A 56,415-nucleotide genomic window follows, 5' to 3' on the forward strand; every position below is an offset into this window, starting at 1 on the left:
GATGCTTGCATTGCTTCCATTCCTCCCATCGCCCTTTCACTCCGGTTTGAGGCCCGTGGCCTGCACAATGCGGTGCCAGGTCAGCGTATCGTCGGCAACCACATTCCTGAACTGCGCGGGTGTCAGCGCAGGCGCCACAGGCAGGTTGAGCGCAGTCAGGCGTTCACGCATGGCCGGCGTGGCGATCGCGCGCAATACTTCCTGGTTGAGACGATCCACCAACGCCTTCGGCGTGCCGGCCGGCGCGAACATGCCGTACCAGCTTGTGGTCGCGAACGGATAACCCTGTTCGCCCATTGTCGGGACATCCGGGAACTGCGGCATCCGGGTGGTGCCGCTGACCGCGAGCGGCACCAGGCGTCCTGCCTTGACAAGCCCGATCTGCGAGCTCACGTCGACCCAGCCGACGGGCAGCGTACCGCTCTGGAGATCGGTGGCCACGGCTGCCGTCCCCTTGTACGGTGCATGAGTCATGGCGATATTGGCCTTCTTCAGGAAGGTCTCCATCGTCAGATGACCGCCCGAACCGATTCCCCACGAACCATAGCTCAATTGACCGGGCCGTCGCTTCGCATAATCGATGAGTTCCTTGATGTTATGCACCGGCACCGTGGGCGATGCCACGAGCAGGTTCCCGAAGCTGCCCACCAGCGCGATGGGCTCAAACCTCTTGAGCGGATCCTGCGCGCGCCTGTAGAGGGACGGGTTGACGACAATGGCGCCGGCATAGGTGAACAGCAGCGTATAGCCGTCAGGCTTCGCATTGGCCACCGTTTCGCTGGCAATCAAGCCGTTGGCGCCAGGCTTGTTCTCCACCACGAACGGCTTACCGAATGCCATACCCAGTTGTTCGGCAAGTACCCGTGCCAGGGCGTCGGTACCACCAGCCGCCGCGCTGGCCACGATGACCCGCACGGGCCGGTCGGGCCATCCCCCGTTCCGTGCCCCCATGCGACCGACCAGGCGGTCAACGCCACCATCCCTGCCAGCCATTGTCTTCGGGAAGTCTTCATGCCTGAATCTCCTGCATACTCGTCACAATTCTCGTTCTGGCGCCCGTTGCGGCCGAGCCGTTCCCGCGCGACCTCGCGTGCCGCCGGCATCGGCGCGCGCAAGGACCGCAAGAGCCCCCGCTCTGGCGCTTCCTGCGCGGGAAACACGCGGCCGAAGAACATTCCAATGAAGTCGGAATGCCAACCACGCGCGGCTTGAACCAGGACGATGGGTTTCAAGAGTGATTCCTCGCCGTGCGTGCAAACAAAGGCTAGCCCGAAGATCGCGGTGTCAGCGAGTGTTGTTTCGCCATCTTGAACGTAGAGCGGCCGCGCTCCCGGTCCTCGCGCGGCTATTTGGAGCGTTCGGGCGCCCATGACAGTGGACCGCGCCACCTTGGGCGGCGCAGGCCAATAGTCGCTCTCCTCTCCACACAGTGCCGGTTGAGCGCGTCATCCCGGGCGGCAGTGCTGTTTGGCTTCCAACGGAACCGTGGCTGGGCAGGTAGTCCTCCAGCTGCTGCGCCCGCGGGCATCGACTCTCGGCGCTGCTCGGTTGTCATGATGACGTTGAATGGCCTGTTCGCCATGTCCGTCGGCAAACAGCTACCTCGATTGGGTGTCAGACTGCTTCGGCCGGAAAAAGTCATCCTGGAAGCGGGAAGCCAGCGGCCGCTTATCGGTCGACGAGGACATTCGGAATGACAGTGCTCAATGGCGGAAATGGGTCGGTCAGAGACGGGGCCGCGGCATCACCGGCAGCAGCCGGCCGTGACCGGCCAATTGGACAAGGGCATGACGATCTTCGCGCGGATCTACCATGCTGAGGCTGCACGCAACGCCGGGCTGGCAATGCCGCCGACGCAGGTGCTGATCTATGGCAACGCCAAGCGGGGAACGCCGTTGATGCTCGCGGCACGCATCGTTGCGCTGAACTTGCCCCTGCGCGTGCTGGTGCGCGATGACTGCCAGGGCAGCACCTGAGTGAGCTTCCACACCGCCGCGGAACTGGAAAGCGCTCACCCATTGCCGGCCGGCAGCGCCGCGCCGCTGGCTGTGGCGCAGCGGCTGATTCTTGACACGGTGGGCGCGCAAGGTGCCCCGGGGTGATTTATCCGGCCAGGCCCTTGTTCGGGTTGATCAGGTACTTCTCCCCCGTCGCGCGCTTGTTGTAGACGGCGATCACGTCCAGGTCCAGCACCTCGGCCAGCGAGATCTCTTTCGAGTAGTGGCTGGCAAAGGTGGTCTTCAGCTCCGCCACCACGCGTTGCTTCAGCGCGTTGGCCCGCTCGCGCCCGATCTTCTGCAGGAACGGGAACAGCAACCAGCCGCCCATGCCCCACGCCATGCCGAAGTTGCGGTTGAACTCGGTCGGGCTTGTGTCCAGGCCGCCGTAGAGGTAGACCTGCTTGTGGGTGGTCGAGCCATAGCGGCTGTATTCGCGGGCCGTCTTGTTCAAGGCCGCTTCCATGCAGGTGAGGATCTGGCCGCCGAGCTTGCCGCCGCCCGTGGCGTCGAACGCGATCGTTGCGCCAGTGGCGACGAGTGCCTCGGTGAGGTCCTGCATGAACGTGGGCGACGCGGCGTTGCAGACGTGGACCGCACCTTGTGCCTTGAGCAGGTCCGCCTGCTCTTGCTTGCGCACTATGTTCACCAGCTCGATGCCATCCTTGAGACAGATCTGATTGAGCATCTGGCCCAGGTTGGAGGCCGCGGCGGTGTGCACCAGGGCGCTATGTCCTTCGAGCCGCATGGTCTCGATCATGCCCAGTGCGGTGAGCGGGTTGACGAATGACGACGCGCCGTCAGCAGGTGTGGCGCCTTCGGGCAGGACCAGGCACTGGTCCGCGGAAATGCAACGGTACTGCGAGTACATCGCGCCGCCGATGGCAGCCACGGTCTTGCCCATCAAGGCTTGCGCCCCAGGGGACGAGCCTGCATCGACGACCACGCCCGCGCCCTCATTGCCAACCGGCATGGACGCATCCAGGCGGCCCGCCATGCTGCGCATCGCGCCTTCCGGAACGCGCGCGGTGACTATGGGGCGCTCGGCCGTGCCGCGAATCTCGGGCTCAGTCGCACTACGGTTCTGCTGGTAGGCATGGCAGGCGGCGTATCGCTGGGAGTCTCAACAATTGTTGGCGCAGTGTGGTCCGACAAGATCGGTCGCAAGCGAGTTCTCCTCATCGGCAACGGCTTATGCTTGGTTATGGCTCTCGGCCTTTTTCCGCTCATCCAGGGTGGTACTGCATTAGCCTTGCTGGTCGGCGTGGTTGTTCTGCAAGCAGCGATCGGCCTCGCATATGGCCCACTGGGCGCCTATCTTCCAGAGCTCTTCGCCCCCCGCTATCGCTACACAGGAGCCGGCCTCTCCTACAACATTGCCACGATACTTGGTGGAGCTATTACGCCTATCGTGGCGAGCCAACTGATTACCAATTTTGGCACGTTCTCGATCGGCATCTATATGGCCGTGCTTTGCGCCATTTCGCTTATCGCACTGATGTTCTCTAGGGAAACTCGTGCCCTACATCTCGGCGAAGGTCACGGGCCGGATGTCCATTCGAAATCTATTACGACTTCATAAAGAGAGGATGACTATGCCCTTCTATCAGTTCACCGTAACGACTGGCAGCATTAGCGCGCAACGCAAGGCGGAGATCGCCAGAGCAATCACCACCACACATTGCCAAATCACCGGAGCACCCTCCGACTATGTCAGTTGCTCCTTCGTAGAGGTACCGCCTGGCAACTTGTTCCTCGCTGGAGAGGCCGCGCCTGGAACGCGCATGGTTGGACTCATCCGGCGTCGATCCGAGGAACTCAAGCGTGAGCTGCTGCTAAAGCTTGCGCAAGCGTGGAGTTCCGCAACTGGCGAACCCATTACCGCGGTAGTGATGTTCCTTGTCGACATCCCGGGTTATCAGGCATTCGAGAATGGCGTCCTCCTTCCCGAAGCCGACCAGGATGCGCTGGCGACCGGACGCGGCTAAGCAAGGCCAGTAATTCTCGTGCATTCCACGCGCTTGACGCAGCATGCGTGAATGGGCCGGTAGCGCCGCTACTCCCAAGCTCAAAGGATGAAGTTATGACCCTGAACGAGACCCATGATCCAGCACGCAAGAGCTGGGTCGAAGCTGCCAACAACCCGATCGGAGACTTCCCGCTCCAAAATCTTCCGCTTGGCGTCTTCAGCCACGGCTCAAATGACGTGCCCCATCTGGGAATCGCGATTGGCGACCAAATTTTTGACCTCGTGGCGGCGTGTAAACTTGGGCTACTGCCCAAATCGCTTCCGCAGGAAGCAATTTACTCTTCGTCGTTGAATGCATTGTTCTCGCTAGGGCAACCAACCCTTGGCCATCTTCGCAGAAGCGTGTGGGAGCTTGCTCGACGTCGGCCAATCAGGAGACGCTGCTCGCGCACATGCATCTAGCCTGTTGCACGAAATGTCGGGTTGCCAACTCTATAGGCCGACGGCACTCTCGAACTATACGGATTTCTACGCCGGTATTCACCATGCCATCGCCGCAGGTGCGCTATTAACACCTGAAGACCCCCTGCCTCCGAACTACAAATGGGTTCCAATCGCATATCACGGCCGGGCTTCCTCAGTGCAAGTGAGTGGCGCGACGGTGCGCAGACCGCGGGGCCAGCGTCCTCCAAAATCGCGCGGTGAGGAGCCCGGATTCGGGCCATCTGAGCGACTCGATCTTGAACTGGAGATGGGCTTTTACGTTGGGACAGGCAACCCGCAAGGGACCTCGATTCAAATCGGCTCGGCTAGCGAGCAGATTGTTGGTTTCTCACTGCTCAATGACTGGTCGTCGCGTGATACCCAACGATGGGAGATGTTTCCACTTGGACCGTTCCTCAGCAAGAGTTTTGCGACAACGGTGTCACCCTGGGTTGTTACCGCGGAGGCGTTGATTCCATTCCGCGTACCTGCACTGGCCCGCAGTGCTGGCGATCCCAAACCGCTATCCTATCTGTACGATAGCGAGGACCAGGTGTCTGGTGGCTTGGACATTGCGCTCCGCGTTCTGCTATCGTCAGCAAAGATGCGTGCGGAGGGAGATGACGCAGTAGAAATAATCACCTCGAACGCACGGCATCTTTACTGGACGCCGGCACAGATGGTTGCACACCATACAGTCAACGGTTGCAATCTGTTGCCCGGCGACTTGATTGGTACGGGCACGATCTCTGGTCCCACAAATGCGGAGTTGGGCAGTATGCTTGAGTTGACAGTCGGGGGACGCAGCCGATTATCCTTCCGAATGGCGAACGCCGTGCCTTCTTGCTTGACGGGGACGAAATCACTCTGCAAGGGCGATGCGAAAGAGCGGGGTTCTCCTCCATTGGGTTCGGAGCATGCACTGCGACGATTGTCGCGAGTGCGTAACGGAAAGTATACAGGCTCGTCGCAGCCGGCGGAAGTACCGAAGACCGACTCAGAAGCGCCGTCAGCAAAGTTCTGGCGGCGTCTTCCACCAAAACTCCATCGTGCCTTCGATCAGGAATCGCATCTTGGCACTTCGAGCAAACATCAGGCCCGGCACGCCCTCGACCAGGCGGTCAAGATGGTCTTACGGCAGGTCTTAAGGCGCGGCGTGACGTCCACACCAAGGTCTTCGGGCTTGACCGTTTCCAGCGGCTTTTTCTTCGCCTTCATGATGTTCGGCAGCGTGACGTAGCGCGGCTCGTTCAGACGAAGATCGGTTGTCACCACGGCGGGCAATTTCAGCGAGAGCGTCTCCGCGCCGCCATCGACTTCACGTCGCGACCGTGGCCTTGCCATCCGCGACGATAATCTTCGAAGCGAACGTTGCCTGCGGCAGATTCGCCAATGCGGCGAGCATCTGGCCGGTCTGGTTCGAATCGTCGTCGATGGCCTGCTTGCCGCGAATCACGAGCTGCGGCTGCTCCCTATCGACGAGCGACTTGAGCAGCTTGGCGACAGCCAGCGGCTGCAGGGCTTCATTCGACTCAATGAGGATCGCGCGATCCGCGCCGAGACAGCGATCACCTCGGTCGCTACGCCAGCCTCCTTCATGCGAACTGCTTCCTCGACGGCGATCTCGTCGAACGGGTTCATCGACATTTTCACATTCGCCAGGTCGACGTCGGTCTCATCGGACTTCGCACGGACTTTCACATTAGCGTCAACCACCCGCTTGACGGCCACCAGAATCTTCATTAAAAAGTTCTCCGTTGTCTTGAGCGACATTCCTCTTGCCTAACTGCCGCTCGAAACCCTGCGCCAGAGGCACACAATTGCTCACACACTTGGTGTGGTATTCCAAGAACCGGCTTCCTTGAAAACGAGCCTCCGACATACCCCGCGGTGATCTTCTCGGCGATCGCCGTCAGTCAACCAGTGTTGCAGATCGTTATTTCGGCTAATGGCGACCTCAAATTCCGCAAATGTGGGTGCCAGCCAGGATAGATGAAGGAAAAACGCTCTTCTCCTGCCGATGCTCGCGAGTGCTTTCAATGGAGATCTCCCTGGCGCGCAGGTCGTGGCGTGAACGCGGATCGCCAGAATACCCCTATTTTTCCGATCTTTCGCGAGGTCATACGCATGGCTCTACCGAACTATCACCCTCCCCGTCCGCCCTGCCCGGCCAGCAATAGAATTTCGCCGACACCGGCTCGGCGTAGCCCGTGTTAACCGAATTAATGATCCACCGCGCCGTATTAGCGGAATCGTTGGACATGGACGGAAAATGGCGTTGCTCTTGCACAACGGCAAAAGTCGCCACTGAACGGCCGTTTCGCAATATAGATCAATGGCTTACAGCCATGTGATTGCTAGCGGATATAGCGGTCACCGCTAGCGGAATTAACGATCCCCAACATCAGGAGTGGCGATGAATTGTTTTTTTCGCGTATTTACAAGGCTGCCCGTTGCCTGGGCGGAACGGGCAAGGTAGCAGGCGGTGCTCGCAAACCAGAGAAATGTCCGGGCCGCCGCATACGCAACTGGGCGATCAGTTGATCAGACTGCGACTTCTAGGCGCGTGGCTGCGGATCACGCCGCCGGCCGAGCCTGGTGTTGCCCTGTAGTTGCTGCTGATCGACGTTTGCGTCGATCGACCAAAACCGACCAAACCCAGAATGGTATAAATTAGCAAAACGATTCGAAAAATGCTATGCCTATTGCAGCACTTGATATCGACGTTGAGGGTCGAGTCTTTCAACTCTTATCCCATGCTTCGCTCCTTCCCGCCGGGACAGAGTTCACCGTTCCCTCTATCAATGAACAGAGCTACCCGGGCGAGTGGACGCATATAGCATTGCCTGTGAGACAGCGCATCGGAAGGATGTTTCGCAAAGAAGTGGATGGCAGACAACGGACAACATTTGCGTCGGGTTTCGCCCGAATTCGAGTTACGGCAGGGAAGAACGAACTTGGACAAACCATCTACAAGACGTTCACGGCTTGATCTAGGGCCGAGGCCCTGCGGGGATGCCTGGATCGAAGACCCGGGTAGCGCTGCGGATCCAGCGCCGTTCACGCTGCAGCAGGCTCGCCCACGATCGGCGCAACAGTAGCCGAGTCAGCCGCTAGCAATCGAGAAGCGGATCATACGATTCGGCTTCTGTCATCGCGCCGGACCTCATGACGGCCACGCCCGGCCGCAGCCTCCTGAGAGGCCTCATTCACTCCCGTACTACACCAACCCTCGCGATACGGAAGGGGCAACATTTTCTTCCAGCCAAGCCAGGCCGCGTGCCCGTGGCAAAGAGTTGCTTCAGGCCGAGGTCGACCCCGACTACAGTCTTACTCGCCGGCGGACCAAGCCCCACTGGCACTTGGACGGTCACGTTCAGGAACCAGCGTCCACGGGCATCTTCACTGAAGTTGCCCTCCCGCAGGTCGTATTGAGACAGACCGTAGCTGTCCCACAGAGACAGCGTCTGGCCATTGAAACGAACCTGGCCGTTGAGATATTTCAACGCCCCGGTCTTGAACGGCACCCAGCCGAGGCTACGCCGCGTGCCGCCGCTCACGCGCCAGCGCAACTTGAACTTCTTGAACTGCTTGCGTCGGCGACAATACTCCTGTCCAATCTTCTGGACGGTATGGCTATGCAGGCCAAGTCCTTCCTTGGTCGCCCCGTCGGTGAACTTCTGCAGCTCGTAGGCGCCGATGAACCGGCGCTCGCGCTCAAACACGAGCGCGGAGAGCTCGTTGCAATAGTTCCATACGCAGTTCACCTCGCGCGCTTGGGCGCTGAGCCAGGAGGCGTTCCTTGATGCGCAGACGCAGGACACGGGTAACGGTAGAAGCGGAGGAAGATGCCATACCGCGTCTAGGACGCGGTTTTAGCCCTCACGCTGGTTGGCAGTGCGCCGCGTACCCTGAACCGAAGAGATTGCGCAGCGTTATCACTGGGTCAAGTATTTCGTTGGCAAGCTTGCACTGATGGACAGGACGCCAATTGACCCCGTCCACTATCGGGTCGCATGTCTCGGCGCATCAAGCTGAGGTAGCAGCATCGATTGAGCGCCTGTCTGTGCCCCCTGCACAATACAGGGAGACGGGCGTCAGAGTCGGCTAGCACGCTAGTTCTTCGTGGTCGTCGGTTGCATCTTGCCACCCATCCCATTAGGTTTCCCGCTATCCCTCCTGACGAAATTCCGCAGCGCAGCATCGGGAGCATCGCGGCATCGACGCGCACACAATGGCGCACTCAATTCCAGGAATAGTCTGCCGATAGTGGATGAATGGGTCGGTGCGGACGACAAGTGGGCAGTCGCCGCGAAGCCCTCCACCGGTCACGGCGTAGGCTAACGGTGAACGATTGAGGAACAACCTTGAGTGGCGTAACCACAGCCTGCTCTGTTAATCTCACACAATTTTGTGTAGCTGCGACGACCTCGCAGCGAGCACCAAACAAGCTCTCGCCAATAAGAGCGACATTGCAACGGGAACGGGGAGCAGGGATGAAGGGGATAGTTTTCAATTTGCTGGAAGAGGTGGTCATCCGGCACCATGGTGAGGACGCGTGGGATTCCCTGCTGGAAGGCGCGGACTTGGACGGCGCTTACACTTCCCTTGGCAGCTATCCCGATGACGATATCTACAAACTCGTCGGCGTCGCTGCCCAGACGTTGGACATGACCCCGTTTGCCACCCTGCGCTGGTTCGGACGCGAGGCGATGCCTTTACTTGCCAGCCGCTATCCTACCTACTTTTGCGCCCACACCACGACTCGCCCGTTCGTGCTCAGCGTCAATTCCATAATTCACCCCGAGGTCCGCAAGGTCTACCCGGGTGCGGACGTCCCGACCTTCGGCTTCCGCGAGGAACCGGACGGGTCGCTGCTGATGACCTACCGTTCCGCGCGGCGTCTGTGCGCACTGGCGCAAGGTTTTGTCGAAGGCGCGGCCGACCACTTTGGGGAAGCGCTGAGTTTTGACCACCTCCAATGCATGCATCAAGGTGACCAGACCTGTCAGTGTCGGATTAGCTTCCTTGGCAAGAAGGCGAGCTAAGTGACCATGAACAGCGTTCAGCAGCTTGAGGTGGAGACCGAAAAACTGCGCCGGCGGCTCCAGCGTGAGCGCAAGGCGCGCATTGAGGCGGAAATCATCGCTGAGAAAGGGCTTCGCGAGCTCTATGAAAAACAACAGCAACTGCAGTTGTTGGAGGCCGTCGCAGACGCGGCCAACCAAGCGATATCCGTCGCCGATGCGCTTCAGTTTGCCGTACGTACGGTTTGCCAGTTCACCGGCTGGCAGGTTGGGCACGCGTACCTTGTGGATGGCACCGGGGGCGAGCCACGCCTGCTCTCGACGTCCATCTGGCATGGCGTCGAGGACGAGCGCTTTCATGATTTCTACCAAGCCACCGAGGCCGTGGACTTTCGGACCGGCGTTGGCTTGCCTGGTCGCGTACTAGCCAGCGCAGCGCCGGCATGGGTCATGGACATCGCCCGGGACCCCCATTTCTCCCGCGCCGGCGTGGCTGAGCGGGTTGGGTTGCAGGCCGCCGCTGCCTTCCCGGTGCTACTGGGCAGTGAAGTGACGGCGGTCCTTGAGTTCTTTGCCGACCGCGTGCTGGAACCGAACGAAAGGCTGCTGCACCTGATGGCGCAAGTTGGTACCCAACCGGGGCGAGTGGTCGAGCGCAAGCGTGCTGAAGACCAATTGATTCACGATGCCTTCCACGACGCGCTTACCGGCCTGCCCAACCGCGCATTGTTTGCCGACCGACTGGCCCGTGCGGTTGCTCGCAGTATTCGCCATCAAGAAGTTACATTTGCAGTGCTCTTTGTCGACTTGGACCGTTTCAGTTGGTCAACGACAGCCTCGGTCATCTGGCCGGCGACACCCTCATCATCCAGGTAGCGGGTCGCATGGCAAGCTGTCTGCGTGAAAGCGATACGCTGGCTCGGATGGGGGGCGATGAATTCACGATTCTGCTGGACAGCGTGGCCGACGTGAATGACGCGGTACGCATGACCGAACGATTGATGCGGGCCTTCGAAGCGCCTTTCCTGATAGAAGGCGAGGAGCTCTACGCGAGCGCCAGCATCGGCATCGCCATCAGTTCCTTGGGCTACGAATCGGCCGAGGAAATTCTTCGGCATGCGGACCTGGCGATGTATCGGGCCAAAACGCTGGGCAAGAGCCGCTACGAAGTCTACGACCACACCATGCACGAGCATGCCGTGAGTCGCCTTGCACTGGAAACCAGCCTGCGGCGTGCCCTGCAGAATAATGAGTTTGTCCTGCACTACCAGCCCGTCGTCACCTTGGACAATGAGGAAATTGTCGGTGTGGAAGCGTTGGTGCGCTGGCGCAAGTCGGAAACGGAGCTGGTCTATCCCGCCGACTTCATCCAGGTGGCAGAAGATACCGGCCTGATTCTGTTCCTCGGCATGTGGGTGCTGCGCGAGGCTTGCAAAACGATGGCCCACTGGCACAAGGAGTATCCGCGTACGCCCGCATTGACGGTCAGCATCAATGTCTCCGCGCGACAGTTTGCCCAGCACGACTTTGTTCAGCATGTGGGCAGAGTGTTATCGGACACCGGCATCAATCCAGGCACTGTCAGGCTGGAGATTACGGAGAGCATTACCATGGTGGATTCGGAACGGACCGTCGCCGTCCTCACGCAACTGCGTGAACTAGGGGTGCGAATCAGCATCGACGATTTCGGCACGGGTTACTCCTCACTCAGCTACCTGCACCGCTTCCCGCTGGATATTTTGAAGATTGACCGGTCCTTTGTGGCTCAGCTCGACCGTGGCCATGAAGGCTTGCAAGTTGTGCAGACCATCATGAGCTTGGCTCGCAACCTCGGCATCGAGGTCGTCGCCGAGGGTACCGAAACGCAGAAGCACGTGACGCATCTCAAGTCGCTGGGCTGCGACTTCGGACAAGGCTATTTTTTCTCCAAACCACTGGAGTCGGTCGCCCTCGCTGCGCTGCTGGAGGCGCGAAGCCCCCAGGATGCCCAGGCGACGCTTAATGTGGATGCGTGTGATGCTTCCGCACCCCGTTGAGCGCCCAATAAAGCGACTCGAAGCCTCGGGCTTACCTCAACAGTAGAGGGACAGTTCCATGCTCTGACCTTTGGAATTGGATGCAGCATTTTGGAAGTGCGGCCCATCTTCTTGCCAAGCGCCTCACCGCCGCGGCCACAGGTTTGCACTTCCCCACGCGGCAGCAGTCGACGGTTGGCCGTAACCCTCCCGCAGTCTCCCCCACTGCTTCTTCCCTTAGCCATAGGAAGACAAGTAACAACTAGGGTGCGCCCCCAAGAGGGTGCGCTGCAAGGCAGCCGATTTCAGAAGTCCAAGTCTGCAGACAGGCACAGTAACGGATAAGGCAGCCGGCAATCATGGCTCGCCCAGCCTGTACGGAAGACGGGCCAACTTGGGATATCGGATAATTGACAACATTCTTGAGGGGGAAGAAAGCCAGTGCGTTGGTCCCTGAAAACTCGTGCCGCGGTGGCGACCGCGCTCGTCGTTGCGCTTGTCATCATGGTGCTGGCTGTCGTCGCTCAGTATTACGCCTACACCAGCCTCAAAGAAGTGCTTCAATCGCAACAAGAGGAAAGGGTCAAGCTGGTGGCGGAACGGCTCGATGACCAGTTCGAAGGACGCACCGTCGTCTTGCGCCGCCTGGCTCGCTTGCTCACGCCGATATTGGAACGGCCTCCTGGGGAGCTAAAAGCTTGACCGCCCAAGCGGTTTCCATCCCCGAGGCCTTCAATACGGTGGCCTTGGTTTGGCCAAATGGTGACGTCGCCTTCAACACGGCGATGCCCGAAGACCGGCAGGTGAATGTGGCTGACCGCGACTACCTCCGCCAAATCGTACAAGGCGCATCCATCGCCGTTTCTGAGCCGATAGTAAGTCGGGCAACAGGCGCACCGGCCGTGTTTATGGCTGTCCCGCTACGGTCGGGGGATGGTCAACTACGTGCCGTTGTCGTGGGTGGACTGCACCTTCTCCGGGAGAACTTCCTGCAAGAGCTTGCCCACGACCGAATTGGTGCGACCGGTACTTATTGCCTCGTTTCATCGGGCGACAACCCTCGTTACGTCATCCATACCGACCTTTCGAAGCTACTCTCGAAAGCGAAGGCGACCGGTGAGTTGTGTGACACACAGTTGCCATCACCGCCAACGTGGGAGTTTGTTTGGCCAACCCAGCCCATTGTTGCGCGGTATCTACTTGAGACCACCGGCTGGGAGATTATTGGAACATTCCCCGCAAAGGAGGCCTTCGCACCTCTGACGGACGTGAGATACAAGGTAATGCTGGCGGCCGGCATTGCACTGGCTAGCGCGGTGCTGCTGATGTGGCTGGTTGTTCGGCGTCTGCTGGTCCCGTTGGAGCGCCTGCACCAGGTAGTTCAACAAAGCGCGACGGACTTTTCCGCCCATAGGGCCCTACCTATCACCAGGAAGGACGAAATCGGCGACCTAGCAATGACATTCTCGCTCTTGATGCATCAGCTCTCCGAGCGAGAGGCTGCGCTGCACGAAGCCAAGGATTCGGCGCATGAAAGCCAGAAGCGCATTCAGGCTATCGCCAACCATCTTCCGGACCTCGTTTCCTATGTCGGCGTCGACGAACGCTATGTGTATGTCAACGAGGCCTATGAGCGGAGGTTCGGCCTCTCAACGGCCCAGATGGTCGGCCTATCCATTCAGGAACTTTGGGGTGCCCCTGCATATGCCGACGTGAAACCCTATCTCGACAGAGCATTCGCCGGAGCATCGGTCACGTTTGACAGAGAATTCAGAGATGGAAGCGGATGTCTGGAGGTGAGCTATCAACCCGCCTGGAACGATGCGGAGGATACCGTCGTAGGCCTGCACATCTGCGAGGCAAGGTCCCAAAGGACTGCAAGCTTCACAGATTCGCAAGCTGTAGTCATCTGAGGCAAAAGAATGCCCGCCCTTCGTTACCGCGAAGGGCTTTTTCTTTCCGATGGTTCACCATCACTTCGTCGCGCGCCAGCAGTTGGGATGGCACCTATACTCATCTCCTTATACAGAAGTCATGAGTCCTCAGCCCGTAGCGCCAGGATCATGAACGCAGCATCCATGGTTCGCTGCATGCCGATCCAGATCGTTTTGGCGCCGGGCTCGCCATCACACTTGCGGCCCAGGAAACCACCCAGTGACGCGATCAAGCGGATCATTTGATTGAGCGTGACGGGCGTCTTTGGGCGCGCCTTCTTCGCGAGTAGATACGCGCCTCGTATCTCATCGGCATCAAAGAATAGCGACGCGTCCAGGTCAGGGCAGGTTCTGCCCAAACGCATCAGTCGGGCAATGCGCCACGCCACCACCATGTAAAACACCAGGGCCCGTTCCACGCGGTCCATGTGGGATAACTGTAAAGCTTCCACCTTGCACCCGTTCTTCAGGACATTGAAGAACATCTCAATCTCCCACCGGGCTCGATACCAATCGATCAGCTCGACGACGGCATCTGTATCTTGAGCCTCCCGGTTGGTCAGCAGTCGCCACACGACAGGGGTAACGCCTGCCGGAGCGCCGATCTCCTGGGCCACTATGCAGGTGACGGCTGGCCCCGTCTTACCCGGCAGCTTCACGCGTTGCGCACGTAACTCCTGCTTGACCTCGCGCGCCTTTTGGCCTGCGCGCCCCGGCAGGATGAAGCCGATCTCTCCCAGAGCTTCGCTGGCGTCTACCGTGTCCCACAGCTTGCCTGCCTCATCAAGGCTGCGGTTGTGTTGGGAACGTATCAGCCAGTCTGCAGGATTGCCGAGCTCATTAGCACGCTCCATCATCGCAGCGATATCGCCTTCCCGATCCGCCACGTAGACCAGGCGAGTCTCAGGCAACATCGCGGCCTGTTCTGCAACGCGTTCGTAGCTTTCAGTCCACCGTACGCTCTCTGTAATACCAACCCGCTGCCCGTTTGCATCCAGCGGCTCCCGGGCCCACATCCAGGCGTCGATCACACCGAGTGGTTCCCGATCCGGCGTCACAGCGTAGGTCGGATGCAGATACATCCCCCTCTGCGCTTCGTAGCTCAAGGGCCCGAGCCCATCGATCTCCTGGCCGTTAAAATTCAACTCGGTTGTGTCTGCAATGCACAGCACCACCGGGAATTGCCGCGCCCGCCCTGCCGTGCGCTCCCAATGCGGCTGCATCATGTCTGTCCACTCGACTTCCTCGTTGCCGAGAAATCGATAGGCAGCGATGGTCTCTGCCCAGTCTTCGCATGCGCCAGGAATGCTCGCAGTCGGCCTCGCAGCCAGTCGCTTCAGCAGCCCCTTCGCCCGTCGGTCCCGCCTTGGATCGCCAAGATCCAGCGCCTCAAATTCTTCGTCCACCCATGCCCCCGACTCGTTGTTCATTCGCGCTCAAAAAAGCCAGGAGTAAACGCGAATCCGCACGAGTTTACAACCCCTCCCGCCCAAGTCCCATCAAATTCTGGTCGCACTGCGCCCGGTCAGGACGCTGGACTTTTGTATAAGGAGATGACCTATACTGGGTAGGCTGGATGCGGGAGTCGGGTCTCATTATGGAGCGTCGTCATGCTGGCGGTCACGGTGATTGACCTCCTTACGCTCGCCCTGCGTGCCCTCTACCTGCATAGGCACCTCGCCCACAGAGTTGGTTCGACGCCAGGCGAGAGGGCTGCTTAGCTATGAGGTCCGGCGGAGTCTTTGCATGAAGGCGTTCCCCCTGCGTGTTTCCGGGTACCCTGTGCCCAGAGAGGTCCGTACCCGTGTGCTTCGGTGGCGGACCTATCAACCGTTGGGAATGACCCATGTCCATAAGGCGCTTTCTAACCAGCCCCCCTACCGCAGGCAGAACAACAAAGCCACTGACCTGGCTGCGATAGCCACCTGAGCGGTGGCAATGCGGGGTAACTGATGCCGGGCCTACTTGAGGCCCGGGCAAAGCAGCTTACTGGAGATGCTGCCCACCGTTGATGGCGATGTTCGCCCCGGTCAAGAAGGCGGCCTCGCGGGAACACAAGTACACGACCAACCCCGCGACTTCCTCTGGCTTACCCAGGCGGCCAACTGGGATATGCGGAATAACCTTGGTGTCCAGAATTTCCTGTGGCACAGCCATCACCATCTTGGTGGCGATGAATCCAGGCGAAACAGTGTTGACCGTTACACCATTCTTGGCGACTTCCAGCGCCAGCGATTTCGTGAAGCCATGCATGCCTGCCTTGGCTGCGGCATAGTTGGTTTGGCCAAAGCCACCTTTCGAGCCGATGATGGATGACACATTGATGATGCGTCCCCAGCCGCGCTTGACCATCTCATCGCACACCGGCTTTGTCATATTGAACACCGAATCGAGATTGGTCCGCATGACCGCATCCCAATCGACTTTCTCCATCTTTCTGAAACTCGCGTCTCGCGTAATCCCTGCGTTGTTAATCAGAATATCGATTGGACCTATCTCCTCTCGAATCCTTCCTACACAATTCTGACACGACTTATGGTCCGCAACGTCAACAGGATAAGCATGAAATCGGCGCTCTTCCGCCGCCATCCGCTCCAGCCAGCTTGCGACGCCGGCGTTGCTAGGGGAATGGGTCACAACCACCGTACAACCTGCGTCTTGCAGTTTGGTGCTGATGGCCTCCCCAATCCGCCCATACCTCCTGTTACTACGGCAACCCGCTTCGTCATCTCCATTCCTCAATGTGCTTTTGTTGCGACCAGCAGAGCGGCTAGCCGACATCTCAAGTTTTTTCTAGTTGTTCCGCAGCACCGTGATGATGTACGGCACTGCGGGGGCCATAGTCAGTTACGACTTAGCGGCTGGCCGGGAGGTCTGGGCCGGACGATGCTGCACCGCCTTGGCTGCCGCATCTGCAGCGGTATTCAAACTGTCCTCGGCAACCTGCACCGCTTGCTTGGTCGTCGATTGCACGGATTCGTACAACGAATTGGTTGCATTGATTGCAGTTTGCACGGCAGCAACCACCGCATCCGAGCCCGCGGGCCCAGCGTTACCAACGCTTTCCACCAGATTCTGGATGCCACGCTTGCTGGCCTCATAGTGGGCTTCGGCGACCTTGTCGAACTCGGCCCTTGTAGACGCCGCGATTTCGAGAAAATGGCGGCGATACGACAAGGACTTTTCGGCCACGGGTTGCAGTAGCTCGATTTGCAATGCCATCAATTCCTGTGGGTCCTTGACCGAGAAGGCCCGCTGCATGCCTTCCCGTGTCTCCGCTAACGTGGACCTCATGGTTTGGAGATTCAGCTCAAGCAATCTCTCAAAGCCATCGAAGGCCTTGCTCGTCAGACCAGCCAAGGTTTCGAGACTTGCCTTCTGCGCTTCCACGATTTTCTCTGGGGAAAACTGGTTCATTTTTCATCTCCTTAGTGCGACCCCAGCCCTGCGCCATCCGACGACAGCACATTTGAGACCGAGTTCGGTAAAAACGACCGCTGCATGGTAGGCGGTCTTGTGATGCATCTCGACCACGTAGAACTTCAGAGCACGGCCGTAATGGGAGGCACCTCCGACGGGAGCCGCGTCAAGGCTTCATCGTGAGGCAGGAGCTGTCTGACAAGTTTTTGCGCGGGAACGCCCGAAGGCCTTGAGGACAACATACCCTTGGAGGGTAACTCGCGGCCGTCTGCAGCTTGGCCCAAGGTTCTCGAGGGTGACGAGCTGATTCTCCAGCAGCGCCGCCACGTCTTCGACATCTAGGTCGACTTGGTCGGGGGTCTCGTTTACCAGTACGAGTGTGGCGAACTCATGGGGACTCAGCATCATCGTCTCCTAGACTAACGTCTATGTTTCCTGGGGACTACGACTGCAGTCTGTGGCAGCAAGCCTGGCTTGTGCTCCGACTCTCTTATCTCGCGAACGCGAGTTCTGGCTGGTGCGACGCTTGTCATCACGCGTCGAAGGGCCATCTTAACTGTACACCACATGAGGTTCAATATGCCTAGAAATCACATATGAAAATACCTACGGTAGATTCTCGTCCATCTGCCGCACACGGGACGCGCGCTCCCAAGTGTCCGCATATTTATCACAATGTGATACACCAAAAATCCGAGGGGAGAGACGTCATTGCGCCGCCTGACACGAGGACCACCGCCTACGTTCTCGAATGAACTCAGTGCCTGTGCGGGATGGGTTCGAAGGCAACCAGCCAGGACATCCGCGGCCAAACATTTCGTTCTTACCTCGTCCTCTTGGACTACGAAGCGCGCGACTCTCGTGGAAAACCCCAGCAAGCGCGTCTTGGCTATAGCCGCCAGATTCAGTTATGCTTGGCGTCGCAGAGTGCACTCGGTAGAGTGATGTTGCTCACGAGATTCTCACGTTCTGCAATGGCTTCTATTCAGCGATGCGAGGATGAGATGGCGACGGGAATCGTGAAGTGGTTCAACAACGAAAAAGGCTCTGGGTTCATCACGCCGGATGGTGGCGGCAAGGATTTGTTTGCGCATCATACGGAAATCCAGGGCACTGGATTCAAGTCTCTGGAAGAAGGCGCCAGAGTTGAGTTCGAGGTCACGCAAGGCCAAAAGGGTCCGCAGGCTTCCCAGATTCGCAAGCTCTAACTCCCACCGCGCCTCTGCAGGGCGCTGTCAACTTGCCGATAGCGAGACAAGGCAGTGGCACGCGGGACCAATGCTCACAAAGCAGTTGACGGATTTTGGGCCACTTCGGTGAATTCGTGCCAGGCAGCGAATCTCGCAGCTAGGTGTTTGCGATAGAGCGAGGCACGCAGCTGTTGCTGATCGCTAATTCCGCTAATGGCGATCACTAATTGTGCAAATGTGGGTGCCGACCAGGATGGCTTTACGATGAAGGTGCAAGATGCCCTTTGTCCTGCCGACGCTCGCGGGCGCTTTCAATGGAGAGCTCACCGTCGCGCAGATTGTTGTGTGAACGCAGATCGCCAGAATAGCCCGGCGGTTTCAAGTCCCAAGTGCAACACCCGCGTCAGTGAATTGAAGTTGGGGGTGAGAAACTTGTTTGAGCATACGAGCGAACACCTCCAGTGGGGAGTGGAACGCGTGCGTAGCACGAGGTCGTTTGTTCAAGCTGTCGGCAATTGCGTCGAGTTCTTCTTGTGTGTGCACGGACAAGTCGGTGCCCTTGGGCAGGTACTGGCGCAGCAGCCCATTGGTGTTCTCACAAGTGCCGCGCTGCCAGGGGCTGTGCGGATCGCAGAAGTACACCTTGACGCCAGTGTTGGCGCTGAGCTCACTGTGGCGCGTCATCTCCTTTCCCTGGTCGTACGTCAGGCTCTGGCGCAGCGGCTCAGCAATCGAATTGAGCTTGGCAGAAAAGCCGGCCAGCGCCGAGGCCGCAGTAGCGTCATCCATCTTGGCCAACAGCACCAGACGACTGCTGCGTTCGACCAGCACGCCCACCGAAGACTTGTTGCCCGCGCCCTTGATGAAGTCACCCTCCCAGTGGCCCGGCATGACGCGGTCCTCGACCTCGGGCGGGCGCACATGGATGCTGACCATCTCAGGAATCTGCCCGCGTCGATCAACCCCGCGCTTGCGTGGCATGCGTGTGCTGCGGCCATGGCGCAGGCAGGCGATGAGCTGGCGGCGCAACTCGCCCCTGGGCTGCGCGTAAATGGCCGTGTAGATCGTCTCGTGAGATACATGCATGCTGGGGTCCTCGGGCCACACTCGCTTAAGGATACCGGCGATCTGTTGCGGCGACCACTTCCAATCCAACAAAGTCAGCACCGCGCCCCACCGAGCGTGTTGCGGATCGAGCTTCGCTACCGGGCGCGCCTGAACCCGCCGCGCCTGCCTCATGGCCTGCGCCGGCAGGCTCGCGTAGCCACGCAGCGCACAGCTGTTTCGCCTCAGTTCACGGCTGACGGTGCCCGCCGAGCGCCCGAGTGTGCGGGCCATGGCCCGCACACTCGAACCGCTCTGGCTCATGCTCGCAATCGTCATGCGCTCCTCAGGCTGAAGTTGTTGGTACGAAGTTCTGCTTTGCATCTGAGCACCTTACCCGAAGCAAGGTGTTGCACTTCAGATTTGAGGCCGCCCCCTATTTTTGGGATCTTTCGCGAGGTCATACGCATGGCTCTACCGAACTGTCACCCTCCCCGTCCGCCCTGCCCGGCCAGCAATAGAATTTCGCCGACACCGGCTCGGCGTAGCTCGCGTTAGCCGAATTAATGATCCGCCGCGCCGCATTAGCGGAATCGTTGGACATGGACGGAAAATGGCGTTGCTCTTGCACAACGGCAAAAAACGCCACTGAACGGCCGTTTCGCCATATAGATCAATGATTTACAGCTATGTGATTGCTAGCGGATATAGCGGTCACCGCTAGCGGAATTAACGATCCTCAACAGATGCCGTCAGGGTTCGCGCTCAGGCAGCACGCCCGAGCGCCGGCTTGCTCACGGACGGTCCAGCCCGTAGTGCGCCCGCAATGTCTGCGTCTCGTAGCCGCGGCGAAACAGGCCCTTGCGCTCCAGCAGCGGCACCACATACTCGACGAAGTCGTCAAGGTGCCCGGGCAGCACGGGTGGCATGACATTGAAGCCATCGGCCGCGCCACGGGCAAACCAGTCCTCGATGGTGTCTGCGATGCGTTCGGGAGAACCCGCCAGGGTGAAGTGTCCGCGCGCGCCGGCCAGTTTGTGCAGCAGCTCGCGCAAGGTCGGCGGCTCGCGCGCCACCAGGCCAGTGATCACACGGCCCGGCTCTGGGCCGCCTGCACGGTGGCGGGATCGGGGAAATCATCAAGCGATAGCGGCGTGTCGAGATCCAGGTGCGAGAAGTCGCACCCGCCAAAGCGGTTGGACAACCTGGCACGGCCGACCTCGGGATCGGTCAGTGCATTGAGCTCGCGCCAGTGGCGCTGCGCCTCTTCATCGCTCGAGCCGATCACCGGGCTGATGCCCTGCAGGATCACGATCTGATCGTCCCGCCGGCCGTTCTTCCTGGCCGCGGCTTTCAGCTCGGCATAGAAAGGTACCGCCGTTTCCTTGTCCAGATGCGCGGTGAAGACGGCCTCCGCATAGCGCGCCGCGAACGCCTTCCCTGCCGGCGACGACCCGGCCAGCACCAGGACGGGTCGGCCTTGCGGCCCCCGTGCGATATTGAGCGGGCCCGCCACCTTGTAGAACGGGCCGGCATGCCCGATCGGCCTGATGCGTTCGGGGTCAGCGAAGCGCCCCGTTTGCGCATCATCGATGATGGCATCGATCGCATCGTCCAGCGCGGCGGGCAACTGGAATCGGAATGCTTCAGCACTGATTCCCGCATGGCTTCCCACGGCGTTCCTACGAATATTTGCGTAGGTGCTCACTCGGATAGGTTTGTGTACTAGAGGCAGAGTATGGAATACACCGGGCTCAGGCGCAGGCGCGGGCCACCAGCCGGATCGGCTTCATCGCCACCGCCTCCACGACCTACTCGGAACCCTTCAACCTGGCCCGCCAGTTCGCTTCGCTCGATCACATCACAAGCGGACGCGTGGGCTGGAACATCGTCACGTCATGGGTCCAGGGCGCGAACCAGAACGTCGGCCCAGCTATCCCATAGCTTGGTGGCGACCTCCAGGAAGTCGTGCACAGGCGCGTAGCGCTGCGCATGCGGCTGCTGGTCCAGCCCGAAGTTGTGATTCCGCGTGCTTCCGCTGGCGGCGAGATTGCGCTGGCGACGTTGCTTGCGCTACAGGCTTGCGGCATGACATTGCTTGCCGGCGCGCTGCTGTTCTCGCCACGGAAAGAAGAGTCAAGGAAAAAGCCATGCGCAGCAAAAATCGCCACTACGTCATGTTCCACGGCGGGTCGATCGGCCATGCCGCGCGCCTGTACCTCGGCGACACCGTCCCCACCGAACAGCTGCTCTCCCCGCCCTACGCTGACCCGGCCGCGCTGGCCGCGAGGCCGAGTTGCACGTCTAGCGCGGCGTGCCGCATGTGTGGCAGCGCGCTCTACCATCACTTCCTGCCGAAAACGCGGTGCCCGCTCTCAAGAAACTAACCTGAAGACGGCACCTGTCATGCTGCCGTCCCCACGGGATTGATCTGGAAGCCCAGCGCGGCGGCGCGGCGTTTGAGGGCGGCGACGCTGCGCTGGTGTTGTTGTTCCTCGTAACGCTGCTGGCCCTGATCGACGAAGGCCTCGCCGCGGGTCAGCATGAAGTACACCATCCGCGCGAGCTTGTGCGCGGTGGCGGTATTGGCGCGCGGCTTGTCCATGCGGGCGCACAGCCGGCGGTAGAATGCGCCGAGCGCGGAGTCGCTATGCGACAGCGCCATCGCGGCCATCTTCAACGCCTGGCGCACCCGATTGGCGGAACGCTTGGTGCCTGAGGACAACACCTTGCCGCCGCTGATCTTGGTGCCCGGACACAGCCCCAGCCAGGAACAGAAGTGCTTGACGCTGGCGAAGCGGCTCAGGTCCGGGCCAATCTCCGACAGCAGCTTCATCACCGCCGTCACCCCCAACCCGTTGATGCGCGTGAGGTCCACGCCGGCCCAGTTCGCCAACGCCTGGCGCACGTCGAACTCCATGCGGGACTTGGCGCCAGTCTTGGGCGCTTTACCCAGGTCGACGCAACGCGCGCTGCGTTCGGCCAGCAGCGCGCGCAACTTCGCCTCGCACGCGACCAGATGCCTGGCGATGTCGTCGTACATGGCCAGCGCCTGGCCCAGGACGAACAGGTGCTCCTCGCGCCAGTTGCCCGTCAGCGCCTTGGTGATCTCCTCGGCGCTGGCCTTGATGCGGCTGTGGCGATGCCGGGCCAATACCTTCGGGTCGCGCTCGCCGGCCACGATGGCGCGGATGATCGCCTGGCCGGTCTGCCCCATCACGTCGGTGAGCACCTCGGTGAGCTGGAGGTTCATCTGCACCAGGGACTTCTGCATGCGCTGCACCCAGCTCGCCTGCTCGGTGATCAACACCTCGCGCTGACGGGCCACCGCCCGCACCACGCAGACTTCGCCGTCGGGGCGCCAGGCCGCGCGCAGCAGCCCCAGGCTCATCAGCTTTTGCAGCCACTGGCAGTCCTGCACGTCGCTCTTGCGCCCGGGCACGTACTTCATCTGCCGTGCATCGACCAGCCAGACCTTCGGCCCGCGTTGCTCCAGCACCTCGTACACTGGGATCCAGTACACCCCGGTCGACTCCAGCGCCACCGTGTCCACCCCGCAGCCCAGCAGCCAGTCGGCCAGGGCGTTGAGGTCGTCCGTCATCGCCCCGACTTCGCGCACCGGCTCGCAGCCGGCTTGCTCGGCCAGATGCCGCGGCACGGCCACCCAGTGGCTCGACGCCCCGATATCGATCCCCGCCGCGTTCGGGAACACCTCGTCGTCTCGCTTGCGCATTGCCATGGCTTGCTCCATCCTCGTTGATGAACGGCAGCGCGATGGGAAGCGTCGAATTCGACTCGATCTCTCAAACGGGATGCGGCTCACGCCGCTCACCACTGTCGCCGACGATTCCCGGACCAGGCTCAGAAGCGGGCTCACACCGTGGCGTCCGGTAACGCCACGGGCTCGCACCAATGACGTGTCGGTCATCGCGGCGCTGCCGTTCCCTTTATAGGGCAGAACCGTTTCTTCGCGAACGCCGGGCGCATGCATGGGCTTGGGATGCTCAGAAGTTGCTGCGCTCCCGAATCGGATGGAGATGTGTTGATCTGCAATCAGGCCAGCCGCGCATAGCCAGCCGCCAATGCGGCGCGCGCCATGAGCGCCACCGGCTCGTAGTGCGCCAGATCGGTCCTGGCAAAGCCTCTCAGGCGCAGGCGGCGCGCCAGTGCCGGCTCGCTGGCAATCACCTGCGCCAGCACAGCGCCGACATGCGCGCTGAGCGCCGGGCTGGCCTGGCGTGAAGACACTAGCGGCAATCCGGGGGCGGCCTCGGTGCTGGCAATCTGGCGCAGCGCGGCGAGACGCCCAGGTAGGTGATCGCGCGCGAACGCCAGTGTGACGCAATCGATGGCTGCGACGTCCGCCGCGCCACTGGTCACGGCGTCGAGCGACGCCAGGTGCGAGCCGGTACACAGTGTTTCGGAGAAGAAGCGGCCACCCCGCGCCAGCGGCGCGACCGCGTACCGCAGCGCGTTCATGCCGCTGTGCGAGCAAGCGTCGTTATAGGCCGCGCGCAATCCGTGGCATGCCGCGAGCGTAGCGGGACCGGCTTCGGCGCGTGCCACGATAGCGCTTGTATAGCTGGTGCCATCGCAGCCCGGAGCATTGAACAGGGGCGTGCCAATAATGCGCACATGGCGCCGCAGCCCCTGCACCAGCGGATAGCCGCAGGTTTGCGAGAGCAACAGATCCGGACGGCGCCAGAAGTCGTGCAACGCCTCCGCCGTACCGGCGGGTTCGACGGCGCTCAAGGAGATCGGGTCGGGCTGCCGCGCCAGGACTTCGGCCACGCGCGCGATCAGCGTCAGCCAGTCCACATGTAGCGCGGGCGTCAGGTTATACATGGGTAGCGCGGCCACCCAGTGCTTGCGCTCATGCATCGGCCAGCTATCCATATTCACCCCGCCAGTTGAGCGCGGGTGGCGTTGCTGGCATGCTCGCTTGCTGTTGCAACGGGCGCCTCGCCGCGTACGGGACCACGAAACAGTGGATGCACCACGGGCGCGGCCGGACGCAGCGCGAAGCGCGCCAGCCATTCGCCATAACCATGCACCAGGAAGCCGCCGCTGCGCCGCTGGTAGTCGGCCGCACGCCGACGATAGACGCGCCCCAGCGCGAACCAAGGCACGGCGGGCAGGTCATGGTGGATCAGGTGATAGTTGTTGTTGAGGAAAAGTAAGCGCCAGGGCCACGAGGCCTCGTTGATCACGCTGCGGCACGCTGGCAAGGCGTGGGCTCGGTGCTCGTGGAACGAGCGCACCGCCGACAGCGACAACGCAGGGTAAGCCACGCCGCCCAGCATCAGCCACGGCGCAATACCGCAACTACGGTCGAGCCAGGTCAGCAGCGCGGCCAGTGCCAGCAGGTGCGCAAGCCACATCTGCACGTCGCGCAGGTCGCCGTCGCGCACCTTGCGCAACGCGCCCGCCGAGGTTTGCGCAATGGCAAAGGCAGGGCCAAGCAGCACACGTCCCGCCAGCGTGTTACGCCAGCGCACCAGCACTCGCATCAGCGGACCGGCCGCCTGCCAGTTGTTGGGCAGCATGAAATAGCTCTCGGGATCGGCGCCCGGATGGGTGAGATTGTCGGCCTCGTGATGGCGTAGGTGCTCGCGGCGATACAGCCCATAGGGAAACCAGACGGCCAGCGGCGCCATCCCGAACAGCGCATTGAGCCAGGGGAGCCGGGTCGGGTGGCCGTGCAGCAACTCGTGCTGCAGTGACATATACCAGGCTGTTACGAAGGCCAACAGCGCGACAGCCAGCGGCAGGCCGATACGCGTAGCGTTGAGCGCGATGCCGAACCATGAGGCGTAGATCGCCGCGATCAGCAGCCACGTGGGCAGTTCGGTGCGCCACAACCAACGGCGGGAGGCTCGCGCGATTTCGGCGCATTGGATTTCGTCCAGGTAGATTGCCATGTTTTCGTCATCGTCAAACGGTGGCGGGCTTGTCGGCAATCGAGGCGATGCGAACACCCAAGGCATCCCGCGCCCGGCGCTCGATCTTGTGCATGGCTGCTGGCGCGAAAGATGTCGGTCCAGCTTAGCGACCTTGGCAAATAAGGGAACGAAGAAAAGCCGATATGGATATGCGGCTGCGGGGATGGGACGCGTGGCGGATTGCGTAGTGCGCGTGGCGTTGGTGCTCTGTTCACCACTTTGCAGCCGCACGCCTTCACGCCCTGCCCCGCGACACGGCAGCGCGCTACGGTGTCTCGGGCACCCGAATCGCCGTCCAGCTGGCTACGCTCTGCCATCATCACGTCGCCATGGGAGCATGCAGAGAACACTCTCCCGCAAGCGACCGCTTGGCCACCGCCCCGAACGCCCCCACCAGTGCATTCTCCGTATTGGTCAGCGAGGCCATCACCAGGGGATATCGCAACGAAGAACGGGATTCCGTCACGTCGATATAGACCACGCCCAGCGCCTGCACTCTCGTCATGGCCCTCGGCACAATAGCAATGCCCAGGTTCCCGGCGACCAGCGTGATGATGGTCTGCATCTGCGCCGCTTCCTGAACCACGCGCGGAAAAATCCTGCGCGCTGGCAAGCCGCCAGGATCACCCCTGAGTAGCCCGGCCCTTCCGCGAAGGGGAACGCGATGAAGGCTTCGGCCTTCAGCTCTTCCAGTCGCAGGCGCTTGCGCCTGGCCAGCGCATGCGTCGCCGGAACGGCGACCACCAGTGTTTCCTCGCACAGGATATCCAGGCTCAGGTCCTTGGGCTCGTACACCGGCGGCACCACGATGGCGACATCCGTATCGCCGCGCCGCAGCAGCTCCAGCTGTTTGCCGCTGCTCTCGCCTGTCAGGATCAGCTTGACCGCCGGGTACTCCTGCTGGAATCGCCTGAGGATGTCCGGCAGCACATCAAGCGCCGCGCTCGGCACGAACGAAAGCCGCAAGGTCCCGAACATGCCGCTAGCCGCGCGCCGCGCCGATTCGACCGCGATCTCGGCCTGGGCAATGGTCCTGCGCGCCTCCACCAGGAAGACTTCCCCGGCCGGGGTCAACCGCACCATGTGCCGGTTCCTCTCAAGCAGTTCGGTGCCGATGGTTTCTTCCAGCTTCTTGATGGCCACCGTCAGGGGCGGCTGGGACATGTGCAACGCCTCGGCCGCGCGCCGGAAGCTCAGCAGCTCGGCCACGGCGACAAACTGTTGAAACTGACGCAAGTCGGTCACGGTGATTCACTCCATGTATCAAGGATAGCTTTGAATAGTATTTGGAATATCAGGGCCGTGCAAACTACAGTGAGTCCATAGAGCAAAACGCAAGAGCCTTACAGGACCACACAATGCGCCCCTCCCTGCTTGAAGAACTCACGCCCGTTCCTAACCCGTACCCCATCGTCTCCACCCTGGCCTACGAAGATGTCTGGGGCCTTTGCGAGCAGGCCCGTGCGCTGGCGTGGGACCCGACGCAGATCAACTACTCGGACCTGGAGCAGGCCGACATTCCGGCGGAAGTGCGCGAGGCTGGCGGCGAGTGGTGGAGCCTGCGCGCCTGGATGGAACACGGCGCCATTCCCTACGGCGCCGAGCGCTTGCGCGATGCGATCTTCGAGCACCAGCCGTTCGAGGTGAAGCAACACGTCGTCAACTTCATCGCCGAGGAACTGCGCCACCACGAGGCCTCGTTCCGCGTAGCGCGCGCCATATCCGGCTATCAGGAGTCGCCGCGCTCGGACTACTTCCGCGCCATCATCCCGCGCTTCCACGATGAGCGCGATGAGAAGCAGATGAGCTTCTTCGCCGGACTGGCGGTGAACACCTTGTTCGAGCAGCTATCCGGCGAACTGCTGCAGGCCCGCTACGAGAACGCGCGCTTCGCGTCCATTAGGACAGCCTGCAAGCTGATCCTGCGCGACGAGGCGCGGCATATCCAGTTCGGACGCATCATCATGCGGCGTTTTTTCTCGGAAATATCGGCAGACGACAAGGCGCTGCTCGGGCAGAAATTCGCCAAGAAGCTGCGCGGCAGCCTGCTCAATGGGGTCTACGCTGTCGTCAACCTGCCAGAGGACGAGCAACGGCGCGCGGGCCGGGCACGCGCCCTCGCTGCCGAATACGGCCTGGGCGCCACGCATCCCGAACAAGAGATGGCGATCATTAAGCGCTCGCTGGACGAGATCCGCGAAGACGTCGGCTGCCATGGCGTGGAGATCCCGGCGATTGCCGAAGTCGACGAAGGCAAAGCCCCGCTGCTGTCCTGAGCCTTCCGCGCCGATCGCGCGTCATTCCTCCTTTGCCTTGCTTATGCTGACTTCCCTTTACCGGCTGCTCGCACTCGCCGTAGCAACCACCACACTGGCCTTGCCGGTGCCCGCCGGCGCGCAGGATTTTCCGGACCGCGCCATTCACCTCGTCGTGCCCTATCCGCCTGGCGGCACCGCCGACATCCTGGCCAGGCTGCTCGCGCAGCGGCTCGCCGAACGGGTGGGCAAACCTGTGGTGGTGGACAATCGCGCGGGCGCCGGCACCGCCATCGGCAGCAAGTTCGTGGCGCAGGCTGCGCCCGACGGCTATACGCTGCTGATGGGCACGGTCAGCTCGCATGCGATGAACCCCGCGCTCAATCGTGGCGTGGGCTATGATCCGCTCAAGGACTTCACGCCAATCTCCCGCGTGGCATCCGTGCCGTTCGTCGTGCTGGAGAACCCGTCAGTGCCGGCAAAAACCATGGGCGAACTGATCGCACTGGCGAAAGCCCGCCCCGGCCAGATCACCTATGCATCGGCTGGCGCCGGCACCTCGAACCACCTCGCGGGCGAGCTGTTGGCCAAGGCCGCCAACATCCAGTTGCTCCACGTCCCGTACAAGGGTAGCGCGCCTGCCCTGGCCGACCTGCTTGGCGGCCAGGTCAACCTGATGTTCGACCTCCAGGTCACCGCCAAGGCCCAGATCCAAGCCGGCACCGTCCGCGCCCTGGCCGTCACAGGAGCGCATCGCAGCAGTTTGCTGCCGGGCTTGCCCACGGTCGCCGAGTCTGGCGTGCAGGGCTTCGATGTGACCGCCTGGTTTGGAATCTTCGGGCCGGCCGCCATGCCCGCCCCCGTTGTGGATGTCCTCAACCGGCATCTCGTCGCTGTCCTCAAATCCCCTGAGGTGCGCCAGCAGTTCACCGCGCAGGGTGCCGAGATCGAATGGAGCAGCCCCGAGGCGTTCAATATCTTCGTGCAAAGCGAATACACCAAATGGGATGGCTTGGTCCAGAGCAAGCACCTGGCGGCGCAGTAGCCCATGCACGCTCCATCCGCCTCCGCCCCCGAGCGTTACCCATCCTTCAAGGCTGCCGTGCATGGCAGCGAGATGGTCATCGCATCCCAACCGCTGGCCGCGCAAGCGGGACTCGACATCCTCGCGTGCGGCGGCAATGCAGTGGACGCAGCCATCGCTGCGGCAGCGGCCATCGCGGTGGTCGAGCCTACCAACAACTCGATCGGCGGCGACGCGTTCGCCCAGGTCTTCGCTGGCGGCAAGCTGCATGGCCTCAATGCCAGCGGCCGGGCGCCGCTGGGTATCGACGTCGTTCGTCTTGCCAGGCTGCCCGCGATGCCGCAGCGTGGATGGGATAGCGTCACCGTTCCCGGCGCTGTCTCCGCCTGGACCGCGCTGGTCACGCGCTTTGGTCGGCTCGATTTCGCTACCGTGCTGGAGCCCGCGATCCGCTACGCACGGGCCGGCTTCCACGTCTCTCCCAGTGTCGCGCAGAAGTGGCGGGAACAGGTGCCCAAGCTGCGCAGCCAGCCGGGTTTCGAGGCGGCGTTTCTCCCCGGCGGCGCAGCGCCCGTGGCCGGGGCGCTGTTCCTGCAGCCGACGCTTGCGCAGACGCTCGAACGCGTGGCGCGCACCAACGGCAAGGACTTCTACACCGGCGAGACCGCCAGGCGAATCGCCGCGTTCGCCCGCGAAACAGGCGGTGCCCTTAGCGCCGAGGACTTACGCCTGCACGTACCCGAGTGGGTCGATGCCATACAGGCGCCCTACGGCGCGCTACAGGTAAGCGAGTTGCCGCCAAACGGCCAGGGCGCCGTGGCACTGTTTGCGTTAGGCGTGCTCGCGCATCACGATGTCGCGCGCTTTCCGGCCGACTCGGCGGCCTCGCTGCATCTCCAGATCGAGGCCATCAAGCTGGCGTTTGCCGAAATCGGGCCGCTGATCGGCGATACGGACTGCGCACTCGCGCAGGTACGCCACCGCTTGCAAGCCCCCTGCCTTCAAGCCGCCGCGGCGCGCATCCACATGCGACAAGCTTCCGATTTCGGCCACACGTTTGGACCACTGGCGGGCACGGTGTACCTTGCGGCAGGCGACCGTGATGGCATGATGGTCTCGCTGATCCAGTCTAACTACATGGGATTCGGCTCGGGGATCGTGGTGCCCGACGCCGGTGTTTCGCTGCAGAATCGCGGCGCATGCTTTTCCACCGACGCCGGTTCCCCGTCTTTCCTCAGGCCCGGCAAGCGGCCCTTCCATACCATCCTGCCGGGATTCGCCTTTGCCGGCGGCGGCGAGCCGATTGCCTTCGGCGCGACCGGCGGCACATTCCAGCCTCAGGGCCACGTCCAGATGATGGTGCGTCTGTACGATTACGCGCAGAGTCCGCAGGCCATCGTCGATGCACCCCGCTTCAAGGTCGGGCCGGGGCGGCAGGTGGTGCTGGAACCCGGCTTTCCTGCCGATACCGTCTCGGGCCTCGCCGCCCTGGGCCACGACGTGGTCGCCAGGACCGAGAGCACCTGGGACTTCGGGGGCATGCAGATCCTGCTCAGGAAGCATGGCTCCTATGTCGGCGCCAGCGATTCCCGCAGGGATAGCCATATCGCGGTCAGATAGGGACGCCCGGCGATGCTGCCTGGTGGAAGGTGCCCCGCGAGTGAATCTGGCGGGTCGGCCGGCGGGACACGTTGCACAGGCCGATGCGACGCGGGCGCACCCTGCAAGGCCATCGTGGAGTGCGTGCGTTGTCTCAACCCGCGACTGCACAGAAGGCGAACTGATCTGTGACGGCGGTGCCGTGCCGGCGGCGCGGGGTTCTTGCGCCGGCGAAGCGACCCGGCATCACATGCGTGCGCTCGACGACTGGAATCCATTGCTCCCCGTCGAACTGCCGCGGTCACCACTGCAGCCACCATCGTTGCGCGCCGTGCTTCCTGCTCCTAGCGTGGCCCTATGCTATGAATTCACGTAGACGCTGGAGCTCGGAAATTGCCCGCTCGCCATGGAAACATATCGTCGAAAAAGATCCGCGCAAAGCGGTACGACATCCACTGTTGTATCAAGCGCGTCCGGCCCCCTCCCCAGGCAGGTAGCTTGTGCTGCCAAACCCCGGTTTAAGGTTGGGGGTAGGAATCCTGGCGATTAATTGCATTTTGATGATCAAAGGATGCTCGCCAAGGACAGTCACCCACCGTGCCCACGTGAGCAGCTGTTGCAGATCGCCATTGTAGTCCGTCCACCACTGATTGCACACCCTCCTCTGCGCGGACCGCGTTCAAAGCTGTCAGCTTCTCTGTATCGCTTTGAACTTTGCCATCGAGATGCACTACACCATTTTCAGTTTTCACTCGAAGTCCGGAAGGTCTGAGCCCCTTCGCGGCAAGGAGTTCAGCTTTAACTTTCATCGTGATCGCGTTGTCGCTGAGCTTCGTCGCCAATTCGGCAGCCGGCGGCACGCTGTCAGAGTCGGGACGCCCCGGCGTTCCGGGTGGGCTGTTCATGGGCGGAACGCTATCTGATGCAGCAAGTGTGGCTGCATCCGCAAGACTAGTACAACATCTCGTAAATAGGTTTAATAATTATCGGGCTGCAAATATGGCTCCAGTAGGGTGACGATCACCTCGGCCATCTCGTCGAGTGTGCCGGTGCCGGGCAACGGTTCCCAACGCCCACTATGGGTACGAAAGGCGGCGCCATAACGATTGCGGCTGAGCTCGGTCAGCCGAGCCACCACGGTCGGCTCCTCATCGTCCAGACGTTTGATCAGCAGGTGACGCCCGTAGGCCTGCGTGACGATCTGCTCGTGGCCGAGCAGGGTGCGTAGTTGCCGCTGCAGTTCGGCAGCGTAATGTTTGGCGGGTAAAGCTGGCATGTCGATCCTGTGCGCCGGTCAAAACCGGCAAAGTGTTGTGAATGAAAGAGTCATACGTTGAAGGTCTAGCCAGCCACGGCGGCCCCGAGTCCCCCCGTGGCAGACTAGTTGACGCCTCTAAATTCTTTTCAAGAGAAAGATAGAGGCATAGATGAAAGCAAAGTATTCTTCGGCATTCATAGAGCAAGCGCGGGTCAAGGCGTATTCCCGCGGAGAGCGGACAGTACATGCCGTGGCGGAAGATCTGAACGTCAGCTATCACACCTTAAAGAACTGGATGAAAAAGAAACCGGCAGGCCAGGTTGGCGCGCTAGCGCAGCATGAGAGACGCCCGCAGGATTGGCGGGCGGAAGAGCAATTGCTGGCGCTGCAGGAAACGCACGGTCTGTCGGAGGAAGCTTTGCATGCATGGTGCCGGGAAAAAGGCTTGTTTGCCCATCACCTGGCGGAGTGGAAGGCGGCGTTTTGTCTCCAAGGCAAAGGTGTCGCGACCGGTGCTGGTCCGGAGTTGCGTGGGCTGAAAGAAGAAGTAGAGCAGCTCAAGCGAGCGCTGCAGCGCAAAGACCGCGCCTTAGCGGAGGCGGCGGCATTGCTGGTGCTGCAAAAAAGTTCCGAGCGCTCTGGGAGGACGAGGTCAGATGACCGCCCTGACAGAGCGCAATCAGATCATTGGTTTGCTGGAAGAGGCCATGACGATGGGGGCACGGCAGGATCGGGCTTGTGCGGCGATCAATCTGAGTGAGAGCACCTTGCAACGCTGGCGGCGCGATACGCAACGAGGCGATCAGCGGCCTATGCGGGTGCAACTGCCTAAAAACCGACTCAGCGCCCTGGAGCGCCAGCGCGTGTTGGCAGTGGCCAACTCGGCCGAATTCGGTCATCTCCCGCCCAGCCAGATCGTCCCGCGGTTGGCCGATCAAGGGCAGTACCTTGCCTCGGAGTCGACATTTAATCGCATTCTGAAAGCGGAAAACCAGCTCAAACACCGAGGTGCCCAGCAGCCGGCCCAGCCTCGCAGCAAGCCGCGCGCGCTATGCGCGACGACCTCGAATGAGTTGTTCAGTTGGGACATCACCTATTTGCCTACCCATGTGAAAGGCCTGTATTTTTACTTGTACTTGTTCTTGGATATTTTTAGCCGCAAGATCGTTGGCTGGCAAGTCTATGAAACCGAGAGCAGCGAACTGGCCGCCCAGGTGATGCGCGATATTTGCCTGCGCGAGCGTATTGCGCCGCATCAGGTTGTGCTGCACTCGGACAACGGCAGCCCAATGAAGGGGGCCACGATGCTCGCTACCCTGCAAGCGCTGGGCGTAGCGCCTTCGTTCAGCCGCCCCGCGGTCAGCAACGACAACCCGTTCTCTGAATCGCTCTTTAGAACGATGAAATACCGGCCCACTCATCCATGCCGGCCGTTCGCCACTGTGTTCGCCGCCCGGCATTGGGTCGACACATTTGTACAGTGGTACAACCACGAGCATCGTCATAGTGCAATCAACTTCGTCACGCCCGCGGAGCGACATGCCGGCTTGGACACTGCGCTGCTCATCCAACGCGCTGCTGTCTACGAAGCTGCAAAAGCACGGCACCCGCATCGCTGGAGCGGCCCGATTCGTAACTGGCAGCCGGTCCTCGTCGTCCATCTCAACCCCGATCACCACGCCACCGAACAGCGACGCCAACCATTGGAGGGCTTAGACTCAAAACTTGCCGCTTAAAGTCAAAAGTTTAGGCGTCAACTAGCTTGAAATCCGCCGGAGTCATGCGTGTGTACCCGCAAGGGTGCAGGCGAAGCGTTGACAGGGGTACGCGCGGGCCGGGTATTGAGCCGCGAAATACATGCCCCGTGCCGCAAGGCACGGGTTGACCGGGGTGCCGAGGCTCTAGGATTAAGCCGAAGGTCACATCGGTGCTGCCGCATTGGCGAGGCAGCATCGGACCCCGCGCGGTCGAAGACCCCGTGCACGCGCAGAAACACTTTGCTCGGGAACCGGGAGATCCCGCGCCCTGCTACATCCCGCTGGGAAGCGTTGGGCGTAGCGCGCATCGTGAAGCCTGAGGGCGTACGACGATGAGCGACGGGCGTGGGAAGTCGGACTGCTGCGTAGTACCTGAGAAGCTGCCGAACAAGACTGCGGGTGCAATTCCTGCGGTGGCGGAGGTGGTGGAGGGAAGGCGGCGGGCCAAGGGCAATGCAGTCGCAGCGCGCATGTCCCGCAGATTGGGGCGGGCATATGACATGGGAACGGCGCTCGACGGCATACGACAGACGGCCAAAGGCCGACCGGGTGCGAAGTTCACCACCCTGATGCATCACATCTACGCAGTCGACCGCCTGCGGGCAGCCTACGTTGCGCTGACGCGCAAGGCGGCGGCCGGGGTGGACGGTCAGACGTGGCAGTCGTACGGACTGGACCTTGAGGCTCGCCTTCTGGACCTGTCCGACCGGCTGGCCCGAGGGGCTTACCGGCCCCAGCCTGTCAGACGCGTGTACATCGACAAGGCCGACGGCAGCAAGCGCCCGCTGGGCGTGCCGGCGCTGGAGGACAAGCTCGTCCAACTCGCCACGGTCGAAGTGCTGAACGCAATCTACGAACAGGATTTCCTCGGGTTCAGTTACGGCTTCCGTCCCGGCAAGAGCGCGCACAACGCACTGGACGCCGTGAGCGTGGGGGTGGAACAACGAAAGGTGAACTGGATACTCGATGCGGACATCAGCAAGTTCTACGACACAATCGAACACGACTGGCTGGTCAGATTCATCGAGCACCGGGTAGCGGACACACGGGTTGTGCGGCTCATCAAGAAGTGGCTGCACGCTGGTGTGCTGGAAGACGGGAGGTTGACGCAGAGCGAGGTGGGGACAGTTCAGGGCGGAAGCATCAGCCCGTTGCTGTCCAATATCTATCTCCATTACGCGTTCGACCTGTGGGTGAAGCAGTGGCGTGCGCGGCATGCCGAAGGCGATATGGTCATCGTGCGCTATGCCGATGATTGGGTCGCAGGGTTCCAGTACATCGGTGACGCTGAGCGTTTCCAGCGCGAGGTGACCGAGCGGATGGCCCGCTTCGGCTTGAAACTGCACGAGGGCAAAACGCGGCTGATCGAGTTCGGGCGTTTCGCGCGCGAGAACTGCCGACGCCGTAATGGGGGCAAGCCGCCGACCTTCGACTTCCTTGGATTCACGCATTGCTGTGGGAAGACACATAAGGGACGGTTTGCGGTCCTGAGGCTGACCAGCGCCAAGCGCATGCGCGCCAAGCTGCTGGCAGTCAAGCAACAACTGCGACGACGCATGCACCAGACCATCGCGGAACAAGGCAAGTACTTGGGGTCCGTGGTAAATGGACACATGCGGTACTTCGGCGTGCCGCGGAACGGGCCGCGTCTTGCCCGCTTCCGGGCGCTCGTGGCCCGCGTGTGGTATCGCGCATTGCACCGCCGAAGTCAGAAAAGCCGACTGCGCTGGCAGCAGATGAATCGGCTCGTTGCCCATTGGTTGCCCTGTACTCACATTTGCCATCCCTATCCGAACCAGCGTCTGATCGTTACGACCCAAGGCAGGAGCCGTATGCGGTAATTCCGCTCGTACGGATCTGTGGAGGGGTGCTGGGTGACTGGCATTCCTACTCCGACCGATTACGATGCGCCGGTTTGCAGCGGATAGCCCCGGAAGCTCCATTTGAACGGGCGTGCCGTCTGATTGTGCGCGCGGACAAACTGCTCGGTGCGCTCGCGCAGGTGCGCGGTGCTGGTGTGACTCGCATGGCGCAGCACTCGGCGCGTGTAGCGGGCAAACCAGAGTTCGATCTGATTGACCCAGCTCGCGTGCAACGGCGTGAAGTGGAAGTGGAACCGCTCATTGTGCCGTGCGTTGAACGCCTGCCAGACGGCCTGTGCGCGATGTGTGTTCAGGTTGTCCCAGACGACGTGCACCTGTTTGCCCGGGTACGCGGTTGCCACGCGCTCCATGAAGGCCACCAGATCGTCCTGGGTGCGTCGCTCGCGGCAGTCTGCCAGCACCTGTCCGGAATGCACATCCAGCGCGGCAATCAACGCCTGGGTGCCGTGGCGAACATATTCAAACTCACGCCGACGCAGCCGCCCCGGCGCGGGTGCACGTCCCGGGTGCTTACGCTCGATGGCCTGAATGCCGGTCTTCTCGTCAATACTGAGCACCACCGCGTTTCGAGGCGCCTTGCGGTACAGTTTGCAAATCCCCGTGACCTTCTCGCGAAAGGCCGGGTCTGGGCTGTGTAGCCATTGTTGGACCCGGTGCGGACGCACGTCGCCGGCCTGCAGAATACGCTGCACCTGGCTGCGGCTGATCTGCCCGACGACGCCGCGCTCCACGGCGCGCGCCACAATCTCGTCGAGCGTGGGCGTGACCCGTCCCTCAGGTTCCTGCGTTTCACACGCCAGCGCGATCAACTGCAGTCGCGCTTCCTGCGTGATGCGTGGCGGACGGCCACTGCGCTCCCCTCGCGAATGCCTTTGGCACCTTGCTGGGCAATGCGCTTGCGCCACAGGCAGACCGTTTGCACCGATACGCCCAGTTCCTGCGCAATGACCGTATTGGCGTGGCCCTCGTGGGCCCACAACGCTATTCGCGCGCGCATCACATCCCGCTGCGGCGCCGTCTTGCGCTCGACCAGCGATAGCAGTTCCTGTCTTTCTTTGTTCGCCAGCTTCACTGGCGTTGCATGGCGGCCTCGACTCATCCCGCCATGATATCCGAGCCAATTAATTATTCAACCTATTTGCGGGATGTTGTACTAGTGGCATCGCACACAGCAGCAAGCAATCCAACAACGCTAGCAAGGCATACCTTTGGGATTGATTTCATTACTGTCTCCTACTGGTACTTCGGCAGGCCGCAGCGCTCGTAGGCCGCCGTTCAGCGCCTCTTGGCGACAGTGTATAGAGCGCACGGGGAGCGGTGTGAGCAGGTCGTTAAAGTCCGGCGCTAATTGGATACAGCGCTCATAGCTGGTGAGTACCTCTCCAGGACGTTCTTGATCCTCCGACACCACGGCTAAGTTGAAGTGGAGCAACGGCTCGCTCGGCAGCTGTGAGATGCCAGAACGGTAAAGCTCGCCACGTCTCCAAACCGCCGCGCGTCGCACAGCATGCAACCCAGGTTGAGATACGCATCCAGAAACGTTGGTTCTGCCGCCAAGACCCGCCTGTAAGCTGCCTCGGCGTCGACCGGCTCCTCCGTCTCCAGCTCGGCGCCGACGAGAAGCCAATCCTGCGCCTCGGCCGCGGGCGCCCGCGCATCGTGTAGAGACTCCACGACGTCGGTACTTGGTTCGCGTGGTTCAAGGCCCATCAGCATCTGCCCCGACACGGCCTGCCACCCCTGCCCTCATCCCTTGTCGCCACCTTGTTGCCCATCGCGCGAATCCGCACGCCGGTCAGTGGCTGGCCGGTGCTGCGAGAGACCATCACCCTCGCCAGGACGCGGACAATCAGCCGCGTTGGGATCTTCGCGTCATGCAGGGAATTTGCTGTCCGGAGCAGCACCATGTCCTGAAACGTGAAGAGGAGCGACTGGCGCGCCTGCGATCGGAGACCGGCTTCTTGGCCACCGAGTGCGGGATGCCAGCATCGCCTCGGCGTCCTTCAGGGTGTACGTTCGCATCTCAGCGTGCCTTTATAGCGGGTGTTATTTGTTGGATCGGGTCGCATTCACCAACGCCGACAGAACTAAAGGGCCTTGACCTTGCAAGCGTCGGCTTTGCACATATCAAGGCCATAACTGAAACCGGCGGCACTCCGCTTGGCGAAGCCGAGATCGAGTTTGCCGATCAGCCGCTCACTGCGGAATCCTTAAATCTTCCGGGGTGGGGCTACCATGTTCCAGTCCGTATCGCACCGCCTGATCGCTGTGAGCCATACGACCCCGCTTTGGCTCGACAAGCTCAAAGGTGAATGACCGCTCAGGGTCGAGAAAAAAGTGGCGCTGTTGGCACATTTACGATCTATGAATTGTTGTCAGCATGGTGTAGTGAAACGATATTAACCCTTTCCTTAGTTCAAAACTGATCAATTGGGAGATGAAAATGACGAATCGATTTGGCTTACTGCTGATTGCCTTGGCATGGTCTACGCTAGTACATGCTGGTCCCAAGGAAGACGCGCTCGCTGCATACGACAAGTTCTTCACGCTGTTCACCACCGATAACCAGAATCAACTGGCAGCGCTGTTTGCGCCGGATGCTATGGTCTATGGCACCAGTTCTGTCGAGGTCATCACAACGCCAGACGCCTCTATCAAATATTTTGCGGGAGCCTTGTCCGGGGCGCGCGGGGAGACCAAGGCGACGCCATTCGGGAGAACCGCGTTGCAGCTATCGGACAGCGTCGTAGTGATCTCGGGAAAATGGCAGTCAGAGAGAACGCTGAACGGCAAGATGATGACGGCCGGGCCATCACGACTCACCGTTGTAATGCAAAAGCGCGGTGAGAAATGGCTGATCGTTCAGTTTCATAGCTCGGCCACTCCACAGGCAGCCCCCTGAAGCCATCTCGTTATACAGAACTCATGAGTCCTCCCGCAGCGCCTGAATCATGAAGGCGGCATCCGGTTCAGCCCACTAAGGCGCGCTCACCCGTAGGACCGGAAGCGAGAGCCTTCATCGCTCCATCGAGCTCGGCCGTCAGCTGCAGCGCTGCTGTCTTGCCGACGGGTGTGCCTTCCGGCGTCACGAGTGGAGCACCAAAGGTGATGCGGATAACTGGCCTGCGCAGCAGGTGGGCCAAGCGGAATCGATCAGGGCCATCGTAATGCGCCGGGACGATTTGGCCTTTGGCCCGCACAGCGATTGTCGCTGCGCCTCGTTTTGCATCGACATTGTCGCTGCTGCGCGTCCCGCCAGGAAAAACCAGAACCAGATCACCCTGCTCAACGATTGAAACAGCGTGCTTGATACTGGAGGCCGAGGGGCGTCCTCGCTCGATCGGGAACCCGCCACCAGAACGGACAAACCAACTGCTGATCGGATTGTCGAAGAGCTCCTTCTTGGCCATCTGATGCAGAGTGCGTGGCAGGACCGCGTAGCCGATCCATAGTGGATCCATCCAGCCCACGTGTTGCATACGATGACTTTGCCGACCGGGCCGCCAAGATGCTCGGCTCCGGCCACTGTCACCTTGCCAACGACCGACAGCAGGCGCTTTAGTACACGAAGGAAGAGTGGCGGATTCCGGTTACCTGAGCGGAATTTGGAGTTGTTCATAGTGTGTATTGGAGGCACTGGCGCCTGGTGCACGCTGCGTTGGCTTGGGCAAGAACGTGCGCAGGAGAAGCCGCAAGGAATCGCATTCTGGCCTAGCGCAAGGTAGCAGTTGGGTACAGTGGAGGGAGCGTGAAAGCTGGCTGGGACGGCGAGAATGCCAAGCAGACAGGTATCGCACAGCGCAGCGGAAATGTACCACCAAATTTCACGATTTCAATTGTATTCCAACGGGTCCTAACCGGAGTAAGGGGCTCACGAAGGCCGTTCTCGACGATGGATTGAGTGGCGGGTAATTTGGTGCCCACCAAATTATGGTGGGCACCAAAGTGGACAAAACATTGAGTGGGCGTGTTGCAGGAGGCCGATACAAGCGGCCGAATTTTCCTGTCGAATTCAAGCGGGAGTTGGTGGAGCAGACGCTCGAGCCAGGGGCATCGGTAGCATTGATAGCCCGGCAGAGCGATGTCAACGCGAATCTGCTGTTCAAATGGCGGCGCCTATATCTGGCTGGGGCGTACGGTCCACCATCGGTTGTCGAGCAGCGGAACCCGGAGCCGGACAGCACAGCGTCCTTGCTGCCAGTCAGCGTTATTGCCGAGATGCCTGTGCCGGCGGTGAATGCGCCGATTCGAGAAGCGACGCCGGGGCCAGAGAACAGTTGCGAGGTTGAATTTGATCGAGCCCTCCTACGCATTCGCGGGGACGTTCCAGCGGCGGTGCTGCGGCTGCTCATTCGGGAGTTGTCGCGATGATGGCGCTGCCGGCGGGCACGCGCATCTGGATTGCTGCTGGCGTTACCGACATGCGTTGCGGGTTCCAAGGCCTGGCGGCCAAGGTGCAGGCGACGCTGGAGGATAACCCGTTCGGTGGTGACCTCTTTATCTTCCGGGGGCGCCGCGGTGACACATTGAAGTTGCTCTGGGCCACTGGCGACGGGCTTTGCATGTTTGTGAAGCGGTTGGAAGCTGGGCGTTTCGTCTGGCCACAAGCCGATGGCGGCAAAATCCACCTGACCCAGGCGCAATTGTCGATGCTCCTCGAAGGGATTGACTGGAGACAGCCCCGCCACACAAATAGGCGGCTTGCCATATTGTAAACCGTCAGGGACGTGCGTAAACTGCGGCACATGCTTGATGGCGCCCTTCCCGACGATATCGATGTGCTCAAAGTGCTGCTGCTTGAGGCCCGCGCTTTGCTGCTCGAAGCCAACGCTTCGATTACGCAGATGCAGCAGGACATGGCCGAGCGGGATCTGGAGATCGAACTCGGCCAGCTCTGGCCGCTGGGTTGGGCAGTGCGAGGCATTGTTCGATCCGCTGACCAAAGCGCTGCGTCGCTATACGATGGCAGCCACCAAGCTCCATGCGGATGACACGCCGATCCCTGTGCTGTCGCCTGGCAAAAAGAAGACGAAGACTGGGAGGCTGTGGGTCTATGTACGCGATGAGCGCCGCTCGGGATCGCAGGAGCCGCCGGCAGTATGGTTTGCGTATTCGCAGAACCGACAGGGCGTTCATCCGCAAAGCCATCTGGCCGGCTTCAAGGGGATTCTCCAGGCGGATGCCTACGCTGGCTTCAACGAACTGTTCAAAGACGGATCGATCCGTGAGGCTGCCTGCATGGCCCACGCCAGGAGGAAGCTGTATGACATCCACGTGAGAACGCCGTCCGACACGACAATGAAGGCGCTGGACTACATCGGCGAGCTTTACGCGATCGAGGCAAGCATCCGCGGCAAGCCGCCGAGCGAGCGACTGCGCGTGCGTCAGGAGAAATCCAAGCCCTTGCTGGAAGCCTATGGTGCCTGGCTCAGTGCCAAACTTGAGACGCTGTCGGCGAAATCGGAGACCGCCAAGGCGATCAACTACTCGCTCAACCAATGGGCCGCACTGACGCTGTACTGCGAAGACGGCTCGGTGGAAATAGACAACAACGTAGCCGAGAACGCGCTGCGTTGTGTAAGCCTTGGACGAAAAAATTTCCTCTTTGCCGAATCCGACAGCGGTGGCGAACGGGCTGCCGCCATGTACTCATTGATTGGGACCTGCAAACTCAATGGCATCGATCCGCGTGCCTACCTGACTTACGTCCTGACCCATATCGCCGACCACAAGATCAATCGTATTGACGAATTGCTACCTTGGCGTGTCGCTGAAAAGCTGAAAGCTCCGGCATAGGCTTCAGCACGGCCGCCCGAAATCGTTGGCCGTCTCCGATCCGTGGATAAGCCATGCCCACCGTACCGCATCGTGCCTCACGCGCGCGCCAAAACACCAACGGCCTTCGTGAGTCGCTTACTTCGGAAAGCTGCGCGCCCATGTCTCTCTCCCATCGTTTCAGAGGATCGTAGCATGACAAAAGTACGCCCCATCCTCTTCAGCGGCGCCATGGTATGCGCCAGGAGGCCATATTGATCCACTCAAAAATCGTCGCTACTGAGCACGATGGGATCGAGCGAAGGATTCACCAACCACTTAAGGTGGGCCGCTTCCTTGATCCGATCTCGATGCTTGTCGAAGATCTCCCCGAGGTCGCCAATATGGCCACCGGCCAGTTCATCAAGAGCCGAGCGCGAAATATAGCCTTTACTTTTGGCTCCATCCGCCTCGATGGTGAAGTACACCCGCTCCCCGTCGTCGGACGGCTTCGGCGAATGTATCGAGAAGGAATTTGGCATTTTCAACTCCTTTGGCTTGATGAAGGAATCGTAGCATGAGCGTGTTAGGTTCCTGAAGAGACGGCTTCCGCTGCTGATAATGGCTTGCGAGGCGTACCCAACGACAGTAGCGGATTCTTAGAAATCTCTGCCTTGAGCAACGGTCCGATAACGCGCCGGCAGAATCGGACTGGATCCAGGCCTGTCGCTATTGACGTCAGCCAACTCTCATATATCCGACCTACAATGATAGTTCGCCCCTGTGCATTCCACTGCAAGAGGGATCCTTTGAGTCACTAACCGGAGTCCCATATGACCGTCAGGTTCAAATGTTGGTCCGAAGACGGCGAGGAAGTCATCAACGTACCAAAGTCTCAGCTAATCTCGGAGTTCGCACCCCACACGACATTGCCCGCAGTCCCGAGACAGGCAAAAGACATCGGAGAAAAATCCGTCGAATGGACGATGCCGGACGACCCAGATCGGTTTGGCGATTACGCGTAGCACTACGCCGAAGCGCCCAGAACAAACAGCCCGCGCAGCGAACTGTGCGGGCCCCGCGGTCTCCGGGCGACGCGTCCGCACCGACCACATCCCAGAGAACCCCTCATTCCGACATTCGCGGAAACGCCTGCGCATTGCCGCCAATCAGCCGGCCGATAATGGTTCCCTGCCAAAGATCCGTGTAAGCCCTTTTGAGCGCCATCCCGCAGCAGCGGCAGCGGCAGAACTCCACCAACGATCAATTGCGCGACCTGGCCGCGGCCGAGCGACGCCGACGCGCGATCCAATGGAAGAGCAAGGCGATTTTGCCGTCTGGATGTCCTCCACCACATCCCTGTCCGGTTTTTCCGCAGAGCTTCGTCAGTTCCAAATGGAGCGGCAACTCGCACAGCACGTCACGCATCCCAAGAACGTGGCGGGTAAAGACTTCGACCCTGTGAAGGCCTGCATCGGCTATGAGGCTCAGCCGCACGCGTCTTTGTATGAGGCATTTCTTGGGTGTCCGTGCTCACCCTTCGGCCCATACCAACAGTTCGCGAAGTTCGGCCTCGACATGGCTCGGGCGCATCGTCTGGCAGCGGCGGGCAACTTGGATTCAGGATCCGCACCTCCGCACCAATTGCCCGAGCAGCCGCGCGGTCACAACCTGATCGATCGGGCCAACGTCGAGACCACGATCACCAATCCTGAGCTGGGTGACCGCTAGCCACACGTCTTCGACCGTTCGGCGAGCGGAGGCTGGATGGCGACTCGTCGGTCTTTTCGGACCTACACGTCCGACCGACAGTGGCCATCTGTGAACGTCCGCTTGTTCAGGTCGGGAACCCGAGACGGCTCTGCGTCCTTGCGCGTGAAAACAGAAATCTTTGTCGGAGGTAGAGAGGGAGTTCGTTGAGATGCCGCGACGCGGGCGCGTCGCAGACCAAAATTGCTTGCGGTCGTATCAGACGGCACCTTTGCGTGGGCGACGGACGGCGCGCCGTTGCGCTGAAAATAAGAACGCCCCCAGCAGAGAGTACCGTTGGGGGCCGTCAGGATGCGGTCGGGGAGCCAAAGAGTCTTCTCTCCAGACTTAATTCCGCGGACTACTCAATGTCTCGCTTGATATGGCCACCATCAGTGAATGCATCGCGCCGGTCTGTGATTCTCGCTCCATCAGTGAATAGATCACGGCGGTCCGTGACTCTCGCGCCATCGGTAAAAACGTCAAACCTTGAGGATCTAGCTCCATCGCCGTAGACATCGAACTTCGTTGCTTTCCCTCCATCGGTATAGGGGTCACGAGGCCCCGCCGTGTTAGCGCCATCAGTGTAAATGTCCCGCATGCCGTTGCCTGCATAGGCCACTGCGGCACCAAGCGCTGCTCCTGTCACCGCGAGCAGTGCAATTTTCTTCAGCATTATCCACCTCCTTTTTCAGGTGGTTATTTCGTTTTCCCCGGGGCCAGTAAAGTTCGCCTTGAGTATAGGCTGCCTGATCGGCTTGTGCGGTGCACAAACTCACACATTTGTTATTGCGCTTATGACTTATCGATCTTTGCAGCGAAATTCGGAGGCAATCGACGTAGGCCGCTCAAAGCTCGCCTCCACCCTACTTGGAGAAAACCCCCAAACAAAGGAAATCTCAATGCTCGACGAACCATTACCCGGCCTGCATCCGGCGGACGGTGAAGCCCTGTTCGTGCATTGCAGCGCTTGAAGGCAGGGGGCAACTCGCTGTTCGTCGTCGAACATGATATGCAGATGATGCGCTGCGCCGACTGGCTGGTCGACGCCAGACCCGCCGCCGGGGAAACAGGCGGGCGCGTGATCTATAGCGGCTCGCCCAAAGGACTGGCTACGGAAGACGATGCCCACCACGCAGGAGCGCCAGCCCCCGTACAACCGGTATCAGGGTGATGCCCTGCATAAACCCAATCCGTGCGTAGCCCCCATCGAGAGCGGGCCCTACTAGGCCATCAAGCTGGTTGTCGGCGACATCGGTACGTTCGCAGGATTGGTGACGAACGAGAAGGAGATCCACATGAATCAAGATGGCTCCATCGTCGCGCCCGTCTCGTGTTCCGGGGCGAGAAAGGACATGCATCGTTTGCCGCGGCGATGCACTTCTGCCATGTCGTTCGTTAGTGCACTCGGCTGGGGTACGCATGCGCCGGTGTTGCAGATCGCTAATTCTGCGAATGGTGCGCACTAATACTGCGAACGTGGCGTGCCAAGGAGGCTTCGGAACGACTCGCGATCCCGCGCGTACTGTTTCCTGCATTCAGGTCGCTAGCCACCAGCGTATGCCGGCTCGGTCCACGCACGCCGTCGCCCAGCGACAGCTTCCAGCCCTTCTCGCCCGGGTCGAAGGCCATATACAGCCAGCCGGTGATCGTCGTATTCTGCCCCTGAAGGGCTGTGTCAGGCGTGTTCATTTGCGTGCTCCTGAGAAACGAGACTGCGAATCTTCGTTTTACTCCAGGGGCTTAGCCTCCGCGGCCCTTCATAGTATCTCAAGCCTAATCCACGCCGCTTGAGGTGCGGCAGGTCAATACATTCTGTCTAGATCACATCAAGCCGATACACAATCGCATCGGCAAATTGGCGGGTAGATGCCGTCCCCTTAAGATCACCGCTCCGAACGTGGTCCTCGTTAAGGGTTCCTGTGATCGCCGCCCGCAGTCGCTGGGCGAGATCATGCCGGCCGATATGTTCAAGCATCAGGCCTGCAGCAAGCATCAAGGAAATCGGATTGGCGATGCCCTTGCCGGCAATGTCCGGCGCCGATCCGTGCACCGCTTCGAATATCGCCGTGTCGTCGCCGACATTTGCGCCGGGGGCCATGCCAAGCCCGCCAACCAGGCCTGCCAACTGATCCGAAAGAATGTCGCCGAACAGATTGGTGCATAACAGCATGTCGAACTGCCAGGGATTAAGCACCAGCTGCATGGCGCAGGCATCGACGATCATGTCGTTCATCTGCACTTTATTTTCGTATTCTCTCGCTACTTCTCTAGCCGCCTCGAGGAAGATGCCGGTCAGCGCCTTGAGGATATTGGCCTTGTGCACCACGGTGATTTTCTTGCGGCCGTTCTTTACGGCATATTCAAAGGCAAAACGGGCAATCCGTTTACAGGCGTCGCGGGTATTGACCCCGGTAGAGACTGCAACTGCGCGCGGATCGTCGCCGACCGGAACATAGTATTCATGCGCCACATAGAATCCGCCTATGTTTTCCCGCACCAGCACCACGTCAATGTTCTCGTAGCGGCCGGGCACAATCGTCATCGCGGGCCTGACATTGGCATACAGCTGGAACTCTTCGCGAAGGCGAACGTTGGAGGACCTGAAGCCTTCGCCTATCGGCGTGGTCAATGGACCTTTCAAAGCCAGTTTGTTCTTGCGGATGCTGGCCAGCGTTGCCTCCGGTAACGGGTCGCCGCTGCTGTTGACGCCAGCCATTCCCGCCTGCTGCACATCCCACGAGAAGGGAGAACCCAATGCGTCCAACACCTGGACCGTGGCCTCGACTACCTCCGGACCGATGCCATCGCCGGGAATCAGCGTTGCCGGGATTTTATGAATTATTGTATTTTTCATGGTATCTTTTCTATAACTCTCTAATAAAATACACTGGACAATATGATTGAGACAGATGGCGGAAAACCTGAATTCAATCACCTGAAAACCTTTCTTCAGGCACTCATTTCAACTGGGCCATGGCAATCAGGGTGAGTGTTACGGTAATCGCGCCGCCAATGCGTGTCGCAATCTGTGCAAACGGCATCATTTGCATACGATTCGCTGCCGTCAAAATCGCTACGTCGCCGGTACCTCCCTGGCCGCTGTGGCAGGCATTTAAAATTGCCGTTTCAATCGGATACAGATTCAGCCGTCGACCGACCATGAAGCCTGTCGCCATCAACGTCGCAACAGTCGATACGATAGTAATGAGATTGAGGACATTGAATGCGGACACCAGTTTGTCCCAGGGCGTCATGGATACACCGATGGCAAACAGCAACGGATAAGTTACAGCCGTGGAAAAGAATTTGTAGACAACGAAAGAGCCTTGTTGCAACTGCGGCGACACGGCGCGTGACAGCTTGAGAATCACGGCAATAAACAGCATGGCGACGGGCGCCGGAAAGTCAAACAGCTTGCAACACATCAATCCAAACATATACAGCGAGATCGCCGTAATGCCTGCGGCCGCAATATGACCGATATCCGTATTACCGGGCCCTTCTTCCTCCGCCGGATGCATTTCGTCATGTTCGCCCGGCTGCAGCCGGCCCTCGCCAGTGAGGTGCGGGTATTTCTTACCCACAAAATTCAGCACACCGGCCAGCATGATTGCGGTCAGGCTGCCGAGCATTACAGGGGGCAAGACCTGCGCAAAGACGTCTCCTTGCGCCTGATGCAATATTCCGGAATAGCCAATTGATAATGGAATGGCGCCCTCGCCAACACCGCCGGCCATGATCGGAACGACGATGTAGAAAAAGGTATGGTAAGCGCCCAAGCCAAGTAGGGTGCCGACGGCCGTGCCGACAACAGCGGCCGCGACAGAACCGGCGGCAAGCGGCACAAAGATCTTGATGAAGCCTTTGATGAGAACCGTTCTATCCATGCTCAAGATACTGCCGACAATTATCGAAGCAATGAATAAATAAAGAAAATTGGTCGACTTGGTGAAGTCGACCACGTTCTTTAAAACCATGCCAGGTAATAAATGCTTGAATGCCAGGTAAGAAGGAATGAAGGTCGCAAAAATCGCCGCGGCACCTATGTTGCGCATAACAGGAAGTCGCTTGCCCAATTCTGCGCAAGAAAAACCACCCACCGCCAGCAACGCAATCGATACCGAAATATCGGACGGCACTTTTCCGGTGGAGATAAATCCGGTTATCAATGCAAGCAACAGCAAGTACACCGGTAACGGTATAATGCCAATTCGCATTTCCATCAACCTCCACCATCCATTTGGCCATAATTTTTCTGTTGTTTTTTTCTCAATCGGCAATATATACTCAGAAGGCATTGATTTCATTGGCTTCTCCTTTGATCCTAATTTTAAATTAACGACAGACCCGTGATAAGGCGCATTTAAATGCCAAATTTCATGAACGAATGCGGTCACGGAATTACGGCTAAGTTGCAACGCGGGCAGGCATGCTATGCGCAACTATTTGCGCAGAATCTGTCTTTTTGGCGTTCGATCAAGAGCGTCGAACATGCAGATTGGAGGCTGAGTGCAGATCACTGAGTGTCTTTATCGCACTCTCGATCATGCGGACATCGATCCGCGCTGCTCCGCCAGATCCAGTTATTTCTCTTTGAAATAACCAAACCGGCCAGTCTGATTTTCAGACAAATGAATTATCTCGGCGATGCCGCAGTTGAAGCTGATTTTTTTGATGAGTCGGCAGCATGACTTGATCGGACGCATTGACAACGGTACCAGTTGGTTTCGCCGGTATTACGGGCCGAATTCATTGAACGCAAAGAATTATTCATTGATTTTTGTCTCCATCATTTTATGATTGTGATCTACCACCAAGCACATGGGGCTGCGACCTTCTTCAATTATTTATCTGAACGCGCAGGTTTGACAGGTAAAAATCACGTAATGCTCGAATAGGGTTGGTTGCGGACTTACATCCGGCCTAGTGCAGGTCAAGCCTGCGGTCCCGATGGAATTCGCCAAGAACGTCCCTCGTCCTTTCAGCGTGCTCAAGGCACTAGTAATCGACAGGGTGTCGTTCTTGCGGTCCAACCTGTCTTGCCATCACTGTCACATTTACCCGTGCAACCTTCTGGTCGAATTCAATAATCTTGTTCGCAAGGCGCAACCGGCCTAGCGCGGAACCCGCCATTTGCCTGGCCCTCTCGGCTTTCCTCAACTCGTGGTTCCTTATATACGGCTCATTGCCCATCAGTGCGGTCCACGCGATTCGTGCCGCATTGTTGGCCAACGCCACCACCGTCACGTTGGTCGGGCGTCGGCGCGCCAGCTGTTCGCACCGCGCCCCCTTGTCCTTGGCCCGGAACAGGACCGCCATGGCACCGTGGATCAGCAGCATGCGCAGATTGCAGTCGCCGCGCTTGCTGACGGCGCCCAGACGCACCTTGCCCCCAGTGCCGCGCTGACGCGGCACCAGGCCGACAGTTGCCGCCCCAATTGGAAGGCCTGCGCATCGCCGATCGTCGCTAGCAGCGCCGCGGCCGTGAGCATGCCGATCCCCGGGATTGCATTCTAGAGCGGCCTAGCTTTCATCCAGCTGTCAATTTGCGTTATTTAATTTGCTGTCCGAGGAGTGGCCCCAGAAAGCGGACAATGTTGCACGCTAAGCTTTCGAGAACCCCGCCAGGAGCTGGCTTCCGGGCAGCAAAGGCCTGATCCATCTGGCGTGCTCGCTTGACTTCATCACTTTGGAGATAGATCTATGTGGTGGCCACCGACGCATGGCGGCAGGCGCGAGTACAGCGCCGAATTCAAGACGACGGTACTCGAACAGATCCGCCAGGAGGGTGCATAGGCCTGAACCCGAACATGGTGCACCGATGGATGCGCGAAGGCCGTCAGCGCCAGATGCTGGCAACGCTGGAGAACGGCAACGCGTTTGTACCGCTGCATGTGCTGCCCTCGCCCGCGGCCGGGGAACCTGCTGACGCAGACTGATGCGAGACGCCGGCGGCGGCCACGCCCGAGGTAATACACATTGAGATTCAACGCGCAGCCGCCACGCTGATCGTGCACTGGCCACTGTCGGCGGCGCAGCAATGTGCCCATTTGCTAAGGGACTGGCTGCGATCGAGTTGTGGCTAGCCGTCGAGCCCATCGACATGCGTGCCGGGACCGAGCGGCTGCTGGCGCGTGTGGTGCAAGTCTTCGGCGCGGCCCATTCTCACCACGCTCGCGTCTGAAACGCAGGGGGCTCATTCCAAGCAGCGAAAACCTTCACGCAGCTTTCGCCACTCAGGGAATATCCCGATACGGCACGGCGCCCGCCTCCGGGCGGGCAGTGGTAAAAGGAGGCTCCGGTAACAGTAGGTCCTCAGCAGAGCGGTCCATGAAGGTATTGCTGATCGAAGACAACGCTTCGCTCATCCACTGGCTCGCCAGGCTGCTGAAGGATGAGCGCTTCATGGTCGACACCGCGCTGGACGGAGAGTACGCCGATCGGCTGCTGCAGACGCAGAGCTATGACGTGGTGCTGCTCGACCTGCAGATCCCGCGGCTGGCCGGCAAGAGCGTGTTGCGCCGGCTGCGCTCGCGCCGCAACAACGTACCCGTGCTGGTGGTGACCGCAAGCGCATCGGTCGACGAGAAGGTGGAGTGCCTGGGCCTTGGCGCCGACGACTACCTCGTCAAGCCTTTCGAAGTGCGGGAACTGGTCGCGCGCATCAAAGCCCTGGCCCGGCGGCAGACCGGAGAGAAGCAAGCCGAACTGGCTTGCGGCGACCTCACCTACAACACCGACACGCGGCGGTTCTACGTTGCAGGAGAGCTGCTTTCGTTGCGGCTGAAAGAGCACACCGCACTGGAAATCTTGATGATGCGGCTGGGCAAGACCGTGTCCAAGGCAAGCCTCATGTCGGGCGTGTACTCGCTCGACGAGGACGCCAGCGAGGATGCCATCGAAATATATATCCACCGCATCCGCAAGAAACTCGAGGGCTGCCAGGCCACCATCATGACGCTGCGCGGCCTCGGTTACCTGCTGCAGCAAAGGCAATGATCCACAGCCTGCGAGTACGGCTGCTGATGTGGCTGCTGGTGCCGCTGACGGTATTTATCGGCCTCAGCAGCTACGCGTCTTACCTGAGCGCGGCCGATACCGCCAACCGCTTGCAGGATCGCGCGCTGCAGGCCTCGGCCGACGCCATCGCGGGCCAAATCGGCTGGGCGGACGGCCGCCTCACGGTGCAGGTGCCGCCGTCGGCGCTGTCCTCGTTCGATTCGCCCTACACCGACCACGTCTACTACAACGTGGTCGACGACCGCGGCCGCATCCTCGCCGGCAATCCCGGTTTCGATCAGCATCTGATGACTGGCGCCTCCAATCCGGTGTTCTACGTTTCGCAGTTCCAGGCGCAGCGGGTGCGGGTGGTGCAAACTTCGCGCACCATGTTCGATTCTGGACAGGCGCGCAAGGTCACCGTCACCGTCGGGCAGACGCTGATCGGCAACCACGAGCTGGTACGCACCTTGCGCATGCCGGCGCTGCTGCGCGAAGTGGTGATGCTGGTGCTTGCGGTCGCGCTGGTGGTGGTAGGCCTCACAGTGGAACTGCGCCCGCTGCTGCGCGTGAAGGACGAGGTGGCAGGACGCGACCCGATGGATCTGGTGCCGGTGACGGTATCCGACCTGCCGCAGGAACTGCGGCCCATCGTCGAAGCCATCAACCAATGCATCCGCCGCCTGAACGAATATGTGCGCCAGCAAAAATGCTTTATCGCCGATGCAGCGCACCAAATCCGCACCCCGCTCGCGGTGCTGGGCGCGCAGCTACAGTTCGCCGCCCGGATGGACGACGCCACCAGGCTGGGCGAGATCCTTGGCTCGATGGAGACCAGCACGCAGGCCCTGACCAACCTGGCCAACAAGCTGCTGCTGCTGTCGCAGGCCGAGGCTGCGGCTGCGAACAGCTCAGGCGCAGCACAACCGGTCGCTGACCTGGTGCCGGTGGTGACCGCCGCGCTGGAGGATATGGTGGTGCTGGCCCAGCGCAAGGGCATCGACCTGGGCGCCGAGCTGGCGGCCGACAGCGTCACGGTGGGGGTCAATGAGTGGATGATGGCCGCGGTGGTATCCAACCTGGTGGACAACGCGATCCGCTACACGCCCGAGCATGGCCAGGTCACCGTGGCGCTGGCGCGCGAAGCGGGCTGCGCCATCCTCGCAGTGAGCGACAACGGGCCCGGTATTCCCGCCGAAGCGCGGCCCAAGGTGTTCGACCGTTTCTATCGCAATGCGCTGCCGAACCAGGAAGGCAGCGGTCTGGGGCTTGCCATCGTCAAGGAGATCGTGCTGGCCGCCCAAGGCCAGGTGGGCCTGAGCGCGGGCATCGGCGGACGCGGCGTGACCCTGACGGTGCGCCTGCCACTGGCCCCCTGAACCCTGGTGGGCCAGGCCAGCCGCACAGAGCTAGCCCCCACAGCGCACGCCATTCGCAAGACATGCCAGTATGACCCTGCCCCACATTCAGTACAGCAGGATATCTTCAATTTTCAGGCTGAACGTAGAATGTGAGGAAAGGTCTTCCGGGTGGAACCTTGCAATGACATAGCGCCCGCAAGGACGCCAGATCGGGCGTATTGATACCGAGTTCCGTGCCGAGATGGCGAAGCAGTACTGGTGGCAGGATCCTGAAAGCGTCCCATGCACGATGATCAGTCGATGCTGATACAGCCACTGGCAGGGCATACGACAGCAGTCGCTCCCGATCGGCGCAATGCAGCACTTCGTCGCGTAACGCCCGCGCTAGGGCCCCACGCTGATGTATCGTCATCCAACGAAACCCAGGCGTCTGGCAGACCAGCAGTTGATGGTCGGACAGGGTTCGCCCACGCGCATAGACCAATAGGCAGCCGCTCATGCGGATAAAGCCGATGTGCCGCGCCAGGTGCAGCTTCATCGTTGGGCCGCGCCGTCGCCCGATCAGTTCGTGCTCGGCCCGGCTGTGTGTGAAAGCTCCCCCGATATTCACTGCATGGCGGGAGGCAAAGCAGAGAGAGCGCGCCATCTGAAGCCTTGTCGCTGCCTGGCTGGCCCGCTACGCCGATACGCCCGCCACCTTGCAAACCTATCGGCGCGAGGTGGAGCGACTGCTGTTGCGGGCCGTGATGCAGCACGGAAAGCCGCTGTCGTCGCTCTGCTGCTGTACGAGAGCTTCCTAGCCGATCCGCAGCCGGCCTGGCGCTGGGTGTGGCGTCGCGCAAGAACTGGCGCGCGGCGCGCCCGAGTGACGGCCGTTTGCGGGGCCGCTCTCCCCGGTGAGCGCGTGCCGCACCATGGTGATCCTCAATGGCTTGCATTTGCCACCATCGCCTTAGATCGCCGCGCCCTTCCACTGCGCCGCCTGTCTTGTGCAGCGCAAAGAAAAAGCCCTCAGCCGGGTAGGCAAAGGGCCGAACGTCCAAAGAAGAAATCGGGCAGCCATCGCGGACTACCCGACTTTGAGTATCCTCCCCTTTGCCGCAGCAGACAACCTTAGCATGTGCCCGGACTACGGCGTGGCTGTAGCCAATCTCTCGGGTACAACATGGCGCCGGACACGTGAAAACGGGCACGGCGCTCCCCCAAAGGAAGAAGGCTCTCGGTAGTTCTCCCCGCCCCAAGCCGGATCCAGCGCAGACAGGCTACAAATCGATCTCCGCCACGCTACGGCGACCCACCCGTGACGGCAACAGCAACGGATAGTTGATGTGACACTTCGCGTGGCGCCGGTTTCGGGCGCCCATGAGAAGAAAGCCATGCACACAAGCGCTCGCGAGACTGGACTGGTGGTGGACGGATCGGTCCCCAGCGCCCGCTGCGTTCTCAGTCACGGTAGCCCGTCCGCCGATCGTCGGACTTGGGGTCCTGATATTCAGAGGCAAAGCCGAGCTGACTTCGAAGCCGGCCCCGCTTTGCGCGTGGTGCTTTGCGACGTGTTGGATCTCGCTTGAGTGTGCGGTTTCCTGGCTAGCCATCGGCGCTGACTTGCGCGAGATATTGACTCCTCCCGGCAAGTCGTGCACGAAGCTAGCCCATGGAAATCTTGAATGCCCTCCCCCGCCAAATCTTCCCACGAAGGTCTTGGATAGCCGAACTTCCTCCGGCATGGATTCGAGCTCCGCGAGCGAAAATCGCAGTGATTAGAGAGGCCGAGCCGGCCAGCGGTGATGAGTACCGCCTTGGTACATCCATCCGCGCGAGCGCGCGTCAGCATGCTGCCGACAAGGTGCGTCGCGATTTGATGACCACGATACTCTTGAAGCACACCAACGGACCGCACAACAACCGTCTCTCCATATTGCTCGGCGCAAGCACAACCTACTACCCGCTTATCTAATACAGCGAGATGAAAGAAGCGCAATGCTTGATCGAAAACATCGTTAGGCAATCCACAACACTCAAGAACATCCAAAGAACATCCACGATAGCAGGCCAATCCGTTTCTCCTGCCACTCGAATCTGCACGCTTCTCATCATTTCCGGCATCTCCTCGTGTCGTACGCGAGCTGAACGCAGAAAACGCTTAACAATTCGATTCCTAAGGATTGCGGCTTCTCGGTTAACACTTCCGCCAAGCTAGTGGATAGCGGGAAAACCCAGATACGTCTGGGTAATGCCGTGCAATTGATGCCGAAAGACAACTTTGGCAACCACACCGTAGACCAAGGAATCCCTGCTTGGCAATCGGATGCTAGCGCTCCCGCTCACGCCTCTGGAATCAGAAACTTGTCGCGATTCTTCCCTAGCCACGCCGGTGCCCGACCACGGCCGGTCCAGGTGGCGCCCGTCTTGGGGTCCATGTACTTTGGCGGCAGCGATGTCTTCTCCTTCGCCGCAGCCTTGGGCTTGTCACTAGCCGCCGGGCGTCCACGGCGCCGCTTCGGTGCCAAGTCATCGACGGTGAGTTCATACTCTGCCATCAAAGCCTGGATTTTCTCAATGACGCCCGCGACCTCGCTTTGACGAACCTCGGCGAGCTGCGTTTCCAGCCTTTCCTTTTCTGCTAGCAACTGTTTGTAGGTAGCCATCTCGGTCTCCGTCTATAAATAACAGTTCGATTATCCTACAGCACTTCGCCAAATTTTCATTAACTCTGTGAATCTCGCCCGCCCTGATGATCTTAGCCGGAACAGAGATAGCTTCTGTGAATACAGCCCTCCCGGCCTATTCTCCCCCGTCAGGAAAGGCGCGATAGCAACTGAGTGGGTGAATTCAGCGCGAGTTACCATGTGCAGAATGAGGTACGCACGAACAAGTTCTTCGCCGATGCTTGGCTGCCCCGAGCTGAATTTGCCGAACATGAAGCCTGCAAGGGCTCCGGCTATGACCGTGGCACCGGGGGGAATTGCCCAATGCCACCGCCATGCCTGGCATCCCACAAGCTGAATGAAGTGTGTTCTGAAAGAGCGGCGACATCGCAACTCCCTCCCCTTTCCCACCTGGTCTGCCCCCACATTCCACAGCCCCTGCGGATGTCAATCGTCGGAAAGGGCTATCGGGCTCGATGCTCCGCCGGCGATTACAATACTGTGGGAGCACAGGGTGTTGCCCAAATGCGCCAAGAATGTGAGTGGAGAAGTCAATGGCGACAGCACGAGCTGGCACCAAAGGGGAGGCACTAAGACTCCTGGGGACGGAAGGCGTGACCGTGGTGGAACTGGACTATGAGGCTGGCTGGCAAGACGCGATTGAACTGGGTCGGCTCGGCCAGAAGGCAGGGATCCGCGTGGAATATCGCGGGCAAGAGAACATCGCAGTCAAATCGCCGACGGCATTGGTCGCTGGCCTGATGCAGCCAAAAACGACCTTCCGGCAGCGAAACCTCTATTGTCAATTTGATCTGACCGAGCTGCCTGCAGCTGAGTTGGAGAGCCTCGAGGCAAAGGCATCCAAGCTGGGCGACTATATTCTCGCCGGGCGGTTGATGCGGGAAGTGGATTCGGTATGGACAGAGTAAACACTTCCCCCTGGCATCCCATTGGCTACTCCAACGCGTATCCACCCATCGGCCGCGCTGGCAAGGTTTCCGCCTGGTCGCCGCCGATGCGGCCACTCCCCACCTGCTCCTGAGCTACCAGATGGATTAGAATCCCTCCTCATGCCTTGACCGGTCACATTATTCTGGGTGTTGAAGTCGATGCAACTCGATATCTTTGCTCACAGCCGCGATGTAATGCTACGTAATGATGTTGCCGACGCCCTGCAGCGCCGCGATGCGGTGGCTGCGCGTGGTGCGTTGCAGCTATTGCTCAGCGAGTGTCCTTCCGACGATCTGCTCCCTGCCCTTAGTACGCTGACTCGGGCCCTCGAGGATCAAAGGCCAGAGCGTTTTAGCGACCACGACGCACTGCGACGTGCGCAAGGCGAGATCACCTGCGAGGTCATGCCGGCTGCCGCCCGCGTGTTTGGTGATACTGCCGGCAGCGCATGGCTCGCGCCGTTTTGGCGAGCGCTCGCGCACGCAGCTGAGCATTTGCCGTTGTGCCGCAACGAGAACGATGCCCATGCAGCGCCCTTGTGGATCAAGGTCGGGGACTGGGTCGCGGCGCAAGAAGCCATCGCACGTATTGCATCGTGGCGCCGCATTCCCACTACGCTTTGCTGGATGGCAGAGGCGCAATATCACCAGCACGGACTGGAGGCCATCTGGCCGCTGTTGGCCGAACTCGCGTGGCTTTCGGCAAGCCGTCTTGACGGACTGATGCACCGCCTAAAGGACTCCTGTCTGACTACGCTTCGCAAGACGTTCGACTCTCGCTTCGAGGGCGATGGTGCCGTCGAGGATCTGGTGTGGTTTCCCGCCTGGGCGTTGATCGAGAAGCCTGGCCTAGCGAACCTACTGCGTCAGACGCAGCAATCAACTCAAAGCTCGCCTGAGCGTGCGATGCGCGTGCTGCTCGAACTGCTGAACTTGGAGCGGCACGGTCGCCACCACGAGCTAGTGTAGTGTTCTGTTCTTGGTGGAACTTATATGAGACTATTGCTCTACAGCGACAAAGCGTGGAGAGAGCGAGTGCGAGTTGCCCCCGAGATCCTGTTGACCGACGAGGAGCAAACCAGGTTGACGCGGCTGGTTCAGTCGAAGCTCACGAGCGTGAGGCTGGCGCAGCGCGCGCGCATCGTGCTGCTGGCCGCCAACGGCATGCAGAACAAGGACATCGCCGAGCAGTTGGGAATCGGACGCGTGCAGGTTTCGCGTTGGCGCGAGCGGTATGCGCAATCGGGGCTGGCCGGTATTGAACGTGACTTGCCACGCGGTGCGCCGCCATTGAAGGTGGACACGGCGCGGCTGGTGGAGCTGACCACTCAAGCCAAGCCCGTGGCGGCCACGCACTGGAGCACGCGCAAGATGGCCGCCGAGTTGGGCGTGAGCGCCAGCACCGTCATGCGGCATTGGCACGCCCACGGGTTGAAGCCGCACATAGTGCGGGGCTTCAAGGTGTCGCGCGATCCGAAGTTCGTCGAGAAGCTTGAAGATATCGTTGGCCTGTACATGTCGCCACCCGAGCACGCGCTGGTGCTGTGCTGCGATGAGAAGAGCCAGGTGCAGGCGCTGGATCGCACACAGCCCGGGCTGCCGCTGAAGAAGGGGCGCGCGGCCACCATGACGCACGATTACAAGCGCAACGGCACGACCACGCTGTTTGCCGCGCTCAACGTGCTCGATGGCCAGGTCATCGCCCAGTGCCAGCAGCGCCACCGTCATAGCGAGTGGTTGAAATTCCTGCGCAAGATCGACCGCGAGACGCCCAAGGACAAAACGCTGCATCTGATCGCCGACAACTACGCCACGCACAAGCATCCTGCGGTACAGGACTGGCTGGCCAAGCATCCGCGATTCAACATGCACTTCACGCCCACCTCGGCATCATGGCTGAACATGGTCGAGCGGTTCTTTCGCGACATCACAACCGAGCGACTTCGCCGGGGCGTATTCACCAGCGTGCCGGAACTGGTCGACGCCATAAATGAGTACATCGCTCACCACAACACCAACCCCAAGCCGTTCATCTGGACCAAGAGCGCTCGCGATATCCTGCAGAAGGTCATTCGCGCTAACCGCCGCTTAAGTTCCAAACAGAATGGAACACTGCACTAGTTGAACGGCGCAAGGAATTGCGCGGTTTGCAGC

49 protein-coding genes and 12 pseudogenes (1 of these 61 only partly in view) are annotated in these 56,415 nt (G+C 60.4%); 31 read left to right on the forward strand and 30 right to left on the reverse strand.

Going from position 1 to position 56,415, the window contains the following annotated elements:
- Both OMK73_RS10390 and OMK73_RS10395 read right to left on the reverse strand, forming a co-directional pair.
- A protein-coding gene (locus tag OMK73_RS10390) for a CaiB/BaiF CoA transferase family protein (RefSeq protein WP_267601962.1) crosses the window boundary here: on the reverse strand, positions 1-11 show its 5' portion. It extends 1,456 nt beyond the left edge of the window; only the first 11 of its 1,467 coding nucleotides appear in the window; the start codon lies at positions 9-11; its stop codon lies off the left edge, out of view.
- A gap of 25 nt (positions 12-36) precedes the next feature.
- Positions 37-993, reverse strand: a complete 957-nt coding sequence (locus tag OMK73_RS10395; protein WP_267601963.1) for a Bug family tripartite tricarboxylate transporter substrate binding protein — start codon at positions 991-993, stop codon at positions 37-39.
- Positions 994-1,763: 770 nt separating this feature from the next.
- Here OMK73_RS10395 and OMK73_RS10405 point away from each other — a divergent pair.
- Both OMK73_RS10405 and OMK73_RS10410 read left to right on the forward strand, forming a co-directional pair.
- Positions 1,764-1,976, forward strand: coding sequence for a DUF302 domain-containing protein (locus OMK73_RS10405; protein WP_267601964.1), 213 nt, complete (start codon positions 1,764-1,766; stop codon positions 1,974-1,976).
- Positions 1,977-2,102 (forward strand): hypothetical protein, encoded by a 126-nt coding sequence (locus OMK73_RS10410; RefSeq protein ID WP_267601965.1) that lies wholly within the window; start codon positions 1,977-1,979, stop codon positions 2,100-2,102.
- A 1-nt stretch (position 2,103) separates the two neighbouring features.
- Here the strand turns inward: OMK73_RS10410 and OMK73_RS10415 are convergent.
- A pseudogene (locus tag OMK73_RS10415) lies at positions 2,104-3,051 on the reverse strand (zinc-binding dehydrogenase); the annotation flags it as partial.
- A gap of 42 nt (positions 3,052-3,093) precedes the next feature.
- On the opposite strand from OMK73_RS10415, the gene OMK73_RS10420 reads away from it, so the two are divergent.
- The 4 genes from OMK73_RS10420 (at position 3,094) to OMK73_RS10435 (ending at position 5,689) form a co-directional block, all read left to right on the forward strand.
- Entirely contained in the window at positions 3,094-3,579 is a 486-nt protein-coding gene (locus OMK73_RS10420) for an MFS transporter (RefSeq protein WP_267601966.1), read from the forward strand.
- A 13-nt stretch (positions 3,580-3,592) separates the two neighbouring features.
- Positions 3,593-3,985 (forward strand): tautomerase family protein, encoded by a 393-nt coding sequence (locus OMK73_RS10425; protein ID WP_267601967.1) that lies wholly within the window; start codon positions 3,593-3,595, stop codon positions 3,983-3,985.
- A gap of 95 nt (positions 3,986-4,080) precedes the next feature.
- Positions 4,081-4,428 (forward strand): hypothetical protein, encoded by a 348-nt coding sequence (locus OMK73_RS10430; protein WP_267601968.1) that lies wholly within the window; start codon positions 4,081-4,083, stop codon positions 4,426-4,428.
- A 13-nt stretch (positions 4,429-4,441) separates the two neighbouring features.
- Positions 4,442-5,689 carry a fumarylacetoacetate hydrolase family protein gene (locus tag OMK73_RS10435; protein WP_267602087.1) on the forward strand — a complete coding sequence of 416 codons (1,248 nt, stop codon included), beginning with the start codon at positions 4,442-4,444 and terminating at the stop codon, positions 5,687-5,689.
- Here OMK73_RS10435 and OMK73_RS10440 read toward each other — a convergent pair.
- A pseudogene (locus OMK73_RS10440) lies at positions 5,584-6,192 on the reverse strand (electron transfer flavoprotein subunit beta/FixA family protein); the annotation flags it as partial. The gene OMK73_RS10435 and the pseudogene OMK73_RS10440 sit on opposite strands and share 106 nt — an antisense overlap.
- 955 nt (positions 6,193-7,147) lie before the next feature.
- On the opposite strand from OMK73_RS10440, the gene OMK73_RS39060 reads away from it, so the two are divergent.
- A complete protein-coding gene (locus OMK73_RS39060; RefSeq protein ID WP_420715499.1) occupies positions 7,148-7,441 on the forward strand; it encodes a DUF1413 domain-containing protein in 294 nt (97 codons plus the stop codon).
- A gap of 217 nt (positions 7,442-7,658) precedes the next feature.
- On the opposite strand, the gene OMK73_RS10445 is transcribed toward OMK73_RS39060, so the two are convergent.
- A complete protein-coding gene (locus tag OMK73_RS10445) occupies positions 7,659-8,216 on the reverse strand; it encodes a hypothetical protein (protein ID WP_267601969.1) in 558 nt (185 codons plus the stop codon).
- A gap of 729 nt (positions 8,217-8,945) precedes the next feature.
- Here OMK73_RS10445 and OMK73_RS10450 point away from each other — a divergent pair.
- The 4 genes and pseudogenes from OMK73_RS10450 to OMK73_RS10470 all read left to right on the forward strand — a co-directional run bounded on the left by OMK73_RS10450 (position 8,946) and on the right by OMK73_RS10470 (position 13,404).
- The gene (locus OMK73_RS10450) at positions 8,946-9,497 is read left to right on the forward strand and encodes a heme NO-binding domain-containing protein (RefSeq protein WP_267601970.1); all 552 of its coding nucleotides are present in this window, start codon (positions 8,946-8,948) and stop codon (positions 9,495-9,497) included.
- Positions 9,498-9,682: 185 nt separating this feature from the next.
- Positions 9,683-11,509: pseudogene (locus tag OMK73_RS39065) on the forward strand (GAF domain-containing protein); the annotation flags it as partial.
- A gap of 423 nt (positions 11,510-11,932) precedes the next feature.
- Positions 11,933-12,193, forward strand: a complete 261-nt coding sequence (locus OMK73_RS10465; RefSeq protein ID WP_267601971.1) for a hypothetical protein — start codon at positions 11,933-11,935, stop codon at positions 12,191-12,193.
- Entirely contained in the window at positions 12,190-13,404 is a 1,215-nt protein-coding gene (locus OMK73_RS10470) for a PAS domain-containing protein (RefSeq protein ID WP_267601972.1), read from the forward strand. The genes OMK73_RS10465 and OMK73_RS10470 overlap by 4 nt, the downstream gene beginning before the upstream one ends.
- Positions 13,405-13,523: 119 nt before the next feature.
- Here the strand turns inward: OMK73_RS10470 and OMK73_RS10475 are convergent, their stop codons facing one another.
- From OMK73_RS10475 to OMK73_RS10485, 3 genes and pseudogenes are all read right to left on the reverse strand, one after another.
- Positions 13,524-14,855 (reverse strand): IS4 family transposase, encoded by a 1,332-nt coding sequence (locus OMK73_RS10475; protein WP_267601973.1) that lies wholly within the window; start codon positions 14,853-14,855, stop codon positions 13,524-13,526.
- A gap of 556 nt (positions 14,856-15,411) precedes the next feature.
- A pseudogene (phbB, locus tag OMK73_RS10480) lies at positions 15,412-16,154 on the reverse strand (acetoacetyl-CoA reductase).
- 118 nt (positions 16,155-16,272) lie between these two features.
- A complete protein-coding gene (locus OMK73_RS10485; RefSeq protein ID WP_267601974.1) occupies positions 16,273-16,842 on the reverse strand; it encodes a phasin family protein in 570 nt (189 codons plus the stop codon).
- A gap of 1,007 nt (positions 16,843-17,849) precedes the next feature.
- Here OMK73_RS10485 and OMK73_RS10495 point away from each other — a divergent pair.
- Entirely contained in the window at positions 17,850-18,053 is a 204-nt protein-coding gene (locus tag OMK73_RS10495; protein ID WP_267602090.1) for a cold-shock protein, read from the forward strand.
- A 74-nt stretch (positions 18,054-18,127) separates the two neighbouring features.
- Here the strand turns inward: OMK73_RS10495 and OMK73_RS10500 are convergent.
- The 4 genes and pseudogenes from OMK73_RS10500 to OMK73_RS10515 all read right to left on the reverse strand — a co-directional run.
- Positions 18,128-18,223 (reverse strand): annotated as a pseudogene (locus OMK73_RS10500) (IS6 family transposase); the annotation flags it as partial.
- A gap of 190 nt (positions 18,224-18,413) precedes the next feature.
- Positions 18,414-19,463, reverse strand: a complete 1,050-nt coding sequence (locus OMK73_RS10505) for an IS30 family transposase (protein WP_267601047.1) — start codon at positions 19,461-19,463, stop codon at positions 18,414-18,416.
- 410 nt (positions 19,464-19,873) lie between these two features.
- Positions 19,874-20,170, reverse strand: a complete 297-nt coding sequence (locus OMK73_RS10510) for a hypothetical protein (protein ID WP_267601975.1) — start codon at positions 20,168-20,170, stop codon at positions 19,874-19,876.
- Positions 20,167-20,787 (reverse strand): LLM class flavin-dependent oxidoreductase, encoded by a 621-nt coding sequence (locus OMK73_RS10515; protein ID WP_267601976.1) that lies wholly within the window; start codon positions 20,785-20,787, stop codon positions 20,167-20,169. Before OMK73_RS10515 ends, OMK73_RS10510 begins: the two co-directional genes overlap by 4 nt.
- Before the next feature lie 50 nt (positions 20,788-20,837).
- Here OMK73_RS10515 and OMK73_RS10520 point away from each other — a divergent pair.
- Positions 20,838-21,008, forward strand: a pseudogene (locus OMK73_RS10520) (LLM class flavin-dependent oxidoreductase); the annotation flags it as partial.
- 221 nt (positions 21,009-21,229) lie between these two features.
- On the forward strand, positions 21,230-21,466 hold the full coding sequence (locus OMK73_RS10525; RefSeq protein WP_267601977.1) for a hypothetical protein: 237 nt from the start codon (positions 21,230-21,232) through the stop codon (positions 21,464-21,466).
- Positions 21,467-21,483: 17 nt separating this feature from the next.
- Here the strand turns inward: OMK73_RS10525 and OMK73_RS10530 are convergent, their stop codons facing one another.
- From OMK73_RS10530 to OMK73_RS10550, 4 genes and pseudogenes are all read right to left on the reverse strand, one after another.
- Complete coding sequence (locus OMK73_RS10530) at positions 21,484-22,818, reverse strand: IS110 family transposase (RefSeq protein ID WP_267601978.1); 1,335 nt, start codon at positions 22,816-22,818, stop codon at positions 21,484-21,486.
- A 314-nt stretch (positions 22,819-23,132) separates the two neighbouring features.
- Positions 23,133-23,960 (reverse strand): phosphate/phosphite/phosphonate ABC transporter substrate-binding protein, encoded by an 828-nt coding sequence (locus OMK73_RS10535; protein WP_267601979.1) that lies wholly within the window; start codon positions 23,958-23,960, stop codon positions 23,133-23,135.
- A 17-nt stretch (positions 23,961-23,977) separates the two neighbouring features.
- Complete coding sequence (locus OMK73_RS10540) at positions 23,978-25,000, reverse strand: fatty acid desaturase (protein WP_267601980.1); 1,023 nt, start codon at positions 24,998-25,000, stop codon at positions 23,978-23,980.
- A gap of 340 nt (positions 25,001-25,340) precedes the next feature.
- Positions 25,341-26,266, reverse strand: a pseudogene (locus OMK73_RS10550) (LysR family transcriptional regulator).
- A 113-nt stretch (positions 26,267-26,379) separates the two neighbouring features.
- Between OMK73_RS10550 and OMK73_RS10555 the strand changes: the two are divergent.
- Genes OMK73_RS10555 through OMK73_RS10565 form a run of 3 tightly spaced genes read left to right on the forward strand, consistent with a single transcriptional unit; the run spans position 26,380 to position 29,920 of the window.
- A complete protein-coding gene (locus OMK73_RS10555; RefSeq protein WP_267601983.1) occupies positions 26,380-27,297 on the forward strand; it encodes a hypothetical protein in 918 nt (305 codons plus the stop codon).
- A 43-nt stretch (positions 27,298-27,340) separates the two neighbouring features.
- Positions 27,341-28,321: a Bug family tripartite tricarboxylate transporter substrate binding protein gene (locus OMK73_RS10560; protein ID WP_267601984.1), complete on the forward strand. Its 981-nt coding sequence runs from the start codon at positions 27,341-27,343 to the stop codon at positions 28,319-28,321.
- Between the two features lie 3 nt (positions 28,322-28,324).
- Positions 28,325-29,920: a gamma-glutamyltransferase family protein gene (locus OMK73_RS10565; protein WP_324291704.1), complete on the forward strand. Its 1,596-nt coding sequence runs from the start codon at positions 28,325-28,327 to the stop codon at positions 29,918-29,920.
- A gap of 497 nt (positions 29,921-30,417) precedes the next feature.
- On the opposite strand, the gene OMK73_RS10570 is transcribed toward OMK73_RS10565, so the two are convergent.
- Together OMK73_RS10570 and OMK73_RS10575 are read right to left on the reverse strand one after the other, a co-directional pair.
- Entirely contained in the window at positions 30,418-30,804 is a 387-nt protein-coding gene (locus tag OMK73_RS10570; protein ID WP_267601985.1) for a BON domain-containing protein, read from the reverse strand.
- A gap of 71 nt (positions 30,805-30,875) precedes the next feature.
- The gene (locus OMK73_RS10575) at positions 30,876-31,175 is read right to left on the reverse strand and encodes a hypothetical protein (protein ID WP_267601986.1); all 300 of its coding nucleotides are present in this window, start codon (positions 31,173-31,175) and stop codon (positions 30,876-30,878) included.
- Between the two features lie 151 nt (positions 31,176-31,326).
- On the opposite strand from OMK73_RS10575, the pseudogene OMK73_RS10580 reads away from it, so the two are divergent.
- Both OMK73_RS10580 and ltrA read left to right on the forward strand, forming a co-directional pair.
- Positions 31,327-32,893, forward strand: a pseudogene (locus tag OMK73_RS10580) (IS3 family transposase).
- 353 nt (positions 32,894-33,246) lie between these two features.
- Positions 33,247-34,751 (forward strand): annotated as a pseudogene (ltrA, locus tag OMK73_RS10585) (group II intron reverse transcriptase/maturase); the annotation flags it as partial.
- Positions 34,752-34,814: 63 nt separating this feature from the next.
- Here ltrA and OMK73_RS10590 read toward each other — a convergent pair.
- Positions 34,815-35,896 (reverse strand): annotated as a pseudogene (locus OMK73_RS10590) (IS630 family transposase).
- Between the two features lie 1,344 nt (positions 35,897-37,240).
- Between OMK73_RS10590 and OMK73_RS10595 the strand changes: the two are divergent.
- Positions 37,241-37,699 carry a nuclear transport factor 2 family protein gene (locus OMK73_RS10595; protein WP_267601988.1) on the forward strand — a complete coding sequence of 153 codons (459 nt, stop codon included), beginning with the start codon at positions 37,241-37,243 and terminating at the stop codon, positions 37,697-37,699.
- A gap of 67 nt (positions 37,700-37,766) precedes the next feature.
- Here OMK73_RS10595 and OMK73_RS10600 read toward each other — a convergent pair whose 3' ends face one another.
- Positions 37,767-38,276, reverse strand: coding sequence for a lysophospholipid acyltransferase family protein (locus OMK73_RS10600; RefSeq protein WP_267601989.1), 510 nt, complete (start codon positions 38,274-38,276; stop codon positions 37,767-37,769).
- Between the two features lie 451 nt (positions 38,277-38,727).
- Here OMK73_RS10600 and tnpA point away from each other — a divergent pair, with 451 nt between their 5' ends.
- From tnpA to tnpC, 3 genes and pseudogenes are all read left to right on the forward strand, one after another.
- Positions 38,728-39,168: an IS66-like element accessory protein TnpA gene (gene tnpA / locus OMK73_RS10605; RefSeq protein WP_267601990.1), complete on the forward strand. Its 441-nt coding sequence runs from the start codon at positions 38,728-38,730 to the stop codon at positions 39,166-39,168.
- Positions 39,165-39,512 carry an IS66 family insertion sequence element accessory protein TnpB gene (tnpB, locus tag OMK73_RS10610; protein WP_267601991.1) on the forward strand — a complete coding sequence of 116 codons (348 nt, stop codon included), beginning with the start codon at positions 39,165-39,167 and terminating at the stop codon, positions 39,510-39,512. The genes tnpA and tnpB overlap by 4 nt, the downstream gene beginning before the upstream one ends.
- Before the next feature lie 169 nt (positions 39,513-39,681).
- Positions 39,682-40,593: pseudogene (gene tnpC / locus OMK73_RS10620) on the forward strand (IS66 family transposase); the annotation flags it as partial.
- A gap of 242 nt (positions 40,594-40,835) precedes the next feature.
- On the opposite strand, the gene OMK73_RS10625 reads toward tnpC, so the two are convergent.
- Entirely contained in the window at positions 40,836-41,093 is a 258-nt protein-coding gene (locus OMK73_RS10625) for a DUF1488 family protein (RefSeq protein ID WP_267601993.1), read from the reverse strand.
- A 769-nt stretch (positions 41,094-41,862) separates the two neighbouring features.
- On the opposite strand from OMK73_RS10625, the gene OMK73_RS39070 reads away from it, so the two are divergent.
- Positions 41,863-42,282, forward strand: coding sequence for a hypothetical protein (locus OMK73_RS39070; protein ID WP_267601994.1), 420 nt, complete (start codon positions 41,863-41,865; stop codon positions 42,280-42,282).
- Between the two features lie 379 nt (positions 42,283-42,661).
- On the opposite strand, the gene OMK73_RS10635 is transcribed toward OMK73_RS39070, so the two are convergent.
- The 6 genes and pseudogenes from OMK73_RS10635 to OMK73_RS39080 all read right to left on the reverse strand — a co-directional run.
- Positions 42,662-42,976, reverse strand: coding sequence for a hypothetical protein (locus OMK73_RS10635; RefSeq protein ID WP_267601995.1), 315 nt, complete (start codon positions 42,974-42,976; stop codon positions 42,662-42,664).
- Positions 42,977-43,743: 767 nt separating this feature from the next.
- Positions 43,744-43,992, reverse strand: coding sequence for a hypothetical protein (locus tag OMK73_RS10645; protein ID WP_267601996.1), 249 nt, complete (start codon positions 43,990-43,992; stop codon positions 43,744-43,746).
- Positions 43,993-44,119: 127 nt separating this feature from the next.
- Positions 44,120-45,157 carry an isocitrate/isopropylmalate dehydrogenase family protein gene (locus OMK73_RS10650; protein WP_267602092.1) on the reverse strand — a complete coding sequence of 346 codons (1,038 nt, stop codon included), beginning with the start codon at positions 45,155-45,157 and terminating at the stop codon, positions 44,120-44,122.
- A gap of 103 nt (positions 45,158-45,260) precedes the next feature.
- Positions 45,261-46,610 (reverse strand): 2-hydroxycarboxylate transporter family protein, encoded by a 1,350-nt coding sequence (locus OMK73_RS10655; protein ID WP_324291705.1) that lies wholly within the window; start codon positions 46,608-46,610, stop codon positions 45,261-45,263.
- Between the two features lie 691 nt (positions 46,611-47,301).
- Positions 47,302-47,643 (reverse strand): hypothetical protein, encoded by a 342-nt coding sequence (locus OMK73_RS39075; protein WP_420715518.1) that lies wholly within the window; start codon positions 47,641-47,643, stop codon positions 47,302-47,304.
- Positions 47,644-47,655: 12 nt separating this feature from the next.
- Positions 47,656-47,795 (reverse strand): annotated as a pseudogene (locus OMK73_RS39080) (transposase); the annotation flags it as partial.
- 318 nt (positions 47,796-48,113) lie between these two features.
- Here OMK73_RS39080 and OMK73_RS10665 point away from each other — a divergent pair.
- From OMK73_RS10665 to OMK73_RS10680, 4 genes are all read left to right on the forward strand, one after another.
- Complete coding sequence (locus tag OMK73_RS10665; protein ID WP_267601997.1) at positions 48,114-48,242, forward strand: hypothetical protein; 129 nt, start codon at positions 48,114-48,116, stop codon at positions 48,240-48,242.
- Between the two features lie 101 nt (positions 48,243-48,343).
- Positions 48,344-48,487, forward strand: coding sequence for a hypothetical protein (locus OMK73_RS10670; RefSeq protein WP_267601998.1), 144 nt, complete (start codon positions 48,344-48,346; stop codon positions 48,485-48,487).
- A 146-nt stretch (positions 48,488-48,633) separates the two neighbouring features.
- Positions 48,634-49,302, forward strand: coding sequence for a response regulator (locus OMK73_RS10675; RefSeq protein ID WP_267601999.1), 669 nt, complete (start codon positions 48,634-48,636; stop codon positions 49,300-49,302).
- Positions 49,299-50,681: a sensor histidine kinase gene (locus OMK73_RS10680; RefSeq protein ID WP_267602000.1), complete on the forward strand. Its 1,383-nt coding sequence runs from the start codon at positions 49,299-49,301 to the stop codon at positions 50,679-50,681. Before OMK73_RS10675 ends, OMK73_RS10680 begins: the two co-directional genes overlap by 4 nt.
- A 106-nt stretch (positions 50,682-50,787) precedes the next feature.
- On the opposite strand, the gene OMK73_RS10685 is transcribed toward OMK73_RS10680, so the two are convergent.
- From OMK73_RS10685 to OMK73_RS10700, 3 genes are all read right to left on the reverse strand, one after another.
- Entirely contained in the window at positions 50,788-51,201 is a 414-nt protein-coding gene (locus OMK73_RS10685) for a hypothetical protein (protein ID WP_267602001.1), read from the reverse strand.
- A gap of 954 nt (positions 51,202-52,155) precedes the next feature.
- Positions 52,156-52,719 (reverse strand): GNAT family N-acetyltransferase, encoded by a 564-nt coding sequence (locus OMK73_RS10695; protein ID WP_324291706.1) that lies wholly within the window; start codon positions 52,717-52,719, stop codon positions 52,156-52,158.
- 268 nt (positions 52,720-52,987) lie between these two features.
- Positions 52,988-53,311 carry an H-NS histone family protein gene (locus OMK73_RS10700; RefSeq protein ID WP_267602002.1) on the reverse strand — a complete coding sequence of 108 codons (324 nt, stop codon included), beginning with the start codon at positions 53,309-53,311 and terminating at the stop codon, positions 52,988-52,990.
- 554 nt (positions 53,312-53,865) lie between these two features.
- Between OMK73_RS10700 and OMK73_RS10705 the strand changes: the two genes are divergently transcribed.
- The 3 genes from OMK73_RS10705 (at position 53,866) to OMK73_RS10715 (ending at position 56,382) form a co-directional block, all read left to right on the forward strand.
- On the forward strand, positions 53,866-54,240 hold the full coding sequence (locus OMK73_RS10705) for a PHA-granule associated protein 4 (protein WP_267602003.1): 375 nt from the start codon (positions 53,866-53,868) through the stop codon (positions 54,238-54,240).
- A gap of 180 nt (positions 54,241-54,420) precedes the next feature.
- Entirely contained in the window at positions 54,421-55,230 is an 810-nt protein-coding gene (locus OMK73_RS10710; protein ID WP_267602004.1) for a hypothetical protein, read from the forward strand.
- Between the two features lie 66 nt (positions 55,231-55,296).
- A complete protein-coding gene (locus OMK73_RS10715; RefSeq protein ID WP_420715500.1) occupies positions 55,297-56,382 on the forward strand; it encodes an IS630 family transposase in 1,086 nt (361 codons plus the stop codon).
- Positions 56,383-56,415 lie beyond the last annotated feature (33 nt).

This window comes from Cupriavidus sp. D39, assembly GCF_026627925.1.
Classification (GTDB): domain Bacteria; phylum Pseudomonadota; class Gammaproteobacteria; order Burkholderiales; family Burkholderiaceae; genus Cupriavidus; species Cupriavidus ulmosensis.

Excerpts from the sequence above, each read along its gene's own strand:
- OMK73_RS10395 (WP_267601963.1), bottom strand. The coding sequence starts at position 993 with ATGGCTGGCAGGGATGGTGGCGTTGACCGCCTGGTCGGTCGCATGGGG.
- OMK73_RS10420 (WP_267601966.1), top strand. The coding sequence starts at position 3,094 with ATGGCAGGCGGCGTATCGCTGGGAGTCTCAACAATTGTTGGCGCAGTG.
- OMK73_RS10425 (WP_267601967.1), top strand. The coding sequence starts at position 3,593 with ATGCCCTTCTATCAGTTCACCGTAACGACTGGCAGCATTAGCGCGCAA.
- OMK73_RS10430 (WP_267601968.1), top strand. The coding sequence starts at position 4,081 with ATGACCCTGAACGAGACCCATGATCCAGCACGCAAGAGCTGGGTCGAA.
- OMK73_RS10435 (WP_267602087.1), top strand. The coding sequence starts at position 4,442 with ATGTCGGGTTGCCAACTCTATAGGCCGACGGCACTCTCGAACTATACG.
- OMK73_RS39060 (WP_420715499.1), top strand. The coding sequence starts at position 7,148 with ATGCCTATTGCAGCACTTGATATCGACGTTGAGGGTCGAGTCTTTCAA.
- OMK73_RS10450 (WP_267601970.1), top strand. The coding sequence starts at position 8,946 with ATGAAGGGGATAGTTTTCAATTTGCTGGAAGAGGTGGTCATCCGGCAC.
- OMK73_RS10475 (WP_267601973.1), bottom strand. The coding sequence starts at position 14,855 with ATGAACAACGAGTCGGGGGCATGGGTGGACGAAGAATTTGAGGCGCTG.
- OMK73_RS10485 (WP_267601974.1), bottom strand. The coding sequence starts at position 16,842 with ATGAACCAGTTTTCCCCAGAGAAAATCGTGGAAGCGCAGAAGGCAAGT.
- OMK73_RS10495 (WP_267602090.1), top strand. The coding sequence starts at position 17,850 with ATGGCGACGGGAATCGTGAAGTGGTTCAACAACGAAAAAGGCTCTGGG.
- OMK73_RS10505 (WP_267601047.1), bottom strand. The coding sequence starts at position 19,463 with ATGCAAAGCAGAACTTCGTACCAACAACTTCAGCCTGAGGAGCGCATG.
- OMK73_RS10525 (WP_267601977.1), top strand. The coding sequence starts at position 21,230 with ATGCGCAGCAAAAATCGCCACTACGTCATGTTCCACGGCGGGTCGATC.
- OMK73_RS10530 (WP_267601978.1), bottom strand. The coding sequence starts at position 22,818 with ATGGCAATGCGCAAGCGAGACGACGAGGTGTTCCCGAACGCGGCGGGG.
- OMK73_RS10535 (WP_267601979.1), bottom strand. The coding sequence starts at position 23,960 with ATGCATGAGCGCAAGCACTGGGTGGCCGCGCTACCCATGTATAACCTG.
- OMK73_RS10540 (WP_267601980.1), bottom strand. The coding sequence starts at position 25,000 with ATGGCAATCTACCTGGACGAAATCCAATGCGCCGAAATCGCGCGAGCC.
- OMK73_RS10555 (WP_267601983.1), top strand. The coding sequence starts at position 26,380 with ATGCGCCCCTCCCTGCTTGAAGAACTCACGCCCGTTCCTAACCCGTAC.
- OMK73_RS10560 (WP_267601984.1), top strand. The coding sequence starts at position 27,341 with ATGCTGACTTCCCTTTACCGGCTGCTCGCACTCGCCGTAGCAACCACC.
- OMK73_RS10565 (WP_324291704.1), top strand. The coding sequence starts at position 28,325 with ATGCACGCTCCATCCGCCTCCGCCCCCGAGCGTTACCCATCCTTCAAG.
- OMK73_RS10570 (WP_267601985.1), bottom strand. The coding sequence starts at position 30,804 with ATGAACAGCCCACCCGGAACGCCGGGGCGTCCCGACTCTGACAGCGTG.
- OMK73_RS10575 (WP_267601986.1), bottom strand. The coding sequence starts at position 31,175 with ATGCCAGCTTTACCCGCCAAACATTACGCTGCCGAACTGCAGCGGCAA.
- OMK73_RS10595 (WP_267601988.1), top strand. The coding sequence starts at position 37,241 with ATGACGAATCGATTTGGCTTACTGCTGATTGCCTTGGCATGGTCTACG.
- OMK73_RS10600 (WP_267601989.1), bottom strand. The coding sequence starts at position 38,276 with ATGCAACACGTGGGCTGGATGGATCCACTATGGATCGGCTACGCGGTC.
- tnpA (WP_267601990.1), top strand. The coding sequence starts at position 38,728 with ATGGTGGGCACCAAAGTGGACAAAACATTGAGTGGGCGTGTTGCAGGA.
- tnpB (WP_267601991.1), top strand. The coding sequence starts at position 39,165 with ATGATGGCGCTGCCGGCGGGCACGCGCATCTGGATTGCTGCTGGCGTT.
- OMK73_RS10625 (WP_267601993.1), bottom strand. The coding sequence starts at position 41,093 with ATGCCAAATTCCTTCTCGATACATTCGCCGAAGCCGTCCGACGACGGG.
- OMK73_RS39070 (WP_267601994.1), top strand. The coding sequence starts at position 41,863 with ATGGAAGAGCAAGGCGATTTTGCCGTCTGGATGTCCTCCACCACATCC.
- OMK73_RS10635 (WP_267601995.1), bottom strand. The coding sequence starts at position 42,976 with ATGCTGAAGAAAATTGCACTGCTCGCGGTGACAGGAGCAGCGCTTGGT.
- OMK73_RS10645 (WP_267601996.1), bottom strand. The coding sequence starts at position 43,992 with ATGAACACGCCTGACACAGCCCTTCAGGGGCAGAATACGACGATCACC.
- OMK73_RS10650 (WP_267602092.1), bottom strand. The coding sequence starts at position 45,157 with ATGAAAAATACAATAATTCATAAAATCCCGGCAACGCTGATTCCCGGC.
- OMK73_RS10655 (WP_324291705.1), bottom strand. The coding sequence starts at position 46,610 with ATGAAATCAATGCCTTCTGAGTATATATTGCCGATTGAGAAAAAAACA.
- OMK73_RS39075 (WP_420715518.1), bottom strand. The coding sequence starts at position 47,643 with ATGCTGCTGATCCACGGTGCCATGGCGGTCCTGTTCCGGGCCAAGGAC.
- OMK73_RS10665 (WP_267601997.1), top strand. The coding sequence starts at position 48,114 with ATGGTGCACCGATGGATGCGCGAAGGCCGTCAGCGCCAGATGCTGGCA.
- OMK73_RS10670 (WP_267601998.1), top strand. The coding sequence starts at position 48,344 with ATGTGCCCATTTGCTAAGGGACTGGCTGCGATCGAGTTGTGGCTAGCC.
- OMK73_RS10675 (WP_267601999.1), top strand. The coding sequence starts at position 48,634 with ATGAAGGTATTGCTGATCGAAGACAACGCTTCGCTCATCCACTGGCTC.
- OMK73_RS10680 (WP_267602000.1), top strand. The coding sequence starts at position 49,299 with ATGATCCACAGCCTGCGAGTACGGCTGCTGATGTGGCTGCTGGTGCCG.
- OMK73_RS10685 (WP_267602001.1), bottom strand. The coding sequence starts at position 51,201 with ATGAAGCTGCACCTGGCGCGGCACATCGGCTTTATCCGCATGAGCGGC.
- OMK73_RS10700 (WP_267602002.1), bottom strand. The coding sequence starts at position 53,311 with ATGGCTACCTACAAACAGTTGCTAGCAGAAAAGGAAAGGCTGGAAACG.
- OMK73_RS10705 (WP_267602003.1), top strand. The coding sequence starts at position 53,866 with ATGGCGACAGCACGAGCTGGCACCAAAGGGGAGGCACTAAGACTCCTG.
- OMK73_RS10710 (WP_267602004.1), top strand. The coding sequence starts at position 54,421 with ATGCAACTCGATATCTTTGCTCACAGCCGCGATGTAATGCTACGTAAT.